Origin of the sequence: Methylomonas sp. LWB (genome assembly GCF_001856095.1) — a bacterium.
In the GTDB taxonomy this organism is placed as follows: Bacteria; Pseudomonadota; Gammaproteobacteria; order Methylococcales; family Methylomonadaceae; genus Methylomonas; species Methylomonas koyamae_A.
The window spans coordinates 400,451-457,181 of sequence record NZ_MKMC01000012.1; the positions used below are offsets into that span (position 1 = coordinate 400,451).

At 55.6% G+C, this 56,731-nt stretch carries 60 protein-coding genes, 1 tRNA gene and 1 riboswitch (2 of these 62 cut by a window edge); of the genes, 24 read left to right on the forward strand and 37 right to left on the reverse strand.

The window, feature by feature from the left end; all coding sequences use genetic code 11:
* Together BJL95_RS07670 and BJL95_RS07675 are read left to right on the forward strand one after the other, a co-directional pair.
* Nucleotides 1–444, forward strand: the 3' end of a protein-coding gene (locus BJL95_RS07670) for an ATP-binding cassette domain-containing protein (RefSeq protein WP_071156796.1). Its footprint begins 2,586 nt before the window's first position; only the last 444 of its 3,030 coding nucleotides appear in the window; the start codon falls outside the window, past its left edge; it ends in the stop codon at nt 442–444.
* Nucleotides 441–2,573, forward strand: coding sequence for an ABC transporter ATP-binding protein (locus BJL95_RS07675; protein ID WP_071156798.1), 2,133 nt, complete (start codon nt 441–443; stop codon nt 2,571–2,573). Before BJL95_RS07670 ends, BJL95_RS07675 begins: the two co-directional genes overlap by 4 nt.
* Nucleotides 2,574–3,038: 465 nt before the next feature.
* Here BJL95_RS07675 and BJL95_RS07685 read toward each other — a convergent pair whose 3' ends face one another.
* From BJL95_RS07685 to dbpA, 4 genes are all read right to left on the reverse strand, one after another.
* A complete protein-coding gene (locus tag BJL95_RS07685) occupies nt 3,039–3,899 on the reverse strand; it encodes a tetratricopeptide repeat protein (protein WP_083385773.1) in 861 nt (286 codons plus the stop codon).
* Nucleotides 3,900–4,321: 422 nt separating this feature from the next.
* Complete coding sequence (locus BJL95_RS07690) at nt 4,322–5,152, reverse strand: molybdenum storage protein subunit alpha (RefSeq protein WP_071156804.1); 831 nt, start codon at nt 5,150–5,152, stop codon at nt 4,322–4,324.
* 10 nt (nt 5,153–5,162) lie between these two features.
* Nucleotides 5,163–5,975: a uridine kinase gene (locus BJL95_RS07695; protein ID WP_071156806.1), complete on the reverse strand. Its 813-nt coding sequence runs from the start codon at nt 5,973–5,975 to the stop codon at nt 5,163–5,165.
* 383 nt (nt 5,976–6,358) lie between these two features.
* Nucleotides 6,359–7,744, reverse strand: a complete 1,386-nt coding sequence (gene dbpA, locus BJL95_RS07700; RefSeq protein ID WP_071156808.1) for an ATP-dependent RNA helicase DbpA — start codon at nt 7,742–7,744, stop codon at nt 6,359–6,361.
* A gap of 461 nt (nt 7,745–8,205) precedes the next feature.
* Here dbpA and BJL95_RS07705 point away from each other — a divergent pair, with 461 nt between their 5' ends.
* Together BJL95_RS07705 and BJL95_RS07710 are read left to right on the forward strand one after the other, a co-directional pair.
* The gene (locus tag BJL95_RS07705; RefSeq protein WP_071156810.1) at nt 8,206–8,478 is read left to right on the forward strand and encodes a hypothetical protein; all 273 of its coding nucleotides are present in this window, start codon (nt 8,206–8,208) and stop codon (nt 8,476–8,478) included.
* Between the two features lie 61 nt (nt 8,479–8,539).
* Entirely contained in the window at nt 8,540–8,962 is a 423-nt protein-coding gene (locus BJL95_RS07710) for a hypothetical protein (protein ID WP_071156812.1), read from the forward strand.
* A gap of 22 nt (nt 8,963–8,984) precedes the next feature.
* On the opposite strand, the gene BJL95_RS07715 is transcribed toward BJL95_RS07710, so the two are convergent.
* From BJL95_RS07715 to BJL95_RS07785, 15 genes are all read right to left on the reverse strand, one after another.
* Nucleotides 8,985–9,845: a TIGR02281 family clan AA aspartic protease gene (locus tag BJL95_RS07715; protein ID WP_071156814.1), complete on the reverse strand. Its 861-nt coding sequence runs from the start codon at nt 9,843–9,845 to the stop codon at nt 8,985–8,987.
* 509 nt (nt 9,846–10,354) lie between these two features.
* Nucleotides 10,355–10,567 (reverse strand): type II toxin-antitoxin system HicB family antitoxin, encoded by a 213-nt coding sequence (locus BJL95_RS07725; protein WP_071156818.1) that lies wholly within the window; start codon nt 10,565–10,567, stop codon nt 10,355–10,357.
* A complete protein-coding gene (locus tag BJL95_RS23770; protein WP_083385774.1) occupies nt 10,564–10,749 on the reverse strand; it encodes a type II toxin-antitoxin system HicA family toxin in 186 nt (61 codons plus the stop codon). Before BJL95_RS23770 ends, BJL95_RS07725 begins: the two co-directional genes overlap by 4 nt.
* Before the next feature lie 29 nt (nt 10,750–10,778).
* Nucleotides 10,779–11,243, reverse strand: coding sequence for a hypothetical protein (locus tag BJL95_RS07730; protein WP_071156820.1), 465 nt, complete (start codon nt 11,241–11,243; stop codon nt 10,779–10,781).
* 120 nt (nt 11,244–11,363) lie between these two features.
* Nucleotides 11,364–12,128, reverse strand: coding sequence for a DNA cytosine methyltransferase (locus tag BJL95_RS07735; protein ID WP_071156822.1), 765 nt, complete (start codon nt 12,126–12,128; stop codon nt 11,364–11,366).
* Nucleotides 12,129–12,221: 93 nt separating this feature from the next.
* Nucleotides 12,222–12,554 (reverse strand): hypothetical protein, encoded by a 333-nt coding sequence (locus BJL95_RS07740; RefSeq protein ID WP_071156824.1) that lies wholly within the window; start codon nt 12,552–12,554, stop codon nt 12,222–12,224.
* Entirely contained in the window at nt 12,555–13,958 is a 1,404-nt protein-coding gene (locus BJL95_RS07745; RefSeq protein WP_071156826.1) for a hypothetical protein, read from the reverse strand.
* Entirely contained in the window at nt 13,955–15,037 is a 1,083-nt protein-coding gene (locus BJL95_RS07750; protein ID WP_071156828.1) for a zonular occludens toxin domain-containing protein, read from the reverse strand. Before BJL95_RS07750 ends, BJL95_RS07745 begins: the two co-directional genes overlap by 4 nt.
* A gap of 162 nt (nt 15,038–15,199) precedes the next feature.
* Nucleotides 15,200–15,415 carry a hypothetical protein gene (locus BJL95_RS07755; RefSeq protein WP_071156830.1) on the reverse strand — a complete coding sequence of 72 codons (216 nt, stop codon included), beginning with the start codon at nt 15,413–15,415 and terminating at the stop codon, nt 15,200–15,202.
* Nucleotides 15,416–15,425: 10 nt separating this feature from the next.
* On the reverse strand, nt 15,426–15,641 hold the full coding sequence (locus tag BJL95_RS07760) for a hypothetical protein (protein WP_071156832.1): 216 nt from the start codon (nt 15,639–15,641) through the stop codon (nt 15,426–15,428).
* 3 nt (nt 15,642–15,644) lie between these two features.
* Nucleotides 15,645–15,827, reverse strand: a complete 183-nt coding sequence (locus tag BJL95_RS07765) for a hypothetical protein (protein WP_071156834.1) — start codon at nt 15,825–15,827, stop codon at nt 15,645–15,647.
* 100 nt (nt 15,828–15,927) lie between these two features.
* Nucleotides 15,928–16,251, reverse strand: coding sequence for a hypothetical protein (locus BJL95_RS07770; RefSeq protein WP_139306168.1), 324 nt, complete (start codon nt 16,249–16,251; stop codon nt 15,928–15,930).
* A 40-nt stretch (nt 16,252–16,291) separates the two neighbouring features.
* Entirely contained in the window at nt 16,292–17,680 is a 1,389-nt protein-coding gene (locus BJL95_RS07775) for a replication endonuclease (protein ID WP_071156838.1), read from the reverse strand.
* On the reverse strand, nt 17,667–17,960 hold the full coding sequence (locus BJL95_RS25085) for a hypothetical protein (RefSeq protein ID WP_071156840.1): 294 nt from the start codon (nt 17,958–17,960) through the stop codon (nt 17,667–17,669). The genes BJL95_RS07775 and BJL95_RS25085 overlap by 14 nt, the downstream gene beginning before the upstream one ends.
* Nucleotides 17,957–18,187, reverse strand: coding sequence for a hypothetical protein (locus BJL95_RS07785; protein WP_071156842.1), 231 nt, complete (start codon nt 18,185–18,187; stop codon nt 17,957–17,959). Before BJL95_RS07785 ends, BJL95_RS25085 begins: the two co-directional genes overlap by 4 nt.
* A gap of 367 nt (nt 18,188–18,554) precedes the next feature.
* On the opposite strand from BJL95_RS07785, the gene BJL95_RS07790 reads away from it, so the two are divergent.
* Nucleotides 18,555–18,887, forward strand: coding sequence for a hypothetical protein (locus BJL95_RS07790; RefSeq protein WP_071156844.1), 333 nt, complete (start codon nt 18,555–18,557; stop codon nt 18,885–18,887).
* Nucleotides 18,888–18,933: 46 nt separating this feature from the next.
* Here BJL95_RS07790 and BJL95_RS07795 read toward each other — a convergent pair whose 3' ends face one another.
* Together BJL95_RS07795 and BJL95_RS07800 are read right to left on the reverse strand one after the other, a co-directional pair.
* Nucleotides 18,934–19,221: a hypothetical protein gene (locus BJL95_RS07795; RefSeq protein WP_071156846.1), complete on the reverse strand. Its 288-nt coding sequence runs from the start codon at nt 19,219–19,221 to the stop codon at nt 18,934–18,936.
* A gap of 329 nt (nt 19,222–19,550) precedes the next feature.
* Nucleotides 19,551–19,627: transfer RNA gene (locus BJL95_RS07800), tRNA-Met, on the reverse strand.
* Between the two features lie 456 nt (nt 19,628–20,083).
* Between BJL95_RS07800 and BJL95_RS07805 the strand changes: the two genes are divergently transcribed.
* The 6 genes from BJL95_RS07805 (at nt 20,084) to hypB (ending at nt 23,935) form a co-directional block, all read left to right on the forward strand.
* Complete coding sequence (locus BJL95_RS07805) at nt 20,084–20,746, forward strand: hydrogenase expression/formation protein (RefSeq protein WP_254786722.1); 663 nt, start codon at nt 20,084–20,086, stop codon at nt 20,744–20,746.
* The gene (locus tag BJL95_RS07810; RefSeq protein WP_071156850.1) at nt 20,743–20,964 is read left to right on the forward strand and encodes a rubredoxin; all 222 of its coding nucleotides are present in this window, start codon (nt 20,743–20,745) and stop codon (nt 20,962–20,964) included. The genes BJL95_RS07805 and BJL95_RS07810 overlap by 4 nt, the downstream gene beginning before the upstream one ends.
* Nucleotides 20,965–21,432, forward strand: coding sequence for a [NiFe]-hydrogenase assembly chaperone HybE (gene hybE, locus BJL95_RS07815; RefSeq protein WP_071156852.1), 468 nt, complete (start codon nt 20,965–20,967; stop codon nt 21,430–21,432).
* Nucleotides 21,433–21,527: 95 nt separating this feature from the next.
* Nucleotides 21,528–22,613, forward strand: coding sequence for a Ni,Fe-hydrogenase I large subunit (locus BJL95_RS07820; RefSeq protein WP_139306170.1), 1,086 nt, complete (start codon nt 21,528–21,530; stop codon nt 22,611–22,613).
* Nucleotides 22,614–22,751: 138 nt separating this feature from the next.
* Nucleotides 22,752–23,093, forward strand: coding sequence for a hydrogenase maturation nickel metallochaperone HypA (gene hypA, locus BJL95_RS07825; protein ID WP_071156854.1), 342 nt, complete (start codon nt 22,752–22,754; stop codon nt 23,091–23,093).
* Nucleotides 23,093–23,935: a hydrogenase nickel incorporation protein HypB gene (hypB, locus tag BJL95_RS07830; RefSeq protein WP_071156856.1), complete on the forward strand. Its 843-nt coding sequence runs from the start codon at nt 23,093–23,095 to the stop codon at nt 23,933–23,935. Before hypA ends, hypB begins: the two co-directional genes overlap by 1 nt.
* 49 nt (nt 23,936–23,984) lie before the next feature.
* On the opposite strand, the gene BJL95_RS07835 is transcribed toward hypB, so the two are convergent.
* Nucleotides 23,985–24,398, reverse strand: coding sequence for a hypothetical protein (locus BJL95_RS07835; RefSeq protein WP_071156858.1), 414 nt, complete (start codon nt 24,396–24,398; stop codon nt 23,985–23,987).
* A gap of 292 nt (nt 24,399–24,690) precedes the next feature.
* On the opposite strand from BJL95_RS07835, the gene BJL95_RS07840 reads away from it, so the two are divergent.
* The 10 genes from BJL95_RS07840 (at nt 24,691) to BJL95_RS07885 (ending at nt 37,089) form a co-directional block, all read left to right on the forward strand.
* Nucleotides 24,691–25,209, forward strand: coding sequence for a sigma-70 family RNA polymerase sigma factor (locus BJL95_RS07840; protein WP_071156860.1), 519 nt, complete (start codon nt 24,691–24,693; stop codon nt 25,207–25,209).
* A gap of 42 nt (nt 25,210–25,251) precedes the next feature.
* Nucleotides 25,252–26,265 (forward strand): FecR family protein, encoded by a 1,014-nt coding sequence (locus tag BJL95_RS07845; RefSeq protein WP_071156862.1) that lies wholly within the window; start codon nt 25,252–25,254, stop codon nt 26,263–26,265.
* 231 nt (nt 26,266–26,496) lie between these two features.
* On the forward strand, nt 26,497–28,956 hold the full coding sequence (locus tag BJL95_RS07850; protein WP_254786724.1) for a TonB-dependent receptor: 2,460 nt from the start codon (nt 26,497–26,499) through the stop codon (nt 28,954–28,956).
* Nucleotides 28,957–29,023: 67 nt separating this feature from the next.
* Nucleotides 29,024–29,103: riboswitch (cyclic di-GMP riboswitch) on the forward strand.
* Nucleotides 29,104–29,212: 109 nt separating this feature from the next.
* A complete protein-coding gene (locus BJL95_RS07855) occupies nt 29,213–29,983 on the forward strand; it encodes a hypothetical protein (protein WP_071156864.1) in 771 nt (256 codons plus the stop codon).
* Between the two features lie 95 nt (nt 29,984–30,078).
* Entirely contained in the window at nt 30,079–30,915 is an 837-nt protein-coding gene (locus BJL95_RS07860) for a hypothetical protein (RefSeq protein WP_071156866.1), read from the forward strand.
* A complete protein-coding gene (locus BJL95_RS07865; protein WP_071156868.1) occupies nt 30,908–31,762 on the forward strand; it encodes a VPLPA-CTERM sorting domain-containing protein in 855 nt (284 codons plus the stop codon). Before BJL95_RS07860 ends, BJL95_RS07865 begins: the two co-directional genes overlap by 8 nt.
* Entirely contained in the window at nt 31,759–33,408 is a 1,650-nt protein-coding gene (locus tag BJL95_RS07870; protein WP_071156870.1) for a sialidase family protein, read from the forward strand. The genes BJL95_RS07865 and BJL95_RS07870 overlap by 4 nt, the downstream gene beginning before the upstream one ends.
* 162 nt (nt 33,409–33,570) lie before the next feature.
* Nucleotides 33,571–35,292, forward strand: coding sequence for a lysophospholipid acyltransferase family protein (locus BJL95_RS07875; protein ID WP_071156872.1), 1,722 nt, complete (start codon nt 33,571–33,573; stop codon nt 35,290–35,292).
* A gap of 8 nt (nt 35,293–35,300) precedes the next feature.
* Complete coding sequence (locus tag BJL95_RS07880; RefSeq protein ID WP_071156874.1) at nt 35,301–36,314, forward strand: M14 family zinc carboxypeptidase; 1,014 nt, start codon at nt 35,301–35,303, stop codon at nt 36,312–36,314.
* Nucleotides 36,307–37,089, forward strand: coding sequence for an alpha/beta fold hydrolase (locus BJL95_RS07885; protein ID WP_071156876.1), 783 nt, complete (start codon nt 36,307–36,309; stop codon nt 37,087–37,089). The genes BJL95_RS07880 and BJL95_RS07885 overlap by 8 nt, the downstream gene beginning before the upstream one ends.
* Here BJL95_RS07885 and BJL95_RS07890 read toward each other — a convergent pair.
* Together BJL95_RS07890 and BJL95_RS07895 are read right to left on the reverse strand one after the other, a co-directional pair.
* Nucleotides 37,086–37,403, reverse strand: coding sequence for an H-NS family nucleoid-associated regulatory protein (locus BJL95_RS07890; RefSeq protein WP_064027593.1), 318 nt, complete (start codon nt 37,401–37,403; stop codon nt 37,086–37,088). The two genes, BJL95_RS07885 and BJL95_RS07890, sit on opposite strands and share 4 nt — an antisense overlap.
* A 65-nt stretch (nt 37,404–37,468) precedes the next feature.
* Complete coding sequence (locus BJL95_RS07895) at nt 37,469–38,161, reverse strand: DUF2914 domain-containing protein (protein WP_071156878.1); 693 nt, start codon at nt 38,159–38,161, stop codon at nt 37,469–37,471.
* 140 nt (nt 38,162–38,301) lie between these two features.
* On the opposite strand from BJL95_RS07895, the gene BJL95_RS07900 reads away from it, so the two are divergent.
* From BJL95_RS07900 to BJL95_RS07910, 3 genes are read left to right on the forward strand one after another with little or no spacing between them, the layout of a single operon-like run.
* On the forward strand, nt 38,302–41,139 hold the full coding sequence (locus BJL95_RS07900; RefSeq protein WP_071156880.1) for a 2-oxoglutarate dehydrogenase E1 component: 2,838 nt from the start codon (nt 38,302–38,304) through the stop codon (nt 41,137–41,139).
* Nucleotides 41,129–42,307, forward strand: a complete 1,179-nt coding sequence (odhB, locus tag BJL95_RS07905) for a 2-oxoglutarate dehydrogenase complex dihydrolipoyllysine-residue succinyltransferase (protein WP_064027599.1) — start codon at nt 41,129–41,131, stop codon at nt 42,305–42,307. The genes BJL95_RS07900 and odhB overlap by 11 nt, the downstream gene beginning before the upstream one ends.
* Before the next feature lie 2 nt (nt 42,308–42,309).
* Nucleotides 42,310–42,951 carry an MBL fold metallo-hydrolase gene (locus BJL95_RS07910; RefSeq protein WP_071156882.1) on the forward strand — a complete coding sequence of 214 codons (642 nt, stop codon included), beginning with the start codon at nt 42,310–42,312 and terminating at the stop codon, nt 42,949–42,951.
* A gap of 11 nt (nt 42,952–42,962) precedes the next feature.
* On the opposite strand, the gene BJL95_RS07915 is transcribed toward BJL95_RS07910, so the two are convergent.
* The 13 genes from BJL95_RS07915 to pheA form a co-directional block, all read right to left on the reverse strand.
* Nucleotides 42,963–43,370 (reverse strand): Rrf2 family transcriptional regulator, encoded by a 408-nt coding sequence (locus tag BJL95_RS07915; RefSeq protein WP_071156885.1) that lies wholly within the window; start codon nt 43,368–43,370, stop codon nt 42,963–42,965.
* A gap of 139 nt (nt 43,371–43,509) precedes the next feature.
* Nucleotides 43,510–43,980, reverse strand: a complete 471-nt coding sequence (locus tag BJL95_RS07920; RefSeq protein ID WP_071156887.1) for a copper resistance protein NlpE — start codon at nt 43,978–43,980, stop codon at nt 43,510–43,512.
* A 109-nt stretch (nt 43,981–44,089) separates the two neighbouring features.
* Nucleotides 44,090–47,155 (reverse strand): efflux RND transporter permease subunit, encoded by a 3,066-nt coding sequence (locus tag BJL95_RS07925; RefSeq protein ID WP_071156889.1) that lies wholly within the window; start codon nt 47,153–47,155, stop codon nt 44,090–44,092.
* Nucleotides 47,152–48,246, reverse strand: coding sequence for an efflux RND transporter periplasmic adaptor subunit (locus tag BJL95_RS07930; RefSeq protein ID WP_071157073.1), 1,095 nt, complete (start codon nt 48,244–48,246; stop codon nt 47,152–47,154). Before BJL95_RS07930 ends, BJL95_RS07925 begins: the two co-directional genes overlap by 4 nt.
* Before the next feature lie 14 nt (nt 48,247–48,260).
* Nucleotides 48,261–48,989, reverse strand: coding sequence for an esterase family protein (locus BJL95_RS07935; RefSeq protein ID WP_064027609.1), 729 nt, complete (start codon nt 48,987–48,989; stop codon nt 48,261–48,263).
* A gap of 10 nt (nt 48,990–48,999) precedes the next feature.
* The gene (locus tag BJL95_RS07940) at nt 49,000–49,953 is read right to left on the reverse strand and encodes an acetylxylan esterase (protein WP_064027611.1); all 954 of its coding nucleotides are present in this window, start codon (nt 49,951–49,953) and stop codon (nt 49,000–49,002) included.
* A 51-nt stretch (nt 49,954–50,004) separates the two neighbouring features.
* Complete coding sequence (locus BJL95_RS07945; protein WP_064027674.1) at nt 50,005–50,310, reverse strand: integration host factor subunit beta; 306 nt, start codon at nt 50,308–50,310, stop codon at nt 50,005–50,007.
* 69 nt (nt 50,311–50,379) lie between these two features.
* On the reverse strand, nt 50,380–52,041 hold the full coding sequence (gene rpsA / locus BJL95_RS07950; RefSeq protein WP_064027613.1) for a 30S ribosomal protein S1: 1,662 nt from the start codon (nt 52,039–52,041) through the stop codon (nt 50,380–50,382).
* Between the two features lie 98 nt (nt 52,042–52,139).
* On the reverse strand, nt 52,140–52,796 hold the full coding sequence (cmk, locus tag BJL95_RS07955; protein WP_071156891.1) for a (d)CMP kinase: 657 nt from the start codon (nt 52,794–52,796) through the stop codon (nt 52,140–52,142).
* Between the two features lies 1 nt (nt 52,797).
* Nucleotides 52,798–54,117, reverse strand: a complete 1,320-nt coding sequence (aroA, locus tag BJL95_RS07960; protein ID WP_071156893.1) for a 3-phosphoshikimate 1-carboxyvinyltransferase — start codon at nt 54,115–54,117, stop codon at nt 52,798–52,800.
* Nucleotides 54,118–54,122: 5 nt separating this feature from the next.
* Entirely contained in the window at nt 54,123–55,004 is an 882-nt protein-coding gene (locus BJL95_RS07965; protein ID WP_071156895.1) for a prephenate dehydrogenase/arogenate dehydrogenase family protein, read from the reverse strand.
* Complete coding sequence (hisC, locus tag BJL95_RS07970) at nt 54,997–56,100, reverse strand: histidinol-phosphate transaminase (protein ID WP_064027621.1); 1,104 nt, start codon at nt 56,098–56,100, stop codon at nt 54,997–54,999. Before hisC ends, BJL95_RS07965 begins: the two co-directional genes overlap by 8 nt.
* Nucleotides 56,101–56,112: 12 nt before the next feature.
* Nucleotides 56,113–56,731, reverse strand: partial view of a prephenate dehydratase gene (gene pheA / locus BJL95_RS07975; protein ID WP_064027623.1) — the 3' portion only. 467 nt of this gene lie beyond the right edge of the window; only the last 619 of its 1,086 coding nucleotides appear in the window; its start codon lies beyond the right edge, outside the window; the stop codon is at nt 56,113–56,115.

The following is a 56,731-nucleotide window of genomic DNA, read 5'->3' on the forward strand; positions in this document are numbered from 1 at the left end:
TTGCCGGCCGGCTTGCAGGCTCACTTGGGCGAAAGCGGCGCCTTGTTGTCCGGCGGCGAAGGCCAGCGCGTGCGGCTAGCCAGAGCGTTGATGCAAACCCAGGTGCGGCTGGCCTTGCTGGACGAGCCGTTTCGCGGCATGGACCGCGCTCAGCGTCGTCAACTACTGCTTGAAGCCAGACAATGGTGGCGTGACGCTACGTTGTTATGCGTAACGCACGATGTCGAGGAAACCCTGAGTTTCGAGCGGGTGTTGGTCGTCGAAAACGGTGCCATCGTCGAGGACGCCGCGCCAAGGGTCCTGGCCGGCCGAGACAGCCGGTATCGCGAGATGTTGAACAGCGAACGCCGTCTGCGCGATCGGCTTTGGCAAGGCAAGCATTGGCGGCGTTTGGCGATAGCTAACCGGCGCTTGTTGAGCGATCGGGCCGGGAGCTCGGCGTGAGTTCGTCAATTGCCGCGCTGAGTTGGCCGCTCGCCCGATTGGGGGAGGGTATCGAACAACTCGCGCGCGGTGCCAACTTACTGGCCACCGGCCCTCGGAATCAGCTCACCGCTACTTCACCTCCGCAGCACCGGGCCGAGCTCGGAACTTGGATCGAGTGGGCCGGCGAACGCTTGGGTTTGGAAGCCGAACCGATCGAGAGTTTCGTTCCCCAGGTCGCTGAGTGGTTGCGCGACATCGGGCCGGCTATCTTACAAATCGATATTGCCGGTGAAGCGCGCTGCCTGTTTTTATTGCGGTCGCGCTTTGGCGGTCTGCAAGTGTTGGGGCCGGATTTACAATGGTCGACGTGCTCGGTTGCCGGTTTGCGCAATGCGTTGTGTGCGGATTTCGAAGCGCCGTTGCAAGCGGAAATCGAAGGCTTGCTGGCCTTAGCCGACGTGCCGGAACGACGGCGGAAGGCTGTAAAGGCATTGCTACTGGACCAGCGCCTGGCAACCCAAAAGATTGAAAACTGCTGGTTGTTGCGTCAGCCGGCGACGGCCAATCTGCGCCGCCAATTGGCCGAATCGGGTTTGCCGAGACGGGCATTGGGCTTGCTGGTCGCGCTAGCGGTGGTCTATGCGCTGGAAATTGCCGGCTGGCGTTTGATTGGCGCAGCGGCGTTGAACGGTCGGCTGGATTTCGGTTGGCTGTCGGCTTGGGGTTTGGCGGTGTTCTCGCTAATTCCGCTGCATTGGATCAGCGGCTGGCTCGACGCCGGCTTTGCATTGGACGTTGGAATTTTGCTGAAGAAGCGCATGCTGGCCGGTGCGTTGCGTTTGGATCTGGAAGCGGTCAAACAGCAGGGTAGCGGACAATTGCTGGGAAGGGTCATGGAATCGCAGGCCTTGGAGTCCTTGTCGCTGAACGGCGGCTTTTCGACGTTGATCGGCCTGGTCGAGTGGCTGTTCGCCGCATGGATCTTGAGCGCCGGCGTCGCAGGCTTCGGCCACTTGTTGATGCTGGCCGGCTGGACGGTTTTGGCCTTGTGGCTGACCGGACGCTATCTGCGCCGGCTGAAACACACCACCTTTCAGCGGATGACCATGACCGAGCAGTTGGTCGAGCGCATGGTCGGTCATCGTACCTGTCTGGCCCAGGAATCACCCGAACGCCGCGATGCCGACGATGACAGCCTGCTCAACGACTATTTGCTTAGCGCCAGCGAAACCGACGCCGCGCTAATACCGCTGATCGGCTCGCTGGCAAGGGGCTGGCTGGTGCTGGCCTTGCTGAGTCTGTCGCCGGCTTTCGTCAGCGGCGATACCGCATCGATCGGTTTGGCGATCAGTTTGGGCGGCATTTTATTGGCCGGCCGGGCTTTCTCGAACGTCGCAACCGGCTTGGCGGTGCTTGCCAGGGCCTTTATTGCCTGGCAACAGGTGGCGGTTTTGTTTCATGCTGCCTATCGAGAGCCGCCCAGCCAGCCGTTTTTATCGGCCGCCGATTTGCGCGGCGCAGTCGGTGCCTCCGGCTCTGGCAAACTGGTGGATGCCAGCGATTTGAGCTATCGGTATAGATCAGGCGGCGAGCCGGTCTTACGCGGTGTCGATCTGACGATTCGGCGCGGCGAACGCTGCTTGCTCGAAGGTCCTTCCGGCGGTGGAAAATCGACCTTGGCGGCCTTGCTGGTCGGATTACGCCAACCGGAGTCCGGATTGTTGCTACTGAACGGCTTGGACCGATATACCTTGGGTGATAACTGGCACAAGCTGGCCGGCGAGGCGCCGCAATTTCACGAGAACCACATCCTGACCGGCACGTTGGCTTTCAACCTACTGATGGGCCGTCATTGGCCGGCCGACAAGCCGGATCTTCTGGAGGCCGAGGAATTGTGTGTCGCGTTGGGGCTGGCGCCCTTGTTGCAACGCATGCCGTCCGGTATTCATCAGCGGGTCGGCGAAACCGGTTGGCAACTTTCCCACGGCGAACGGAGCCGGATTTTCCTGGCGCGCGCGTTGCTGCGGAACACCGCGTTGACGGTATTGGACGAGAGTTTCGCGGCGCTCGATCCGGAGACGATGGAACAATGCTTGAGTTGCGCGCTCGCCAGAGCCGATACCTTGCTGGTCATCGCTCATCCTTGAGCGCGGCGAGCGCGTGTTTATCACTGGCAACGCCAACCCACCTCTTGAAAAACCGCCATCGGTTCCGACGCAAACCAAGCCATCGATTCCGATAAGATCGCGCCAATGTTTGGCGACCGTTCGTGGAAGTGGTGAAATGCCGGAATCGACCCAAAGCGGAAATTGATGCATTTAATCTTGAATGCCGGTTTGAAATTTAAAGCGGCCATTCAAATAATGAAAATTGTAGGGTGGATAAGCGGAGCGTCATCCACCATGAAATAGAAGAATTTTAAATAGGTGGATGGCGCTTTGCTTATCCACCCTACGGTCCTACAATATCAGGATCGGGTGTATCAGCGATAGGTTGGTTTTTTTGCTAAGAGGTTTGACAACCTGACAAAACAATATTCATTAACACTATGATTGAAATGAGTGCCTTGAATTGAGTCATGGGTATTTTCCGGGTGATGAGTAAAGAAAAGATCAATATTTAACAGGATTGCCATCATGTTTGACGGCTGTATCCTTATCATCAAAACCAGCTTCCGATTGTGAATTCAAACTACTTTTATCAATATGAAGAACGGGTCTTTTTTCTGCAGTTAAAACCAAACCTGGAGTATTAGGAGCCGGGAATGGCGTTCGCGAATAATTTAACCCTTGTTTTTCAGCTAATTGAAACCATTTTTCAGCTTCTAAAGGATTTTTAGTTACTCCAAGTCCTTCGTTATACATATAGCCTAGTGCATGTTGAGATGATGCATCCCCTTGCTCAGCAGCCAATTGATACCAATTGGCTGCTTCTTTGTAATCTTTTTTAATACCTTCTCCGTTGAAAAAAAGATTTCCAAGGTCATTTTGTGCCTCTTTAAACCCTTGAGTTGCCGCCAAACGAAACCATTTTTCGGCTTCTTCCTCTCTTTGAGCCTCTAATAATAAACGACCTATGTTGTATTGCGCCGCCTGGTGATTTTGGTTAGCTGCTGCTAGAAATAATTCTACGGCCTCTTTGTAATCTTGGCTGACTCCTTTGCCTTTTAAATACAAATAGCCAAGATTATACTGTGCGTCAGCATAACCTTGATCGACTGCTAAACGATACCATTTTATCGCTTCTTTAAAATCCTGATCAACACCTAATCCTTTGCTATACATAGTACCTAATTTACTCTGAGCTCGTTTTTCACCTTTTTCCGCTAATGGTCGCCATAATCGAAGTGCTGTATCAAAATCATTGCGGGATAACGCCTCAGCAGCTTTATCAAAATCATCAGCTACAGCTATGTTGATTGTAAGAAACATAAAAAGCATTGCAAATGCTATCTTACATAAATTATTGCACATTTAGTTTTCTCAAAGTTAATATAAGGCACTATAGCTCAATGTAATCGGTCAACTTCAATTCCCGCTAACGTTCCAAATAGGTAGAATCTGCGCGGACTATATCAGGAATATGTGACATTTGTATTTAGTGCAAGAAATTTTTAAGTGTTTTTTTAAATTTGCGGCAATAGTATTTTGGAAACGACGATTTATATTGCGCAACCCTGTTCTTGCGTTGGAATGACCGCTTTGGCGGAATTTCTTTAGATTTGCTGAGGGCAAATCAAATGTGACGACGGTCCGTTGATGGCCGATCTCCGGCGTTCAAAATACGGCTGACTGTATCGGAATCAGTGGGGGTGGCTGGCAAGGTTGGCCGGGCAAGCTTGCCCGGCTGGTATGAACGAGCGTTTCTCCGCAAGGTGGAATCGCCGAATGCGACTTTAACGCGGGTTCGCGCCGCTATGAATGATGGTGCCGACGTGTTCGCCGCGCAACGCGGCGGTCAGTCGGCCCGGCACCAGGCCATTCACGATCTGAATGTGTTCCAGGTGCCGCGCGGTCGCCATCACTTCGAGCAGGGCCGGATCGAAGGGCAGAGGGCCTGCCTGCTGGGCCAATTCGGCGGCGCTGGTTTCGCGAATCCACTGCGCTTGCTCGCCGTCGGCCTTGGGGTCGGCAGTGTAGACGCCATCCACATCCTCGACAATGGTCAGGCCGGCCGCGCCAAGCGCGTCGGCCAGTAAAAAGGCGCCGGTATCGGCCCTATGATACGGCAACCGCGAGGTTGGAAACTCGTGGTGGTGGTAGGGCGGAAAGGCACTGCCGACCACCGCTCGGGCGGCGGCGAGGTGGATGGCCAGCTGACTGGCGATGGTCGGGTGTTCGACGTAGGATACGCCGTCCGGCGCCAATAACGAAGCCAGAATGTGGCCGTTTTGTCCCGCTTCGCTGGCGGCGAGCGGCGCGAGCGAACCCACCGGCAGACCGAGATCCAGTCCAACACCGTATAAATGGCGGGCGCGGATTCCGGCTCCGGTAAGGATCAGCAGGCGGTGCTCGGGCAGGATTTTACGCAATTCGTCGACAATGGGCAGAATGGCGTCGGCGCCGCGATCCATGATGGAACGGCCACCGATCTTGACGACTTGCAGCCAAGGCAGTAATCGGATAGGGCGCCTGCCGGCGACCGGACGGGTAAGATCGCCGTCCAGCAAGGTCTGGCGGGCCAGCGGCGAAGCTACGTGTTTGATGGTATTGGTATGTTCAGCCATTGTTGTATTCTCAGCTCGCGGTAATGATGGTGCCGACGTGCTCGCCGGCGAGCGCGCGGGATAGGTTGCCGGGGACCAGTCCGTTGACCACCTGGATTTCGCGAATATGGCGCGCGGTTTTCAACAGGTCGAGCACCGGGAATTCGAGGATGGAGTCGTGCAAGCCCTTGGCCTTCATCTCGTCCACCGAAATCTTCGGGATGAACGTGGCGTCCTTGGAGGTCTTCGGATTCGCGGTGTAGAGACCGTTTTCGTCCTTGACGTAAATCATGGCTTTGCAACCGAATTGCTCGGCGAGCAGGAAGCAGCCGGCGTCGGTACGGTAGGGCGGAATCACGCCTTCGGGGGCTGGGCGCATCCACAAGTTGTAGGGCGGCATGCCGCTGAACACGACGGCATTGACCTCGGCCAAGTACAGAGGCACCGCCGACAGGCCGGCGCCGTCAACCGCTGAAATACCGTATTTCGCCAGCAGTTGTCCCAGCATCACCGCATTTTGGTCGGCAACCGAGGCGCCGAGTTGCGAAAGTACGCCGGCCGGCAGGCCGACGCCGGCCGCGATCGAATACAGATGGCGGGCTCGGGTGCCCGCGCCGGTGCCGATCAGCATCTTGTGGTGTTTACGGGCGGCGACGATTTCGTCCACCAACGGATAAACGGCGGCGCGGCCGCGATCGATCACGCTTTGGCCGCCGATTTTGATGACGGTGGCATCCGGCAGGATGCGAAAATCCGGGGCGGCCTCGGCCGCCGCCAACAGTTGCGGATCGGAGAGGGATCGCTGCATCAGCAGCTCTTCTAGCTCGGCTGTGGAATGAGTCATGTGGTTGTCCTATTCGGTTGGATGGCACCGGTTTTGGGGTGTTGTCGCGAGTTACCGTTATTATTCGGGAAACGAGAATATCGCCATGTTTGAGTATGGCGAAGGGTTTAGTCGTGGTTCGGTATCGATCCCAGGGCTAAGCCTACGGCGAGTGCAAGCCTCGAAACTGCTTGGGTCCGCAGCATATCGCAAAGCAAACGCCGAAACAACGGCGTCGGGCGATTGGATGTTCAATTGTTGGCCCGGTGGCGTTTGTATTCGGCGAGACCACGTCCGCCGAGTTTATGAAACGGAAAATTGGCGTTACCCAATCGCGGTTTTCGAGCACAATCGTACGGCCGGTCAAGCCGCGAGGGTAGGCCGGGATGAAGATCGGTGTCAGATTACCATTGCGATAGGCGCACGTTAAAACGATGGCCCTTGATCTTGCCTTTGCGTAAACAGGCCAATGCCAGGTCGGCACGGTCGCGTTTGATCGCGACGTAAGCCTGCTTATCGAACACGTCGATTTTGCCGACTTCGCCGCCGGCTATGCCGCCGGCGCCGGTCAGGGCGCCCAGAATGTCGCCGGGCCGCATCTTGTCCTTGCGGCCGCCGTCTATCCACAAAGTCACCATTGGCGGCTCGTAGCGTTCCTCGCGGTCGAGTCGGAACGGCGCGACTTCGTCCCACCGCGCGCCGACATTCATATAGTCTTCGATGGCCTTGACCCGGTTTAACTCGGCATCGCCGACCAGACTCAACGCCAGCCCCTTGGCGCCGGCCCGGCCGGTGCGACCGATGCGATGCACGTAGACTTCCGGATCGAACGGCAGCTCGTAATTAATCACCGCTTGCATATGTTTAATATCCAAGCCCCTGGCCGCCACGTCTGTGGCGACCAAGATCGAGCAACTTTTGTTGGCGAAGCGCACCAATACCTGATCTCTATCCTTTTGCTCCAGGTCGCCGTGTAGGGCTTGTACCGAAAAACCGCAGTGAGCCAAGGTGTCGGCTACGTCCTGGCACTCGCGTTTGGTATTGCAAAACACCACCGTCGATTCGGGGCGATGATAGGCCAGCATATAACCCAAGGCATTTAGCCGCTTGTTCTTGTCGATCCGGTGAAAACGCTGTTCGATGTCATTGTCGCGGTGGCTGACTTCGACACTGACGGACACCGGTCTGAACTGAAAGCGTTGGCTCAAGGCTCGCACGGCCTCTGAATACGTTGCCGAAAACAACAGGGTTTGGCGGTGGCTAGGCGCGTGGGAAATCACATCGGTGATGATATCGGCGAACCCCATGTCCAGCATGCGGTCGGCTTCGTCCAGCACCAACACTTTTAGGTGCTCCAGCCGTAAGCTGTGTTTTTGCAGATGTTCCCACAAGCGGCCCGGCGTACCGACCACCACGTGCGCGCCGTGCTCCAGCGAGGCACGTTGTGTCGTAAACGGCGCTCCGCCACACAATACGAGTACCTTGATGTTTTGGGTAAGGCGGGCCAGCTGGCGGATTTCCTTACAAACTTGATCGGCTAGCTCGCGCGTAGGGCAAATCACCATTGCCTGGACTTTAAAACTGTTCGAATCCAGTCGCGATAACAAGCCAATGCCGAACGCGGCGGTCTTGCCGCTACCTGTTTTTGCCTGGGCGATGACGTCCTTGTTTTCAAGTATATGCGGTAGAGTTTCGGCCTGGATGGCTGTCATGCGGGTATAACCCAGGGATTCGATGTTTTCCAGCAGAGCCGGCTTTAACGACAGGGAACAAAATTGAGGTGTATTCACAATGGATCGATTATTGAGGCAAAGCGGCGCGTTTATCGCGATGGTCGCTCATGATAACTGTCCGCCCGATTAGGCGTTAGTTTTTTGGGTGGAGGCTCTGAGCGTGGATGCGAAGCCTTTCAAGAAATCGGTATCGATATTGATGTCTTTACGGTGATTTGCCCTTGGGATTGGTCGCAAATCACCGATTCTGCCTACTATCCGGAATAATCGTCACCTGGCACGATAAATTAGCCAAACTTCCATTCAGCAAGGATCGAACCTCGATATGGTTTTTAATTTTGCGAAACCTGGCATGAGTGGGCGCCTGACGAGGCCGTGTTGTTCTTTAACGAGGTGCAGAACGTGTACGAAACACCGGAAGCGATGGTCAGGCGGCGGATGGCCATTTTCCGATCAGCCGGTCATCGTGACGGTGACGACCTGGCCAAGTTTGACTACACAACCCCAAGCTTGCGAACGTGCCCGAGTCCGCGCCGGCGTTTGCCGACCTTGCCAGGCCGGTCACGTTCCCGCGTTTGTCCGGTTGTGTCGTTGATCGCCGCCGGCCGGAAGGCTGTCGGTGTTTTACGCAACAAGCCACGCCTTACTTTGTCAGCCCCGATCAATGCCGCGCTTATATCAAATACGGTCGGTTCGATCCTTACCGCGATACGCCGGCCAGCGTCGCCCAGGCTGCCAGCGGCCGCGAAACCCGAGCCGAACCAGCGGCCTCGCGGCCGCCTGCCTCCTAAGACCGAGACTTCGCATAATGTATATTATGTAAAATAACAACGGTCGGAATGATTCCTGCTAATGATTCTATTTTTCAGAAATGGAGTCGAAAAAATGTCAAACCGTAGACGCGGCCGACCAAGCAAGGCCCGGTTTTATCATGTTCGCTGGAATAAAGTCGGACTAAATCAAGAGCGAGCCGCCGAGGTGCTGGGCGTCGACGTGGACACCATCGAACGATGGGACCAGGAAGGAAACGAGCTGGCCGAGCGTCATCTGTTGTTATGGGATCAAAAACACGTTGGTATTGAAGGATGGGAAGGATTCATCTTTACACGCGGTAAACTCAAATATAAGTCACACCGATGGACGCCAAGATCCTTACTGTTATGGCGTGACCAGGCCGAACAGATAGAACGACTTGAAACCGAAATCAAACGGCTGAAAACGCTATCCGGAATGGCCGAAACCTTAACGGCAAAATTCAAACACCGCCGGCGCTAGCCGGCCTACTTTCTGAACTCGACTATGGTTTATCGCTATATTTTGTAGTGCAAATCTTGTTCGCGTCACAAGTCACTGTCTTATGAACAATAAGCGGCCTTTTCTCACGCGCCTTTTCCACTGGGGCCGCTACCGATGGAATTAACGGCGCAATCGCAGGGCTAATTTGAGGTGCCATTAAAACCGGCGCAGACGGTGGCCTTATTGACGCAAAATCCTGGCTTGGCCGTTCGATTAACTTAGAACTTGAGCCATTACCTACCAATGTCATCGTGTTATTCGAATGAGTTACGTTAAAATATTTTAATGCACTCATTCCTATAAGCACTTCATTTATATGCGGGTTCGTGCTTGCCTGAACATCGTGCAACACAGCGTTACCGATTTTAAGAGTACGAACAGTCGCTAAGTTTTGCACCACCCGCCCTCCAGCGGTATTGGCTACCACAGGAGAGCCAATCGGCACGCCTGCATTAATCGCGAGGTTTACCGGCAATGTTACAGCAGTTGCACCAGTATCAATCATAAACGGCATAGAAACGCCATTAATTTCAACAGTTCCTCGATAATGGCCTTGAATATCCGCCTTAATCTCTATGCCCCCTTCAATTAATTCCGTCGGAGTAAACGGCAAAGCACCTTGAGATGGAGCTTGAAAAGGAAACTTGGCGTTATAACGATCTTGTATTTTTCCCGTTATAAAAAAGAACACGTAAAAGGAAAGAAGAATACAGATTACACTCCATAAAGTTTTGAAGAAGCCATTGTTAGAAGGAGGCTTCGCGTTCACTCTATTAATCTTTCTTGCATATTGATCAAAATTCGATGCACGCGCGTTCTCCCTGTGTCGTTCCCAATAATAATCACGGTCTTGAATACCCATAGTTGCTCCTTTTATCTAACGGCCATAATTATGCCATTGCAAGGAGGCAATTTTTTGCAATAAAACGCACGAAACAACTTCAATTAATGAGAGCTAGATTACATATTCCTTCAACAGAAAAGCTCTAGTATGCAAAAACCTCGGCTTCGCCGGCTGGCGCCGAGCATAAACGGGATACACGCGGACCAGATGAATAATGCAATCGGCCAATGATAGAGGCTTCGGGGCAATAGCGTAGCCGTTTCGCCTTCCGGCTCACGTGTTGCGCGGCGGTTATCGTCTCCCGCTGTGTTGTGTCGTTTTGAGCGCCGCTTATTTTCCGTGTTAATGGTCGACGATGTTCGAGGCGATGCTATGCGGTTCGGTGGCGTCAATGGCCATTGGAAACTGTGCGGCCAGGCTGGTTTTTTAGGTGGCGTGATGGGCGGAGCTGGAACGGCGATCCGCGCGGGCGACTGCTGGCTATCGCTAGCAGTCTGCGAGAAGCGATTTTTGGTAACGTTACGAATTTAGGCGGCGATTTCGACGTAGTCGGCTATCGACGTTGCTTTCGGGATTGTTTCGCCTTGGGCGGCCATTCCTTCCAGGTGGAACTCAATTGCGTCAATTAGATTCGATCTTACTTCGTCTTGCGTCTCGCCAGTCGCAATACAGCCGGCAATATCCGGGCTGTAGGCCGAAAACCCGGTATCTGTCGGCTCAATGATGATGAGGTATTTCATTTCAGACCTGCCTGCTTAAAGATGCTGTTTAAAGTGCCTGGCGCCACGTCATCGCTTGGCTTTCCGGATACAGTCACAACGCCGGGCTTTTCCGGGTGAACGAATTGCCGATGACTGCCTTTAGTGCGATCAAGGCGCCAACCATCGTCATGCAATCGTTTAAGTATATCGCTTATTTTCATGGATCGATATTATACAACTTACAGTAACGTTACCGTAATAAATTGCCCTTGGTGGCGCTTGCTAGTTGCCGCTCAAGAGATTCGACGCGGTTAAGCGCGGCATCGCGTTCGTTCCTGTACTTGGTGACAAGGCCTTTTTGAGCCGCTACAGCTTGGTTCTTTTGCTTAATAACAGCTTCGAGGTCGCGATTGTAATCGATGTCCCGTTGGTAATACTTGTCCCGCCAGTCCGTCGCCAGCGCTTGCAGCTTAGCGCACTCGGCTTCAAGCAGACGACAGCGAGCCATCAAAGCGCCCTTCTCCGCATGGTCGTTAATTTCTTTATCGGTAACGTTACCATTTTTATTTTCGGTAAAATTACGGGATTTTAGGCGCTCCCGGTAGGCTTTTTGTTTTTCGGCCGGCGTGAGTGCTTTGCCGGTGGACGGACGGCCCCTGCCCCGTTTTTGCGGTGCGAACAAATCAACGGTTTGTGTGTCGGCTTGGTCGATCATGGCTTTGACTCCAGCGGGGTACGTTGGGATTATAGTAACGCGTTACTATAAATAAGTCAAGCATTATTGGTAACGTTACCTAATTTATTTTTAGTAACGTGTTATGATATGACCGCCCTTTTAGCACGGACGAAACATATCCAAAAGAGGATGCTCAACAAAACGCCGCCGCCTATCGAACACTCGCTTACGGCAAGCACCGCTGTAGTAGACGCGCCGCCCCGTTACCGGACGTCCGCAGGAACAAGCGCACAAAGTAACGCCGGGCGCTCGGTTGCGTACCGCTTGCGCCAGGGCGTAGGCCATACCGTAAGGCACGCCGTTGCCGATGGCCCGCGCGAGTGCGCCACGGGTAAACGCCGGTATATCGAAATCGGGCGGCAAGCCTTGCAGGACGGCCATTTCAGCTAAGGGCCGGTCGTCGTTGGCTAAGACGGTAGCGTTACTCGCCGGCGTTTTTCTGCGATCGATGCGTAACGGGGCGCCATCCAATGAGCCGAACTGCACATGACGCAAACGGCGTTGGTCGTGTCCGAATTCGGCGGCGTTCAGATCGAGACGTTGCCAACTATAGCCTTCGATGCGAATATCCGGCACGCCGGGGACGTTTTCAGCAAGCCACCATTGCGGCTTGGCTTCGTCGACCACGCGGACGAACTCCCGGAGCATTTCCCCGCCCTCTCCGGTCTGTGCCGAACGGCGGGCCTTGCTGAAATCCTGACAAGGCGGACCGCCGATAATCCCTTCGAAGCGGCCGGCCGGCACGCGAAAGCGGCGAATGTCGCCGCCGAAGATCAGATCAGGGCCGCGCACTACGCAGAAGCCGGCATCTTCGAAGCCGCGATCCAATAAACCGATCCCCGGAAACAACGAGAGTACCAGCACGTTACCCGGCCGGCGTCTTTTGAGTCCGGAGCGTAACGGTTGGCGTTACTGCGCCTGGACTTGAGCTACCTGGTCGGTAACGGTTCACGATTGTTAGCCCACAACCGGCAACCGGCGAATGACGAATCGGATCATGTAGGCCGATCCCATTGCGGCAGCGGCTTGCGGGACATGGAAGAAGTCGGCATAGAACCCCAGAGCACCGGAGAAGGCGCCATTGATCGTAGTAATGGCCGACGCAACGCCGGAGGCATCCAGCGTGGACGTAACAACATCGATAACACCATTGACAATTTTGAGAAACACCAATTGCAAGTAATACAGAATACCGTCGGCTAAGCCGGCGACCACACCGGCGCCATAGGCGGCACAGTACATCAGCCACTTGGTCAGGTAGCTGAAAAAGCTGGTTAGAATCGCGCCCATTTACGCCCCCAATATGATCGTGAAAACGCCGAGCGCGATCATAATCGACATGATGATGCCCACTTGAACGCGAACGCTTTCCATGAGATCGCAGTGTTCGGTCGAACTGTGCGAACCATAACCGACCGCGCTAAGGTCCATCGTGATGGCGGGACACGTGCCGGAGGCGGTGGGCGCTAGCGAGTATTTCGTCCTAAGCGTTGCCATGCGCTCGGAAACGCTGCATGTACCTGCGGCACAGTTAAACGATTGGTTACAGTTGCCGCCGCAAAGTGCAGTTTTCACTTTGTTACGGCCGTCGGTAAATCCGTCACCGGGATCGGTGCCGGCGAAGGTGCCATAGTCCGGCTTTTGTTGTGTGGTGGAGGTGCCGTAGCTAGTGGTCGTGGTTTCCGTCGTAGTAACGCCGGTTGCGTTGTTGGTCGTCGTCCGGGTTTGCTTATCCGACGTTTCCCACTCTAGGGCTTGGTCGCCGACCGTCGTCCCGGTGACTTTCGGCGTTGCGGTGGTCTGCAACTTAGTGGTTCGCGTGGAGGTTGTGTCGTCAGCATTCGGGATAATTTCCGTCGCTATCGTTTCCTCCCCAGCGACGACAGGGCTTGCGGTGATCGTGGTCGGCTGAACCGGGGTGAGAAAACCGAGGCCGCCAAAATCGATGTTTGCTGTTTTTGCGTCTTTAATCACGTCTTGCGCTATCTCACCAGTTGCGGCTGGAGAGTTCTGTATAGCGGCGCCTAAATCAGATTCGGAAGGGGTATATGTCGCGCCCGCGACTGGCGAGTACGAAGTGTAAGTCGTCCCGCAGCACGACGACGTAATCTTGACCGAACACGACGACCCTGAGCAGGTCTGAACCGTCCACAACGCATGATGGGTAGGCCAGCATAGCGCATCATGCGCAGTACCCGCTGCCGCCCACGCGGCGGCGACGGACTGCAAAGAACCCGTTGCCGCAGCACGAGACCACACAGCCGTAGGGTTCTCAGTACCGCCACCGCAAACCTCAGAAACAGCAGGCATTGAATAACCGGACACCGTTCCATCCGTGTTCATACCTATATTAGTATGCAGCAGCTGATACAGCGCAAGACCAGCCAACCCGACGGGAGTCGCGCGCACCAAAAGCTTACCGGCGGCTTGCGCGACGGTAGCACGGGGTATGGCGGCGGACCAGTTCGCCGGGAGCGGGATTTTGGCGCCTTTAGCAGTCGTCAGCGTACCGTTGACAGGCTTACTCAACAACGCATCCAGCGAACCAGAGACAGTGGTACCAGTCGCTTCAGCAAGCCAAGCCAAATCATTTGGCGTCATACCGCCAGGTACTACCGATGCGCCTGCACTCGCATTCGAGGCCATTAACAAACCGAACAGTATTAGACCAAGTGACCTATACCAAGCCATCATGACTTAAACCCCGATACAGCGGCGGTCGGTATTTGTCCAGTATTGTCGTTAGGCAACGGCCCGGTATTCATCGACACGGTTTCGCCATCGTATTCGCAGACGAGATAGTCCCATTCGTCGCGGCACTGTTCCATCGGCAGCCGCCTCGCCCGCCCGGTTTTATCAGTCATAAAGGCCCAACGCTGGCCGTTAATGGTCAGATCGCCGACCAGCCGCCATTTCAGGGAGTCATTTTTTTTGGCCGGCGCTGACGCTACCGCTGGCGGGATTGCCGATGGCACAGGGTTGGCTGATTGCGTTAGGTTGCCCGTCGGATCGGTAGCCGCGTCACCATTCAATCGTTGAGCCGCCGTCTGTTGGTATTTAGGCGCAATGACCGTCACCGACCGGTATATCCCCCAACCGCCGATCAGGATGGCCGACACCACCGCAGCCGCCCAGCCTTTGGCTTGCCAGCTTTGCCAAATCGTGGCGGTGCCGGTTTGTTCGATGACGTCGCCGGTGATGGCGGCCTCGGCTTGGGTGTGGGACTTGTACAGCTTGAATACCGCCGAATCGAGCTTGAAGCGTTCGGTTTTGGTGAGCTTGACCCGGATGAGTTCGGGATTCACACCTTCAACGGCCCCGGTGTAGAAATAGCGCACGCGCAGGTCTTTTTGGCCGAGGTCGAGCGGCTCGTGACAAAGACAGGTTTGTTTGATCAGTTGGCGAATGCCTTTGGCAATGTCGGTGCCGGCGTCTTGCGTGACCAGATAAATATCGATGGTTTGGCCGTCCGGGGCTTTGTAGTGGCGGTGTTCCTTGAAGAAGTGCATGATCCGCAGGTGAATCTTGTTAACGGCGGTGCCGCCTGGAATTTCTTTCCACACTTCGTCGATGACGTACAAGGCGCCAGCGGCAAAGGCTTTGCTAGGGTCTTTGATGTCGTCCCAGCTAAACAGCTTTAGCTTGGGCGATTCAATCAGCATCGGGATATTAGTCACGACTTCCCTGCCCCGCTTAATCTGGTCGGCGATCAGTTTGGCGGCCATGTAGCTTTTACCGCTGCCGGTGTTGCCGGTGATTGCATAAACGCTCATGGCTAGCGGTGCGGTTTGAAGGCGGCGTAGGCCACAACGATGCCGGCCGCGAAAAAGGTCCAGTAGTAGAGTTCGAGCATAACGAGTGCCTCAGGAATACGAGGGGTTGGAAACGAGTAGCCCTATCGGAATGGGGGGCGGCGCCTCCCCCCAATGCCCCGATTAACGGAAGCCCAGTTTGCGGGCGATCATGTTGCCGCCCTTCAGGAACAGGCCGGTGGTTATCATCCCGGCGTAGACCACGGACAGCGCGGTCACGAAGTCCGAGAACGACACGACCGCCGTCAGCGAGTCAAAGGTGCTGGTTGCACCGGCGAAACCGGAAACGATCATCAAGGCCACACCCAGGGCGGCCGCGTGTTTTTGTCCTGCTTTCATAAATCACCTATTAAGGAAAAAGGCTTGAATACAACTGGCGGCAGCACCAGACGAACAGGAGCGGGCCGCCAATCACGGTTAGTCCGGCTGAGAAATATTCCAACGCTAACGCCGGATCGATTAGCGTCGGATCAAAGGGCGCAGCTTGCTGCACCGTTGATAGGTTGCCCAGGCAGGCGCCCGAGCTGGTAAAGGGTTGATCGCAAGCGATCAGATAATTCGCCATGCGTCAGTCCCAATCCGCATGCCAGGGATTGCCGTCGTCCGAGGCGTCGTCCTCCACGTTTTCGTCCGTTTCATGCTCGCAGGCGTAACAGTGAAAAGCGTATTGGGTGCCGCCGCGATAGCGATCGGCAGTAAAGGCGAAGTCGTACGAGCCACACTCGGGACAATGGTCGGGGCGCTCGATCATGGCGTTTCTCCCTTGGGTTGACGGTGTAATGGACCGGATCGGGGCGAAGCGTGTAACTGCTGCCCTGGTCGGTCGGCTGAAAGACGGCGGCGGCCATGGTTTAGGCGGCGTTTTTATCGCCGCCCGCCGCTACGGGAATAACTTCCGGCTTGGTCCCGCGCGGGATAAATAGAATGGTGTTATCGCCGCTGGACATGATGCCGAGCGCGAAGCGGATGGTTTTGCCCTGCAAGGGCTTGAAGGTTTCCAGGTCGTTGCAGGTCAAATCGTGCATTTCCAGACGGCTTTCGCCGGATTCCATGGGCATGTGGCCCATGATCTGGATTTTGTGTTTGCCCTGGGTAACGAGACCGGTGGCTTGGTCTACCCGGCTGTTAGCCTGATAGGTATTGATAAGCTTGCCTTGCATGGTAATCATGGACATATAAACCCCCTCGGGTCGTGGTTGGATAGTGGTTGAGCCATCACGCGGCTAGGGGCCGCGTACAGTTATTGACAGGACTCCAAGGGATGGCGGGCGCCCGCGCGGCTTCGCCGCCACGGACTTGGCCCGCCACCTCGGAAAGTGCCGATTTGCTGGATTGAAGGGTCCAGCATTTCGTTTTGGTAATCGCCATCGCCGCCAGCGTGCATACGCCGTAGATGACGGTTTGTATCTCGGCATAGCGGTTGGCTTTCAGTTCGCCGGTGGCGGTGCCGACTTCTTCGAACTTGAGTAGCTGGACCGCCATATCGACCCGCTTAATCTGGAGGTCGCCGCCGGTCATGATCTGTAGGTAATCGGCCCAACGGGATTGGTCGGCGGCTTGGCGGGCTTGCTCCAGGATCGGATCGGCTTGACCTTCGCCGAGCTTGCGCAGTTGCCGCCAGACCGTGACCGGTGCCCCTCCGATCTGCTGAAACTGGCGAATACCCCACACCGAGGCCCAGGCTTTGACGCGTCTCCCGTAGTGGCGGCTGTCGTCGTTTTGGTCGTGTTCCGGGTCGTCGATGCTGAAACCCAGGTTTTTGCTGATGTACTTGGCGATGTAGCCGGTAGCGCTGCCGATGTCAGTGTCGATGGCTTTGAAGTTGCAGCGGAACTCGGCGGCGCCGGGTTCATCGCCGTCTTGCTCCAGGGCATAATGCCGGATGATGTCGCGGAGCGCTTCGACGTGTTCGGGCGCCACGAATAGCAGCATGTGCCAATGCGGGCAGCCGTCGTGATGCGGCTCGGCCACGCGGAAGCCGAAGACTTTGATCCCGTCGCGGGCCAGCTTGGCTCGGACTTTGGCCCACAGGCCGACCAGATATTCCTGGGCAACGCGTGGCGTGTACGTCGGGTTATAACGGGTGTTGAGTTGGCCGTTGCTGTAGCGATGGTAGGCGGACGGGCACGTCAGCGTGACGAATTCGCCGACCCAGCCAAGGGCTTGGGCGAAGATTTCGAAGCCGGCCATGCGAATCATTAACTCGGCGCGGCGGTTGTTGGGATTCGCTAGGGATCGGGCGATCAGGGTTTCCATGTCGATGACGTCGCCGACGTGGCTAACCATGCTCATCTGCTGCATGAAGGTCAGCGCTTGCAGATAGGCCCGTTGGGCTTTGCGTTGACTGCGGTCGCTGACATAGATTTGCCGGCCCTTGCGGACGTGGCCCTTGTCGATCTGTTGCTTTTCCTCGGCACGGTTTTGCAGACGCTTTAGCATCCGGCGCCACCAGATCGGACATAGCAGCCGCAGCTTGAGTCCCTGTTCGGTTTTCGCCTTGGGTAGTGGAACGCCGTACCATTGCATTAACAAACGCACTTTCGCCAAGTCGTCGATCAGCGGCGTTAAGTGAGCGATACAGTCGCGAGGATCAAGCGTAACCATGTTTCGAACCTTCAAAAGGTGCCCGCCAATCGTAGGCGGGCAAGAACAGGAGGGACGTGGTTATCCGTGGGCGGATTTTGTCGGCGTCGAAAATGAAGAAGGTATCGACGGCGTAGCAGCGGCAGAGGCAAACGGCCCGGCGCACATGCCGGCCGGGACTGCCGACCGGATGGCCGGCGCCTTTGCAGTGATAATCGGATTGAACAACCAACGCGCGGCAGCGCACGCAGCTGGTGAGGTTGACCGGTAACGGGCTGTTGATCGTCCAGGCAGGAATCATCCTTTCACCCCCATAGCATGTAGCGTCGAAGTCAGCTTGTATTCGATGCCGGTCAACATGACCTGAATGGCTCGCTCGCCGGCATTGGCGGCCGGGGTGGTTTCGAAGCTGGCCAGTTCGATGCGGACCAGGGACAATACGAAGCAATGCTCTTCGGGGGTCCAATGGGTTAGGCCGATGGCGGCGGGGCTTTTCGGGCCTTTGGTCTTTTTGCGATTAATGCGCATAAAGAACCCCGGCAATGAACGAGAACAATCCGCAGACGACGATTATGCCGAGGTCGGCAGAGGCAAGGGTGTCCAAGGCGGCTTGGCAGTCGTTAGGCATGGTTGCCACCCTGCCCCGCTACGGGAGCTAAGACGGCGACGCCGGCAGGGTGGCGGCGACGGTTCGCCGAATTCTTGCGCTGGAGGCGCTTTAAGAGCTTTGGGATTGAACGGGTCCAAAATGCTCGCTTGTGTCTTGGAATGGTCATAGCGTCGCCTCTATGTGTCAAAAGTCACCTAACGCGATGTTAGGCGTTGACAATAGTTAACGCTGAGTTAATTATGTAGTCAATTAAATTCGTTAACAAAACGTTAAGTAGAGGCGTTTATGAGAACTCCATCACAATTTATTGACGCACTGAAAGAAAAAACCGGTAGCGACTACAAAAGCGCAAAGGCATTAAAAATTACAACAGCGGCTATTTCTCAGATACGTTCGAGGGAGCTTATGAGCGATGAGACGGCGATAAAAATCGCCGATTATCTCGGTATAGACAGAGCGGAGCTGTTAATTGCGGCAGCGATGGCGAGAAGCGAAGGGGAAACCCGCGAAGCCTGGACGGCAGCGGCCCGGCGGATGGGAATTGCCGCGAGCGTATTACTTAGCGCAAAAATCCTAACGCCTAGCATTTCCGGCGCTATAGTGTGTATATTATGTTAAATAATAACTATTCAATTCCGCATCCCATATCTGTGGAATACAACGATTAGTTATTTTTCTTGTTGAGTTCGTTTCGCAAGGCTTCTTCCGAGATTTCATGATATAGGCTGGCGAGTTCTGCTATTAATTTTTGATACTCTGAGTGGTGCTTTAACATCGGCATCATCATTCGCGCCTCGGATAATAGTTGCTCGAAATGCATAATCTCGATTTCATTTAATGTGTCGCCAGCAGAAACCCGCTTTTTGATGGTCAAAGCATATGGAATCGACTCCTTTTCCAGTTGCTCAACGTAGGCTGTGATAATGCCAATTTCATCGGATGACGAATACATAGGATTTCCTAAAACGGAGTGATGACAAAACCGTCAGTGTTGTACAGTTGAGTTTTTTTGATGCTGCTAATCTGTATTCAGACGAAGACCAGATGGTCTAATGCTCCTCCTTCGGCCAGTCTTCAAATATAGCGCATTCACAACTCATTTAAACCGAGGCGATCAGTAAAAAACACGGAAACGGAATTCGTTGTAGTGGCCAGTAATTTTTAAATCAGCGGTTTTTCCGATGGTTTATTAGCCGTTATCCTGCTTTTAAAGGCAATGATGACGCAATAATTCGTGCAAAAAAAAAGCCTAAGTCGTTAAACCTAGGCCTTTAATCTGTCTGGTAGCGGGGGCAGGATTTGAACCTACGACCTTCGGGTTATGAGCCCGACGAGCTACCAAGCTGCTCCACCCCGCGATTGATTTGAGCAATTATACAGGTATTTACAGACATGGCAAGTCTTTTGTCAGATGACTGACATTTGTGGTCGGGCCAATTCTGCTCTGCCCTCGTTAAGTCGCCAATTCCGGTGGAAAAGACGTCACTGGGGCGGCAAAAACAGTTTGACTTCGGCAGCTATTATGGCAAAGTTAGCTGACAACCTTAGCGCTACTGCGGGAATAATCGTCTCTCGCGTGTATTCAAAAATTAAACGACTGGCTTCGTCCGTCCTATTCCTATTTATCCATGACCACAGACACTCTCCCTATTTTCGGTCGCGGCAGTCAACCGTCAGAACCGGACGGCGCTGAATTCGACTATTTGTCCATGCCGAATGAGATGCTGACGTATGCAATGCCACGGATTTCAACCAGCCTCAATTCGCCAGCTCTCTCAGCGGCGCGACAACTCTCCATACAACTGCAAGCGAACTTGGACAACTTTCCGGCTGCCGGAAACACCATCGATTTACTGAGCTTGGATGACGAAAATCGCCAATTCATCGACGAACTGCTTGGTGAGGGCGAGGTCGCGGTGTTGATTGACGGAGGCGCCAACGGCCGGGTGCAGGAATCGATATTGGCCGGCGTTTGGCGCTTACAGCATCGCGACTCACTTGGCGGACTGGTCAAGGATAGTCTCGAAGTTGGCGCATTCCCACCATCGGTGGCGGAAACGGCTTTCGCCGGCGCGGCTCCATCGCTCGATGTAAACATGGCCGCTTTGCCGGAAGGTGTCATGAACGCGCCGCCGTTGATCGCCGAACTCAATGCTCACATCGCGAGCTACCAATCCGGCCATGACGCTCATGTAATCAACCTGAGTTTGCTGCCGCAAACCGAACAGGATCTGGTCTTTCTTGACCAAAGTCTCGGCCGCGGTAAAGTAACGATACTGTCGCGCGGCTACGGCAATTGTCGAATAACCGCTACCGCTACGACTTACGTCTGGTGGGTGCAATACTACAATTCGCAAGATACTCTGATACTCAATACCTTGGAAATTTGCGACATTCCTAGCGTGGCCCAAGCCTCAGCCGAAGATATTGCCGATAGCAGTCAACGCTTGCGGGAAATCGTCGGAGCATATTCGTGAACGCCTCATTTTTCGGTGGAGCCTACAGCGGCGATTGCGGCACCCTGCCCGCCGACGCCCGACTGGAATGCAAAATCTGCTGGCACGTTTACGATCCTGCCGACGGCGATCCGGAGTCGCAAACGCCTCCCGGCACGGCCTTTGCCGATTTGCCGGCACATTGGACCTGCCCCCAATGCGACAGTCCTAAGCAAGGGTTTCTATTACTGGCCGAATAAATGCTTACCCCAGACGGAGAATCGATCCGTTGCGCGCTGACCGCAACCTTCGAGAATATACTAGCAAGCCGAATGCGGGAATTACCGATTATAAATCCGCTATTAAGCGTGCAAACCTCGGCATTGCAACGTTACGGCAACGAGTGGCTCGGTATATTAATCACGCCGTGGAGTATGAATTTGACTATGCTGCCGATCAGTTGCGACGACTGGGATTACCTACCGGGCACTACGTTCGAACGCCGGTTCCCCTACGGCAATTACCGCTTTTTGGTCAGCCATGCCGACGGCGTTGGCCCTTATGCGTTATGCTCGTTGTTTTCCCCAATGTTCGAATTTGCCGATCAAGCCGCCGCGCAAGTAACCGCCGAATCGGCATTGTTAGCCTTGCTCGCCGGCCCGAAGCCGTCGTCTCTGAGTCGGCGCGACTGGTTGCGTGGCGCATGGTCGGAGAACGCGGCGTCGTGACACCCGCCGGTCGCATCGATATTCATTTAACCGTTACCGGCGAAAGCATAAGCAGCGTTCGCTTAGCATCCAGCCGCCCGATTGCGGCAACTCAAATGTTACACGGCCTGTCGGCGCGGGAGTTGTTGCATACGCTACCAGTGTTGTTTTCGGTGTGCGGCAATGCTCAGACTTATGCGGCCCGACAAGCTTGTCGGGCCGTTTTGGATCACTCAGAGACCATAGCCAGCGAATCGGCCCGCCAAATATTGGTTCTCGCCGAATGTATGCGGGAACTGGCTTGGCGAATTTTGCTGGATTGGCCCGGGGTCTTGGCCGAAAAAGCCGCGAAGGCAGCGATGGCAACCCTGTTGCGGAGCGACGACCGACTGAAGCGCATACTGTTCAAGGACGGCGACGCCTTTAGTTTAAGCAGCACGGCCATCGCAAGTGGAGACGTCATCGAACTACTCGATGATCTGCGATACACGCTGGATAAGGCCGTATTCGCCGGCAGTTTGGCAACTGTTTTGCAAATCGCCAGCTTAGACGACTGGAAAGACTGGTGGCGGCAGTGTCAGACACCCGCCGCTCGGCTAATGCGCGAGATCGTCGATTTTGGATGGGCGGATTTGGGGCGAAATTCAGTCGAACTTCTACCGCCCTTGCCTGCGGCCAAGCTGGCGACGGAGATCGGTGAGGCTCCATCGGAATTTTGCCGAGCGCCGCGGTGGCAAGCCCGTTGCTGGGAAACCACGGTGCTGAACCGGCAATCCGCCAGCCCGGCGATTGCCGGCTTATCTCAACATTACGGCAATGGTTTGCTAGTACGAATCGCAGCCAGATTGCGCGAGCTGGCGGAATTGCCGATTCGAATGTTGGCATTGACTCAACATTTGGACGATACCAGTATCATTCCACCGCCTTTCCCGGTGGCCGATGGCTTGGCCTTGAGCCAAGTAGTTGCCGCGCGTGGATTGTTGCTGCATCGTTTGGATCTGCGCCAAGGCCGGGTATACGATTACCGGATCGTGGCGCCGACCGAATGGAATTTTCATCCGGACGGCGTCGTCGCCCAGGGACTGTATCGTTTGCACGGCGATAGTGAGACGCTTAAACGGCAAGCCTCACTTTGGATAGCAGCCATCGATCCGTGCGTGGAATATCGATTGGAATGGGATTACGATACCGACGCTTGTTAAGCCGTTTGCCGTATGCCCCGCTTGATCGGCTGTCGCAGAAGTTCTCCGGTCGAAGCCCTGTCCTGTCGTACGAATGAATCATGGTCGGGTTTCGGAATCCTTTATTTTTAGTTGTTCGAGATTTCAACGGATTAACACATGCATGAAATGTCGCTTTGCGAGAGCATTTTGCAAACCCTTGAACAGCAAGCGTCCATTCAACAGTACCGCAAGGTGAAAGCCGTTTGGCTGGAAATTGGCGCGCTGGCCGGGGTAGAAATCGAAGCCTTGCGATTTAGTTTCGACTTGGTAGTCCGAGGCTCTTTAGCGGAAGGTGCCGGGTTGGAAATAGTGACGGTACCCGGAATGGCTTGGTGTCTGCCCTGCGGCCGAACCGTCGAAGTTCAGCAACTTTACGACGAATGCCCTTTTTGCGGCAGTCATCAATTACAGGTGACCGACGGTCATCAAATGCGCATCAAAGAACTGGAGGTAGAATAATGTGCGGCGTCTGCGGCTGCGGCGAGGGCCTAAATCACTCGCATGACCACGATCATCACGAGCATTCTCATACACACGGCCACAGTCACGGAGACGATCACGACCACGACCATCATCACTCGCATCATCCCGCGGAGAGTCCGGAGCACGCGCACGCCAGCGGCTTAACGCCGGCGCGGATGGTACAGATCGAACAGGATATTCTAGCGGGCAACAACCGCTACGCCGCGGAAAACCGCAACTATTTGGCTGAGCGGGGCATCTTGGCGTTGAATTTGGTATCCAGCCCCGGTTCAGGCAAAACCACGCTGTTGACCGAAACGATAGAACGCCTGAAAAGCCAATTCGCTATCGCGGTCATCGAGGGCGACCAGCAAACCGCGCGAGACGCCGAACGGATACGCGCCACCGGTGTCAAGGCTCTACAAATCAACACCGGTAAAGGTTGCCATCTCGACGCTCACCGAGTCGGCCACGCATTCGAGCACTTGCAACTCGAGCGGCACAGTCTGTTGTTCATCGAAAATGTCGGGAATCTGGTTTGCCCGGCGGCCTTCGACCTCGGCGAAGCTCACAAGGTGGTAATTTTGTCGGTGACCGAGGGCGAGGATAAGCCGATTAAGTACCCTGATATGTTTTACGCGGCCGACTTAATGCTATTGAACAAGATCGACCTACTGCCCTACCTGGATTTCGACAGCGAGCAGTGCATACGCTACGCCAAGCAAGTTAATCCGAAAATCAAAGTGTTGGCCGTTTCCGCGAAAACCGGCGAAGGCATGGACGGTTGGTTGAAATGGCTACAGGCCGAATTGACCTTGCAACATATCGAATACGCGTAAACCCGCCGCCTCTCTGGTCAAACCGCGCGGCTGTCCGGCCGGGAAGAATTCAGCGCAGTTTTTCGCCGACGATGGAGCCGCGCACGTTCTCGGCGCTGTCAAGTTCCTTGACCTGTTTGCGCATTGCTTCCGATTGATCGACCTGGGCGTTGGCGTTGCGCTCCAGTGCCTTCACTTCGGCGGCCCTAAGCGCGGCCTCGTGTTGGGCTTTTTCCCGCAAGGCTTCTTGTTCCTTTTTAGCTTGGTAATCGGCTTCTACTTCTTTCAGCCTTTCCAACGCTTTGGCGTTACGCTCGGGATTGCTGATTTCAATATCCACTTGTTTTTCGGCGGACTTGTTCCGACAAGGTTTGGCTTGATAGGTGATCTTACCGTTCTCGCTACACTTGTACAGTTCGGCGACCGCTAAGTTCGGCAACACAATTACTAAGGTCGGAATAAGAACAAAATACACGCTTTTCATTAGCGATCTCCTGAGCTTTAAAGTGGCAAAGTATAGGCCAATTTCAACGCTACCGGATTGGCTATGCGGCAAAATAGGCACCGCACTTTTTACCGTTAATTAATCTGTGTTATGTGACAGATCCTGGTTCCGTGATTTGCCTTGTTTTTTGCAAGTCTGTCGGCTCCACAACAACGGCAAACGGCCGAATCTTGCGGCTTTTAAATTAAGCGGCCCCATTTTTGCTGGACGGTGATGCCCCGCCACCGATACCGGGATTGGCGAGAGCCAATGCCGCCGCTACTTAAAATCCATGACTGTAAGAAACCTAACCGATAGCAATGCGTATTGGAGCGACTCGCTAGCCGCGGAACTGCTGCGATTTTTGACTGGTCGGATCAAGTGTCCGGACATCGCGGCCGAATTGACTCACGATACCTATCTTGGCTTGCGGCGAGTCGTCGAGCAGCAAGCACCGGAGAATACGCGGGCCATGGCATTTAGAATCGCAATGAATCTGGCGGTCGATTATCAGCGTAAAATGATGGTGCGTGACCGTCACACCGCCGAGGAGGCGTTCGACACAATCGCCGAAACCGTCGCTTGCCCGACCTCCAGTACCGAGCGTGTTTTAATCGGCCGCGAGCGTTTGCAAGCGCTAAACGGTGCGTTGGCCGAGCTACCGCTACAATGTCGAACGGTCTTTCTATTGCATGGCGTCGAAGGCCTCACCTATTCGCAGATCGCCGAGCGCTTGGGCATATCCAAGTCCTTGGTTAATAAACTGTTGGCTCAAGCGATGCATCACTGCGCAGACCGCATGGCCGAGTGATCGGCCACGCCGCATATACCACCCACCTCTTCTAAACTCAGCATGTCCGATTCCTCCGACGCGCTCCCCGATACTTCGCCTAAACAACAAGCCTTGAATTGGCTGGTCAGATTGCGCGACGACCAATTGACCGACGCCGATCTGGAAGACTTCGCGATTTGGTTAGCCAGCGACCCCGCTCACGCCGACGCGTATAACCTAGCGGAAGCGCTTTTCCACGATATGGTTCTAGCGGGACGTGAACAGCCACGACCGAGCAGTGCCGCCCCAATTTCGAGTACACGTCCTTTGATGCGCTCGGTCGCTCCCAAACCTCGCAAACACCGTTGGCGCCGGTTACAAGGCGCCGCGGCCATCGCCGCGGCCTGGTTACTGGCAACGCAGTTGATTCTGCCGCGTCAGGCCCACTGGCTGGACGCGCTGCTTAGCGACTATCGTACCCAAACCGGCGAATTGCGCGATATCCGCTTAAGCGACGGTAGCCGGCTGATGTTGAACACCGACAGCGCGATTTCGGTCCAGTTCGATGCTGGGCTGCGCCGTATTGTATTGCATCACGGTCAGGCCAGTTTCAGCGTGGCTCCGGACAGCACGCGACCGTTCGAAGTAGCGGCCGCCGATGTGACCGTCCGCGCCCTGGGAACGATATTCGACGTCTATAAAACCGACGCCGGCTTGACCCGAATCGAAGTCAAGGAACACGCCGTCGCGGTCAGCGCCGGCCGCGAGACCAAACTCGAAGTCGCGGCCGGTCAGGCCGTCGAACTGCGAGAAGGCCGGCCCTTGGCGGCACCCGCCCCTGTGCGGCTGGATCAATCCGGCGCGTGGCAGCAGCGTCGGTTAATCATCAACGACAAGCCCTTAGCGGAATTGGTTGCCGAATTGGAACGTTATCGTTACGGCAGGATTTTTCTTAGCGATACCGAATTGGCCAGGCAACGCGTCAGCGGCGTGTTTGCCTTGGACGATCCGGATAGCGCGCTGAAAACGCTAACCTTGGCCTTGAATTTAAAATCGTCTCGGCTAGGACCGTTTTGGACGGTTTTACATCGTTAACCCGCTTACTCTCCCGCTTGCCGCTGGGCGCGCCCCACGCCCGATCACCACGATTACGTTCCCGCTTGCACTTAAGCCACGACTGCAATGTTTCGAATAGTGAGTCGGCGAAATCCTGTTCATCTTGGCGCTTGTGTTGCTCTCGGATATTTTTTTGTTTTTTTCGTAGTCGATTTTCTCGCTCGAACGACTTCCTTATTGAAGACAGTCATTGTCAAAATAGGAAGACGTTTGAAACACCGACCCGCACCCAGCCGCCGCTACCACTCAGACCAAGTCGCCACGCCGGCCACAGGCGTCGACAAAGTCGCGTTGCTGTGCGTGGTCACTTCACTGAGCGGCGCGATGGTTTGGATACCGGTTTTGGCCGAGCCGGTCGGATTCGACTACAACATACCCGCTCAGTCGTTGAACGACGCGCTGATCGAGTTCGCCGCCAAGTCGAACCTTGAATTGGTATTTCCGGTTGACGACTTGCGCGGCCTGAGCGCTCCCGCACTGAAGGGACGCATGAGCGTGGAACAAGGGCTACGCATCCTATTGCAAAACAGCCGGTTGACATTCCGCTTTCTGGACGCCCGTACGATCACGCTCGAGACCGGGGAGCGCCCCACCAACCCGCGACGGGCTCCGGTTGCGTTGCCGCCAGTCACGGTCATCGGCAAACCGATTGCCGAACCGGCCGACGATGCCTTGTATATCCTAGACCGAATGCAGAGCGCCACATTGACCGACACGCCGGTGCGACGGATTCCGCAAACAGTCGCCGGCGTTACCCGCGACCTGCTGGACGACCAGCAAGCCGTCACGGTCAGCGAGGCCTTAAGCAACGTCAGTGGCGTGGTGGCGCGCAATCCCTTGTATTCGCCGGTCCTGGAAGGGACGCTCATTCGCGGCTTTCCCTCCGAGCAACTGCTGGACGGCTTTACCCAGTATTACAATCCCGGCGACCGGGAAAGCACGATTAACGTCGCCAGCCTGGAGGTGCTAAAGGGCAGCAACGCCCTGCTCTACGCCGGCGGCTCGGGCGCCCCGGTCGGCGGTGTCGTGAATTTGATTTCTAAGCAAGCTCGGCCCGAGGCTTTCGGCGAATTCGGCTTCCGAACGGGATCTCACGACTACTTTCAACCGAATTTCGATATCAATCAGCCTTTGCATAGCCGGGTTTGGCTGCGGATGACCGGTGAATTTACCGATGCCGGCAACCGCGTCGATGCGGTCGAGACCCAGCGTTACAACTTGAATCCGGCCCTGACCTTCACCGACAACCATCGTAACAAGCTTACCTTGCGCGGGAAATTGTCGCATTGGCGGCAAACCGAGTATCAAGGCTTGCCGGCCACCGGCACGTTAGCCGGCCGATTTCGGCTCCCACCGGACCGCTTTATCGGCCCGGCCGATGCGCCCCAAAGCCGTTCGGACAGCCAAGCGATTTGGGGCGAGTTCGAGCATCGTTGGGATAAGCACTGGACGATCACGCTGAAAAGCCGGGTGTCTCGAGCCAGTTTCGATCAGCGGGTGCAAACGCTATTCGGCGACGATGGCTTTATAGCCGATCGGCCGCTGAGCGCATTGGGAGCGTCGGCATGGGGGCTGGTTAACGCCGAGCTGTATCAACGCCAACGCGAGTTCAGCGTGCTCGGCTATCTGACCGGAAAGTTCGCCTCGGAAAACAGCGAGCACACGTTGGTCATCGGTGCCGACCGCGGCGAACTCGACGATATTGGCTTCGTCGGCGCCGATTTGGCGAATACCGGTTTGGTGGATCTTGCCCAACCCAACTTCGGGTTAAGGTATGCCGTCCCCGAACCGGCGCAGCCAAACCAGTTTATCGGTAATCTGACCTACGGCGGCTATCTGCAATGGCAGGGCAGTTTTTACAATCGGCTACATTTGCTGGCCGGCTTGCGTAGAGGGAAGGTGTCCATCGATTTTCGAAACACCGCGAGCGGCCGCTCGACCAGCACCGACGCCGAGAAATGGTTGCCCCGGTTGGGCGTCGCCGTCGACATCGGTTCAGCCTGGACCTGGTTTGCCGGTTACAGCGAAGGTATGCGCGGCCAGCCCTTCGTCGAGTTTGCCGATACGCCGTTGCCGGAATTGGCGCGCCACGTCGAGACCGGTTTGAAATTCGATATCGACGGTACTTGGCGCGGCCAACTTGCCGTGTACCGAATCGACCGCGAACGGGTGGCGGTGCCGGATGGTAGCGACGCCTTGCTACGCTCGACCGCCTCCGGCGGTCAAAGCGCCGAGGGCGCGGAAGCGGACTTGAATTGGCGGTTATCGGAAGGGCTGGATTTGCTTGGCAATTATGCGTACACGTTGGCGCGCTACCAGGACGATAAAGCCGGCGTTCCGGCCGGTAACCGTTTGCCTCAGGTGCCCGATCAGGCCGGGCGGCTGTGGTTGAATTACCAACTGCCGGCGTCCTTGCTGCCCGGTTGGCGAATCGGGGTTGGCGTGAATTTAAGCGCGGGCGCCTATTTATCCAAGGACAACCGCTTCAAGACCTCCGGCTACCACTGTGTGGACGCCAGTCTGGGGTACGAAACGTCGGCATGGAAATTGGCGGCCACCGTCAAAAACCTTAGCGGCGAACATTATTATCGACCTTTCGATTATTTCGACGGCCGGGTCGCACCCGGCGCGGATACCGAACTGTATTTCAACATCGCGTACCGCTATTAGGTCGCCTGAACACACGGAGCTGAAGGACGGATCACTTAAGGAACTAGAGTGAAGCCGCCGGGACCGGCGGCAAAAACGCCACATCCGCCGCGAGACGGAGCCGGAAAACCACGGATCTTTGGACCAAAAGACCGCCGGGTTGCCCGTACTGCCATGTTCGCTTCCAGCGCCGGACCGAAAACTCGGTCCGGCGTTACGGGAAACGTGCGCCTTGCGGCCAGACATTTTCATTATTTCGACCCTTTAAGGACATGCCATGACACAAAAACACAGTTACCGATTGCAACTAGCCACCGCCGGTGCTCTTTCCATCGCGATGTTGGGCGGATTTCTCGCGCCTGCCAGCGCTGAAGCCGCGCTCGTTACCGGCAGCGTCGGCATTTCAATCGACAACGCGGCGTTAGCCGCCGTCACCGGTGGTTGGCGGATCGATAGCTTCTTTGATGCCAGCTACAACCAGATCGCCATTACCGCCGATACCGTCGGCGGCGTTGCATCGGCCATCGACATGACGCTACCGATCAACACCAATCTCACCACGACCAGTTACGCCGCCGTCAACCGCACGCTACAAGCGACCACGATGGAGGTCGGTAACACCGCCAGCGGCCAAATCGGTCTCAGCGGCGGCATGCGCATGTCGGTACCCGGCACCAGTAGCGGCTCATTGACACCTTACGATTTTCGTCTGCAAAAAATCGGCGGCGTCTGGAATCTGGTGACTTACGACCAATTTTTCTCGGGCACCACCTTTTTGCAACTGACCAATACCAGCGAAACCGTGAACGCCGGCGGCGAACTGACCTTGAGTGGCGACCTGATTTTTGGAAACGGCAGCAATAAGTATCCCAGCCCGTTCGGCCTGACCTGGGGATCGTTCCTGGGGATTTTCGCCACCAATGCGGTCGTCGGCAGCCTCTCGATGAACCTTCCGGCGGCGGTACCCGTGCCAACCGCCGTCTGGTTGTTCGGTAGCGGTCTGATCGGCTTGATCGGTGCGACGCGCCGCAAGGAGCTGACGGCTTAAGCCAGCCTTTCGCTGCTTCGATCAGTTCTGTACTCACCGCCGCGACAGACTGTGCTGGCGCGGCGCTTGCTCACCGTTTTTTTACAGGAATCGCGATGCCTATTTTGCCTTTTTACCGAATCCGCCTCGGACTACCCTTGGTTGCCGCGTTGGCGCTGTCGCCGAATGCGATGGCCTTGGTTCTAAACGCGCCGAACTCCGGCACGTTTACGATGAATCTGGACACTGTCGCGCTGGCACCTTACGCCGGTGGCTATTACCTCAGCACATATTGGGACGCGGTGGCGGCCGACCCGACCGATCCCGCCAATAGTGGCGGCGGCCTGGTCGGCCAAGTCGCTACCGCCGAAATTCCGGCGCTGAACCAAACCTTCGCGATTACCGCGATCGACGGCGATATTGCCGGTCAAGCCGCGCAACGCTTTCAACAAGCCACATCGGCCGACTTTCACATCGATACCGAAAATCTGGCCGGCGGCACCGCCGGTCAAGTCGGTTTGGCGGGCGTCCAAGGCTTCTTCGCGCCAAACTACCCACCCAACGGCGCCGGCTTGGTCAACGGTGATTTCGCGGTACGTTTCGATGCCGCTCGCCAAAACCATGGTGGCAGCGGTTGGTATCTGGACAACAACATTTATTTCACGATGGCGGTTTACGACCTCAGCAACCTTAGTATTAGCTGGATCGATGCCGATAACTGGCAATTTAGCGGCGATCTGGCGATGTCGCCGGAAAATGCCGGCATGCTGATGGGCAGCGCACTGACCGATGTCGGCGACTTTTGTTTAGGCACGGGCAGCTTTGCCGGATGCGGTCAAGTGAGCGCGGTTCCGCTACCCGGTGCCATTTGGTTGTTCGGCACTGGCTTGGCGGTTCTGGGTGGCAAGGGCCGCCGAATGGCCATATTCGGTTCGGAGGCTAGCCATGTTTAAGCGCATCGAGCAGTCAGTAGCGCGCTGGTATAGCGCGGCGGCGATAGCCGCGTTGAGCGCCAGCATGCCGGCGCTGGCCAACGCAACCGCGCTGCACGCCGATTTGGGCGGCACGTTTACGACCCAATACGACCGAGAGGCCTTGGCGGTGCTGGTGGGCGGCAGCTCCAGCGCGCCCGGTGAGTTTCTGGTCGCTTACTTCGACACGACGCAATCCGACTACACCCAGTTCAGCGATTCCTACTTCTATCTCGGCAATACCAGCAGAACCGAAATTCCGGCGGTGAATCTGGTTCACGACATCACGCCGATCAGTGCCGTCAATCCGAGTGGTCAGGCCCAAAATCGCTACGTAAAAGCGACGACGCCCAATTTCGCCATCGATAGCGAAACTCTGACCGGAACCGGTAGCCTGGGCATGACCGGCGTGGAATTGTTTCGCGGCAACTACAACGGTTCGCTGGTGACTGGCGACTTCAGCTTGCGTTACAGCGTCGCCAACCGGCAAGCCGCTTGGGACGACTTGAGACAGGCCGGAACGCCGGGCGGCTGGTACCTGCAAAACAACATCAGCTTTAGCATGGTGTTGTTCGATTTGGCGAATTTGAGTCTGATAATCGCCGACGCCAATAACTGGCAATTGAGCGGCGACTTGTTGATGAGCCCGGAGAATGCCGATTTTTTAGGCGGTGCCCGCCAAGCCGATGTCGGTGACTTTTGTTTGGGTGTCGGCAGTTTCGCCGGTTGCGGTCAAGTGGCCGCCGTGCCGGTGCCGGCGGCGGTTTGGTTGTTCGGCACGGGATTGATTGGCTTGACCGGCATCCGCCGGCGTGGAGTCAAACGATGACCGGCGGCCGTCTCGATCCGATCACGGCCGCGTGCTTGCTGCTACTGGGCGCGCAAGCGCCGCTGGCAAATGCAAACGCCGTGACTTACCAACAGTTCGTTAGTGTGCAAATGAACGTCGATGCCGGCGGCCGCAATGTTACCGGCGACGCCGCGCACGAGCCGACCATCGCCCAAGACCCGAATAACCCCAAACGATTGGTCGCCGGCTGGAAGCAGTTTACGACGGTCGCGTCCGGTAACCGCCAAGGTGGTTGGGCTTACAGCGACGACGGCGGGCTATCCTGGCATTTCCCCGGCGTTGTCACGCCGGGCGAACAGCGCACCAATATCATGGTGGACGTCGATTCGGCCGGCGATTTCTACTATCAAAACCTCCACTACGATGCAACCGGCAGCTACGCTCAAGACGTTCAGGTCCTTAAGTCCACGGACGGCGGCATCAGCTGGGGCGTACCGATCCACGCTTACGGCGAAGGCGCCGATAAAGGCCGGATCGGCATCGATCGCAGCGGCACCTCCAGCGACGGCCACGTCTATCTGGTCTGGCGCGAGGGCCTGGACGACCGCCGTTTTACGCGTTCCAGCAATGGGGGCATCAGCTTCGAGGCGCCGGTCGCCATTCCGGAGAGTCCGGCGTTCGGCACGATCGCGGTGGGCCCCGCGGGTCAAACCTATGTCAGCGGCCGTAGCGAGGATGGCGAACTGGTCGGCGCCAAATTGGTATTCGGCAAGTATCTGTTGGCGACCTCGCTGAATGCCCGCGATCCCGGCGCGTTGCCGAGCTTCACGACTCACTCCGTCGATATGGGCGGCTCGCCGGTGATGTTCCAGTTTCAGAACAATCCCAATCAATACGGTCCGCCGGGAGATCTCCAAGTAAATGTCGATCAATCCGACGGGCCGCTGCGCGGCAATATTTATTTGATGTCCTCGGTCGATCCGGCCGGCGCCGATAACCAGGATGTCAAATTCATTCGCAGCAGCGACGGCGGTCTGACTTGGTCCGCGCCGGTCAAAATCAACGACGACACGCCGCACAAGGACGCCTACCAGTGGTTCGCAATGCAAGGCGTGGCGCCGAACGGCCGGATAGACGCGGTCTGGTACGACACCCGCGACAATCTGCGGCCGGCGCTGTCGCGCTTGTATTATTCCTACTCCTGGGACGGCGGCCTGACCTGGAGCAAGAATCGGCCGGTGACGCCGGTGTTCAACACCCACATCGCTTATCCGCTGGGAGCGCAAAAACTGGGTGATTACACTCACTTGGTTTCGGACGCATTGGGCGCTCACGTGGCGTATTCGGCGACCTATAACGGCGAACAGGATGTCTATTATTTGAATGTGTATCCGGACTGTAACGATAACGGCGTCTCCGATGTCAGCGACATCGAGCTGCGTCGAACCGGCGACACCAACGCCAACCATCTGCCCGACAGCTGCGAGAACATGGTCGTACCCGGCGACTTGGACGCCGACAAGGATGTGGACAAGCAGGATCTGAATGCCCTACTCGCGTTACGTAACCGACCGGCGCGCGGTAGCGAAGACCCAGCCGATCTGGACCGGAACGGCGTGATCAACCTGCTGGACGCCCGCCGCCAGGCCCTGCTCTGCACCAGAGCGCAATGCGCCATTCAATAAATTAAACCTAAGCGATCACGTTACTCGAACGCGCGAAAAACGCGCTCGAGTAGCAAGTCTATCCAAATCGGCGCGCTTCCGCCGCGCCAAGCGTTGACATATTTCTGACATATTCTGTCATTAGAATCCCGGCAACTACCGTTTTGACCAGGATATTCGCCCATGATCGATGCCGAACGCATTTTGCACGAGACTTACCCCGACCTGAAACTCGGCAAGGACAACAAACTGCTGCTGAAGGCATTGAAAAAACTGATACATGAAGACGACTTCAACGACGTCATTCGCAAAAACCAACATCTGCGTGGCTTCGCGTTTCTCGATAAATTGCTGAATTATTTTAAGTTCAGCTACCAAGTCGGTAACGAATCCTACAACAACATCCCTGCCGAGGGGCGGCTGCTGATCGTCGCCAATCATCCGATCGGCACCTTGGACGGCTTGGCGCTGGTGAAATTGATCCGCTCGGTGCGACCAGACGTGCGTATCGTTGCCAATCGCGTGCTGTACCACATGGAGCCGCTGCAATCGATATTCTTGCCGGTCGACGTGCTGTCCGAACAAAAGAATCTGAAAAACACCTACAAAATTATGCTGGACGCGTTGGAAAACGAGGAAGCGATCATCTTCTTTCCGGCCGGCGAAGTATCGCGGATCACGCCCAAGGGCATACGCGACGGCAAATGGCAAACCGGTTTCTTGAAGCTGGCTCGCAAAGCCCAATGCCCGATCTTACCCATCCATATCAAGGCCAAGAATTCCGCGTTGTTTTACAGCATGTCCACGCTGTACAAACCGCTCGGCACCTTTCTGTTGGTCAAGGAAATGTTCAATAAGAAAGGCCAGGAAATCAGCTTTCGGGTCGGTGCGCCTATCCCCTATCAGGCTTACGCCGAAACCGAGCAAACCAATAAACAACTGAGCCAGCGCTTTCGCAAGCACGTGCAGAATCTTGGCAAGAAAAACCAACTGGCCTTGTTCGACACGGTGGCGACCGTCGTGCATCCGTCCGATACCAAGGCGATCAAAAAAGCCTTGTTCCAAGCGCGTCTGCTGGGCGAAACCCGCGATGGCAAAAAGATCTTTCTATATGAATTTCGCGACGACTGTCCGGTGATGCGAGAGATCGCCCGCTTGCGCGAGCTGACCTTCCGCACTGTCGAGGAAGGTACCGGGTTGGCGCTGGACCTGGATAAGTTCGACGTGTATTACAGCCATATCGTATTGTGGGACGACAACGACCTGGAAATCGTCGGCGCCTACCGGGTCGGCGACGGTCCGCGCATTTTGGCCAATCATGGCGTCGAGGGCTTTTACAGTCAAACCTTGTTCGACTTGAAAAGCGAGTTCGCCGACTATCTGCCCAACAGCCTCGAACTGGGCCGCAGCTTCGTGCAACCGCGTTATTGGGGGCAGCATAGTCTGGAGTATCTTTGGTATGGCATCGGCGCCTATTTGCGCGAACGCCCCGATATTAAATATTTGTTCGGGCCGGTCAGTATCAGTAACGCCTATCCTTACGCCGCCAAGGAGTTAATCGTGGGATTTTACCGCCAGCAATTCGGTGCCACCCTTCCCCACGCGATTGCCAGGATGCCGTTCACGATTTCCGAAACCGGTCAGAATTTCGCGGCCGCCGAATTCGCCGGCGACTATTCAACCAGCTTCAAGATTCTCAATTCCGAACTGAAAAAGCTGGGCGTCAAGGTGCCAACCTTATACAAGCAATACGTGGAATTATGCGTGGATAACGGCTGTCATTTCATCGACTTCAATATCGATCCGGACTTCAATAACTGCATAGACAGCCTGATCATGGTCGAGGTCGATAAAATTGCGCCGAAAAAGCGCCAGCGTTATATAGAGCGATCCTTGGCGGGGTAACGCCAATCATGCAACGTGCTTTTTCCGAACTCGACGAACTCGAGACGGTTGTCGCGCGCCTGGGCTCTCGTGCCAGATGCCGCGTTGTCGAAACCGTAGCCTGTAAGGGTAGAGAATTCCCGATTCACTGCATCAGCCTCGGTTCCGAACGCCCGGATGCTCCGGTACTGGCCTTTTTTGGCGGCATCCACGGCCTGGAGAAAATCGGCACCGAAGTGATCCTGGCCTATATGCAGACCATAGCGGCTTTGCTGGACTGGGACGAGGAATTCAACACTCGCTTGACCAAGTCGCGGCTGGTGTTTATGCCGATCGTAAATCCGGTCGGCGTATTCCGGGGTACGCGCTGCAACGGGAACGGGGTCGATTTGATGCGCAATTCGCCGATCGAAAGCGTCGGCAAAACCCGCTTATACAGCGGCCAGCGACTGAGCGCGCGCTTGCCTTGGTACCGGGGCGACGAATTGCGGATGGAGAAGGAAGCCCAGGCACTGTGCCGAGTCGTCCACGACGAGCTGTTTCCTGCTCCGCTAGCGATCGCCGTGGACCTGCATTCCGGCTTCGGGATCCAGGACCGGCTGTGGTTTCCGTATGCCTCCAACCATACCCCGTACCCGGACATCGCCGAGGCCTGCGCATTGAAGCAACTGTTCGACGCCTGCTACCCTCATCACGTTTACAAAATCGAACCGATGAGTCAGGAATACGTGATCAGCGGCGATTTATGGGATTACCTTTACGACGACCATGTCGCGCGCCGTGCCAGAGGCAAATTGTTTTTACCGTTGACCTTGGAAATGGGGTCCTGGCTGTGGTTGCGCAAAAATCCGACCCATTTATTCCAACGCCATGGCTTATTCCATCCGTTACTACCGCATCGTCAACAACGCATCATGCGCCGCCACTTGACATTGTTCGATTTTTTATACCGGTGTTTGCTGCATCCCGGCGCTTGGGCGATTCTGGACCCGGAACGGCAGCAAATCTTGCGCGGCCAAGCCTTGGCGAATTGGTATGGGTGAGGCCGGTCGTCATTGGTTGCTACTGCGCGGTCTAGCGAGGGAAACCGCGCATTGGGGCGACTTTCCCTTACGCCTGCGGTCAGCCTTCCCAGCCTCCAGGGTCACCTGTGTGGATTTACCCGGTACCGGCAGTCATTTTCGTGAGGCCTGCCCGACTTCGATAGGCAGCATCCTGGAACTAACCCGTGAGCGAGCCTATCGAGCCGACGCGCTTGAACGCCCCGTCACGCTGTTGGCGTTGTCGCTGGGCGGCATGGTGGCCTGGGAGTGGGCGTGTCGCTATCCCGCAGACATAGCCGCAGGGTGCTTGATCAATACGAGTTTCGCGGGCGTGAGTCCGTTTTATCGACGGCTACGCTGGCAAAGCTATGGGGCGTTGGCAAATATTTTACTGGAGCGGGAAATCGGTCGCCGCGAACGGCGAATTTTGGAGCTGGTCTCGAATCAAACTCGAAATATCGAGGAATTGAGTAAGGTTTGGCTCGATATTCAAAGCGAACGCCCGGTCAATCCGAGCAACGCCGCCAAGCAATTGATCGCGGCGGCTCGATTTCGGCCGAAAACTCCGCCCGATGGCATGCCTTGGTTGGTATTGAGCGGCCTCGGCGACCGACTGGTCGCTCCGGCCTGCTCTAGTGCCGTTAGCCAACGCTGGCAATTATCCAATGATAGCCATCCGTGGGCTGGCCACGACTTACCGCTGGACGACCCTGACTGGCTAGTTAATCGGTTGCGGACCTGGATAGCAAATCAGGGCACCGAAGCGATCGATTAAGCGATCTCAAATTCCGCTTTGTCGCGACCCGCGGCCAGTAATTCCTGCATCCATTTTGGCGCCAATCCGCGACCGGACCAAGTTTGGTTGGCATCCGCAGGATTACGATAACGCGCGGCAACTTTACCGATTTTTCTTTCGGCTTTTTTGTCGAGTTCGTGTATTTCAACGCCAACGCCGATAGAAGTCGCCAAGTCCTTGATTTGTGCAATTACTTCCTTGCGTTTGCTGGATTGCCTGTCTTTCAAGACTTTCTCGGCGTTTTCGATAACTGCTTGCAATTCAGATTCGGATAAAGTAGTTAAATCAGTCATATATTCCTCAGATAATTAAATGACGCAACGGATTCTATCATCAACTTGTAATAAATAAAATACCGTCATTGGATTACATCGAATCCCGTTTCTGAGTATAGTTCGCCTTTTTTTCCAAGCAACTGTACTCGCCACTGACCTTTATCCCTGGACGACAAGTTTTTAGCGGTCCAAACCTTGGCTTTATTATCTTTTACCTCGATTGTCTTTTTGAGTACCGGCTGGCCGTCCTTGAACCATTGATGAAACAAGGTCTTACCTTTCAAGTTTTTCACCTCGTTGAAGTAATATAACTCGATTGGCTCCTTCCTGATCTGAACGGAAGCCGATTTGACTTGCTCGGTCGGCTCGGTATCCTTTATAGCGTAGGTTAGCGATGCCCGGATCACTTTCCTTGAGTAAATGATGGCCGGTTGACGTTTCTGTTCCGAGATTGAGCTTGGAGAAACCGGAGTTTCTCCGGGAGATTTTCGCGCCGCCAACGGCGACGTTTCAACTTGCGGCGCCACAATTGCATTGTCGGACCGCATACTAGTTTCCGGGGCCATTGGCAAGGTTTCCGGCGTAAGGTTAGCCGGGGTTTGCTCGCTATTGTCGATGAGTAACCACGCGGATAGCATGATAGCCGCCGCCATTAACCCGGCTACCGCGGCAATTCGCCCGGTATGCCAAACAGTTACCATCTTCGGTGTTTGGGGTGCTTGACCGCTTCTGGATTTATCGTAGTTTATTTTGATAACGACTTTATTTTCAGACATGTGTTTACCGACGTTTCCCAGGGCTGAAATACCGCTCGAGCCGGAATATCGACCCGCGCGGTTCCGCACTTACTGCTTGGTAATATATCATTTTAGCTCTACCATAATGCTCCTTACTTGTGATTCCAGCCGCCCCGGATATGACTAGCCTCTTGAAACTGTTCGAAGAATCATCTTCGCTTTACGGTGGCAACGCCGTTTACGTCGAATCCCTATACGAACAATACCTGCACGATCCCAGTACGGTCTCTGAAGTCTGGCGGCGACGCTTCGACGATATTCATCGCGGCTCCACCGAGGATACGCCGCACAGCATCATCGTCGAGCGTTTCGAGAAGCTGGCGATCGCCGAACCCGGTCGCCTCGCCAAAATGCGCGGGTTTACCGAACAAAGCGTCAAAAAGCAATCCGCGGTTGCTCGCTTAATCAACCATTACCGCGTCAAGGGACACCAAATCGCCCGTAATAATCCTTTGGGCAAACTCGCGGCGATGCCCGCCGATTTGGAGCCGATTTATTACGGATTGACCGACGCGGATATGAGTACGCTGTTCGATACCGGCGGTTTGTGCGGGGTGGATCGTTTGCCGTTGCGGGAGATCATCCAGACTTTGCAGCAAATCTATTGCGGCAGCATCGGCAGCGAATTCATGCATATCGTCGACGACGAATCCAAACGCTGGATCAAAAACAAATTGGAAGGTGCCAAACCGGATTTCTCCAGTCACCCGGAAAAACGCCAATGGTTGTTAAAACAATTGATTGCCGCCGAGGGCCTGGAAAAGTTTCTGCATCGTAAATATGTCGGTCAAAAACGCTTTTCGCTGGAGGGCGGCGAATCGCTGATTTTGATACTCGACGAATTGATCCAGCGCGCCGGCGAAAGCAAGGTCACGGAAATTGTGATCGGCATGGCTCACCGCGGCCGTCTTAACGTGTTGGTCAACATACTCGGTAAAAGTCCGGCGGTATTATTCGGCGAATTCGAAGGCACTCACACCTCAATGCCCGGCGCGCTCACCGGCGACGTTAAATATCACATGGGGTTTTCGTCGAATATCGCCACTCCGGGTGGTCCGATACATTTGACGCTAGCCTTCAACCCGTCTCATCTGGAAATCATTAATCCGGTGGTCGAGGGTTCGGTCAAGGCTCGCCAAGATAGGCACGGCATTGGCGGTATCGACGTCATCCTACCGGTGTTGATACATGGCGATGCCGCCTTCGCCGGGCAAGGCATCGTCATGGAAACCTTGAACATGGCGGAGACTCGGGCATTTTCGACCGGCGGTACCGTGCACGTCGTCATCAACAACCAGATAGGCTTCACGACCAGCAATCCGTTCGACGCCCGTTCGACACTGTATTGCACCGATGTCGCCAACATGATTCAGGCGCCGGTGTTCCACGTCAACGGCGACGATCCCGAAGCCGTGGTCTTCATCACCCAATTGGCGCTGGATTATCGAATGACCTTCCACAAGGACGTCGTCATCGACTTGATCTGCTACCGCCGTCATGGCCACAACGAAGCCGACGAGCCGGCGGCGACTCAGCCGATGATGTATAAAGCCATCCACCAACACGCCACGCCGCCGCAAATCTACGGTCAAAGACTCGTGCAGGAAGGCGTGATCGACGAGGCCGGCATTCAGCAACTCGAACAGAATTACATGCAGTTGTTGAACGAAGGCAAGCCGGTTTCCCGGCCTATCATCGAAAACAAGGTGTATTCCTACTCGGCACGTTGGGAACCCTACTTGAATAAACATTGGGATATCCCGATCGACACTACGGTCAGCATCGAACGCATCCGCTTCTGCAATTTGCGGCTGCAAAGTTTGCCGCCCGGTTTCGAATTGCATCCACGGGTCGCCAAGGTGATGGACGATCGCCAAAAAATGACCGACGGAGATTTGCCTATGGACTGGGGCTTCGCGGAAAATATGGCCTACGCCACGTTGTTGATGGACGGTTACGACATTCGCTTGACCGGCCAGGACATCGGCCGCGGCACGTTTTCCCATCGCCACGCTATTTTATTGAATCAGGCCAACGGCGAGAACTATATCCCGCTTAAACACTTGAGCGATCGGCAAGGCCGGCCGCAAATTTTCAATTCGCTACTGTCGGAAGCCGGGGTGCTGGGTTTCGAATACGGTTACAGTTCCACGCAGCCGGACAAATTGGTGATTTGGGAAGCGCAATTTGGCGATTTCGCCAACGGCGCGCAAGTCGTGATCGATCAGTTTATCGCATCGGGCGAAACCAAATGGGGCAAGCTCAGCGGCTTAGTGATGCTGCTCCCACACGGTTTCGAAGGTCAGGGGCCGGAGCATTCCTCGGCGCGCCTGGAACGCTATTTACAGTTGTGCGCGGACCAAAACATCCAGGTCTGCGTGCCGACGACGCCGGCGCAAATTTTTCATTTATTGCGGCGGCAAATGCTGCGCCAATACCGCAAACCGTTGATCGTGATGAGTCCGAAAAGCCTGCTGCGCCATAGATTGGCGGTATCGACGCTGGACGAATTGACCAGCGGCGGGTTTCAGACCGTTATCGGGGAAATCGACGATATCGATCCGTTTCATGTGACTCGACTAATACTGTGTGCCGGCAAGGTCTATTACGATCTGCTGGAAACCCGGCGCCAAGACGGCTTGGATCACGTTGCCATCGTCCGGATCGAACAGCTTTATCCGTTCCCGAATGAGCGATTCAAGCAGGAACTGGACAAATACCCCAACGTCGAACACATCGTTTGGTGTCAAGAAGAGCCGAAAAACCAGGGCGCGTGGTACCAAAGCCGACACCATTTCATCGAACACGTTTCCCCGGAGATTACGATCGGCTATGCCGGCCGAGTAGCTTCCGCCGCACCGGCGGTTGGCAATTACAAAACCCATCTCAACGAACAAAAAGCGGTGGTTCACACCGCACTTTACGGTAGCAACGAAGGAACAACTCATGAGCTTTGAAATATTGGTCCCCAGCCTCCCCGAATCCATCTCCGATGCCAATTTGGTAGCTTGGCACAAGCAAGCCGGGGACTGGGCCGAGGCCGGCGAGAACCTGGCCGATCTGGAAACCGACAAGGTCATTCTCGAGGTGCCTGCACCTCGATCGGGTGTCCTGAAGGAAATTTTGATTCCGAACGATTCGACGGTTGTCGCCGGTCAGGTCCTGGCGCTACTGGACGAACAAGCCGACAAACCCGGCGGATCGCTGACGGCTAGTGGCGTCGAGCCGGTTCTGAGCCCGTCGGTCCGCAAAATCGTCGCCGAACGCGAACTCGACCCACAGGCCATTCCAGCATCCGGCAAACATGGGCGGATATTGAAGAGCGACGTAATGGACTATTTGCAGGAGCAACAGGCAAGCAAGCCGGTCGACGCCGCCGTCGAAGCCTCCCCCGCCCCGCTGTCGACGTCGGCGGTGGCCAGTCTACGTCCGGAACAACGGGTACCGATGACCCGGTTGCGCGCCAAAATCGCCGAACGCTTGCTGCACGCCCAGCAAAACGCGGCGATGTTGACGACCTTCAACGAAGTCAATCTGAAAGCCGTCATCGATTTGCGTAACCAATACAAAGACCGTTTCGAAGCCAAGCACAATATCAAGCTCGGCTTCATGTCCTTCTTCGTCAAAGCCTCGATAGAAGCCTTGAAGCGTTTCCCGGCCATCAACGCCTCGATAGACGGGAACGACATCATCTACCACGGCTATTACGACATCGGTATCGCCGTCACCACCCCGCGCGGGCTGATCGTTCCAATTCTGCGCGACGCCGATCAACTCGATTTTTCCGGCATCGAAAAAGGCATACACGACTTTGGACAAAAAGCCCGCAATGGCTCCATCAGTGTCGAGGATCTCAGCGGCGGTACGTTCACGATCACCAACGGCGGGATATTTGGTTCGATGCTGTCCACGCCCATCCTGAATCCGCCCCAATGCGCGATTTTAGGCATGCACGCGATCAAGGACAGGCCGATCGTGGAGAACGGCGAAATCGTGATCCGGCCCATCATGTACTTGGCCCTGTCCTACGACCACCGCTTGGTGGATGGTAAGGAAGCCGTGCAATTTCTCGGCATCATCAAGGAATGCCTGGAGGCGCCGGCACATTTGTTGCTGAACATTTAACGATGCGATATCAGATTATCCCGGTCACCGCTTACCAGCAAAACTGCACGCTGCTGGTCTGCGAACGCAGCCGCAAGGCCGCTTTGGTCGATCCGGGCGGCGACCTGGAACTGCTCTTGGCGGCCGTTGCGCAACACGACGCCGAGTTGGAATCGATACTGGTTACCCACGGTCATCTCGACCACGTCGGCGGGGTTGCGGCGCTAGCGGAAAAGCTGAGCCTGCCGATCGCCGGTCCCCATCAAGACGACGATTTCTGGATACAGCTGTTGCCGGAGCAATGCCGGATGTTCGGTTTTCCGCCAACCAAGATATTTAAACCGGACCGCTGGTTGCGGGACGGCGATAGCGTTCAGGTTGGACTCAATACCTTACAAGTCCTACATTGCCCCGGCCACACGCCGGGTCATGTGGTTTTTTACGATAGCGACGCGCGTTTGGCCATTGTCGGTGACGTATTGTTCAAGGGCTCGATCGGCCGTACCGATTTTCCGCGCGGCGACCATCAGGCGTTGTTGGACTCGATACGTCTGAAACTTTGGCCGCTCGGCGACGACGTAAAATTCATCCCGGGACATGGGCCGATGTCGACGTTCGGCGCGGAGCGCAAAAGCAACCCATACGTCGGCGATCATTACCGCTAACCGCGTGGGATTTACGGTTCCAGCGCCACGTCGCTCAGCGCCGCGCCGTCGAGTACCGCCAGAAATTGTTCGACCGCGTCGCTCAATAAACCGGTCAAGCGGCAACCGTTTTGAAGTGCGCAAACCCCTTGTTTTTGCGGGTTGAAACATTCGGCCATCTGAAACCGGCCTTCCACTTCCCGCACCACCGCGCCGATATTGATTTCGGCAGCGGGCCTGGATAAACGGATGCCGCCGCCCTTGCCGCGCACGGTTCGCACAAATCCCTTGAGTCCCAATTTGTGCACCACTTTGACCAAGTGATTTCTGGAGATACCGAAAAACTCCGCCAATTCGCTAATCGTCACCAATTTATCGGTATTACGGCTCAAATAAATCAACACTCTGAGCGCGTAATCCGTATGAGCAGTCAGTTGCATATCCCTGATTCCTAAAGTTGCAATGGCAATCTTGTCTTGGAATGAGCGGTCGCTCCGAAGTGCGCTATCGATGGGTCAAGCGAATCTCCTAGACCGGCCCATTGTTGCCGCCACCTGCACCCGCAACCCGGCAGTCGGCTTAATGTCCGCCGTGAGACGGCGCTTGCTGGGTAAAGTCGGTCCTGCGCAATTGATAGCGTTCCGCTTGCTTGCCGGAAATGCGATTGCCGTGTTCGTCAAGCTGGGTCAGCACGTTCTCGCCGACCAGATAGACATGGCTGGGTCCGCCGTTTTTCGGGGTCAACGTGATGGTTTTACTCTTGTCGTCCCAGCTGTATTTACCCTTCTCGACAAATTCGCGATCCGACTTGCCGGCGAATTGAGTCATCAACATATAACTACTGTTTTTGTTCAGCGCCAGCGAAGTCTTAATGCCGGCGCAATCGGTGCAAGGCAGAAAACCGTTGTAGATCCCCGGCCACTCGAAACTGTCGGATCCGTGATGGCCGGCATGATCTTGCGGCCCGGCATTTTCCGCCTGAACCGGGCCGCCGAACGCGATACCAAGTGCAAGACTGGTTAACAACACTTTCAATCGAACAATGCGCATGTTTGCTCCCGAGCAAATTCTATGGTTTATGGCAAGGTGTCAGGACCTGTTTATCGGTCCGATCCGGATATTGTGCCACAGCGGAGGCCCGAATGACCGTTACCGTGTTTTATTGGTCGTCGACGGTCGGGGACGTTTGCTCAGCACTGCGATCTTTCGCCAAAATCACGTAAAACGGCGGCACGACGAATAGCGTCAATACGGTACCGATACCCAAGCCGGAAGCGATCACCAGACCGATCGCAAAGCGGCTGGCGGCGCCGGGGCCGGTGGCGGTCAACAGCGGCAGCATCGCGACGATCATCGCGACCGTGGTCATCAGAATAGGCCGAAGCCGGATCCCGGCTGCCTGTTCGATGGCCGCCGGCTTGTTCAAGCCGTCACGCTGTTGCAGTTGGTTGGCAAATTCGACGATCAAAATACCGTTTTTGGCAACCAAGCCGATCAGCGTAATCAGGCCCACCTGGGTATAGATGTTGACGGTCGCGAAATCGAGCATCAAAAATGCCAATGCGCTGGCGATCGATAGCGGCACTGAAATTAAGATAATCAACGGATCGCGCCAACTCTCGAATTGCGCGGCCAACACCAAGTATATAATGAGCAGAGCCATGAAGAAGGTCAGAATCAGCACGTTGCCCTGCTGACGGTATTGGCGCGACTCGCCGGTGTAATCCGCGGCGAACCCGCGCGGAAAGATTTCTTCGGCAATGTCATCCAGCGCGGCCATTGCATCGCCGAGACCGATACCCGGCGCCGGAATCCCGCTTAGCGTGATGCTGTTGAGTTGTTGGAACTGACTGCGTTTGCCGGGTTCGACGCTATCGACGACTTTAATCAAGGCCGACAGCGGTACTTGGGCGCCGGAGCTGCCTCGCAAGTAATAGCCGTCCAATTTAGCCAAATCCTGGCGGTCTGCGTCGCCGACTTGCGGAATTACCTTGTAGCTGCGGCCTTGCAAGCCGAATCGGTTGACGTACTGTCCGCCCAGCCAACCGGCCAAGTTGGCGCCGATGTCTTCCATCGTGATACCTAAATCGGCGGCACGGTCCCGGTCGATCACCAACGTCGATTTCGGCCGGTCGAAGCGAACGTCCTTGACCAAAAATGCAAATTGACCGCTTTGCATCGCTTGCGCCAGCACTTGCTCGGCCACCTGATCCAGCTTAGCGTAATCGGCGTCGCTGGTCACGACGAACTGCAGGGGCAATCCGCCACCCGAGCCCGGTAAGCTGGGCGGCGATACGACGGCGGTCTGAAAGCCGGCGATACTGTCTACCTTGGCTTGCAGTTCCGGAACGACGGCTTGTTGGGAGCGCTGGCGCTCGAAACTCGACGGCATTTTCATACCGGCGAATACGGTATTGGTATCCCCGCCGAAGCCCATGATCAAAAAGCTTTCTTCGTGCTCCGGCAGGCTTTCGAAATGCCGGATCAATTCGCGGGAGTAGGTCTGATTGTATTGCAGCGTCGCGGTTTGCGGGCTACTGGCGATCGCGAACAAAAAACTTTGATCCTCGGTCGGCGCCAGTTCCTTGCCCGACCAATCGTACATCCAATAGATACTGGGCAACACCAACAGCGCGAAGATCAGCACCGTGTACGGAAATTCCAAAATTCGGCGCAACACGGACCGGTACCCGCTGGCCAAGCCTTCGAAAAAATGTTCGACCATGGCTTCGAAACGTCCGCCGCGCCCGGCTTCCGGCAAGATGCGCGCGCTCATCATCGGCGACAACGTCAACGCGACAATCCCGGAAATCAGTACCGCGCCGGCCAGAGAAAAAGCGAATTCGGTAAACAGCGTGCCGACCAAGCCCCCCATGAAACCGATCGGCACGTACACCGCTACCAGCGTCGTGGTCATCGCGATGATAGGCAGTCCCAGTTCGCGGGCGCCGGCCAATGCGGCTTGCAAACGGCCGTGACCCTGCTCGATGTGTCGGTGGATGTTTTCGACGACGACAATCGCGTCGTCCACCACCAAGCCTATCGCCAGTACCATTGCCAACATCGTCAGCAAGTTGATCGAAAAGCCCATTGCCAGCATGAAAAAGCAGGCGCCGACCAGCGATAGCGGCACCGTGACCGCCGGGATCAGCGCCGCGCGGAACGAGCCGAGCGACAAAAAAATCACGCCTAACACGATCGCGACGGCTTCCAACAAGGTTGCGAAGACTTCGTGGATCGAATCCTCAATGAATTGGCTGGCGTCGTAAGGCAGCAAGATATGCATTTCGTTGGGCAAGTCGCGCTCGATCTCTTTCAACAAGGCTTTAACCGATTTCGCAACCTTCAACGGATTGGCGCCCGGCGCCTGCTCGATGCCCATGAAAATCGCGGTCTTGCCTTTGTACCAATTAACCGTGTCGTAGTCTTCGCTGCCCAACTCGATGTCGGCGATGTCGTTTAATCGAACCAGCGCGCCGCGACGATTGGCAACCACCAATTGTTCGAATTCCCGTTTCGACACCGCGTCGGTCGTGGCACCCAAATCGATTTTAACGAAATTACCCTTGGTAGCGCCGATACCGGATAAATAGTTATTGGCTTTCAGCACGCCGGCGACGTCGTTGGCGGTTACGCTTAAGGCCGCCATGCGCGCGGGGTCTAGCCAGATACGCATCGCGAAGGTCTTGTTGCCCAACATCGCGGCCTTGCCGACGCCGGGGACCGCCTGCAACTTCGGCTGCACGACCCGAAGCAGATAATCGCTAATCTGCGAGTCCTGCAAGGTGTCGCTGTACAGCGCGATATACATGAGTGCGGTGTCGTCGCCGGTTTGCGAACTAATCACCGGATCCTCGGCTTCGGCCGGCAATTGATTACGCTTACCGGCCACCTTGGCCTGAATCTCGGCGACCGCGGCGTTAGGATCGTAATTCAGCCGCATGTGAGCCTCGATGACCGAGCTGCCCTGGCGGCTATTGGAAGACAGATAATCAATGCCGTTGGCTTCGGCTATGGCCTGTTGCAGCGGCGTTGTAATAAAGCCTTTAATCAAGTCGCTGTCCGCGCCGGGATAGGCGGTCGTGATGGTCACGACGGTATTCTCGGTTTTCGGGTATTGGCGCAATTCCAAGACGTCCAAGGCTCTTAAGCCGAGAAGCAGGATCAGCAAACTGACGACACTGGCTAGGACCGGCCGTACAATGAATAAATCGGTCAACTTCACGGAGCCTGCTCGCGTTCGCCGGGCGCGGGTTGGCTGTCCGGCGTGACGGCCATGCCGTTACGCAGCTTCATTTGTCCGGCGGCAACGACTTTATCGCCGAGCCGCAGCCCTTCCAAAATTTCGACTCGCCCTCCCCGACTGTCGCCGGTTTTGACTTGGCGACTTTGCACGATCCATCCGGCCGGACCGCGCTGAACCGCAAACACGGAATTGCCGTAGGGGTTGTAGCTGATGGCGGTATCCGGCAAGGTCGACACGGTTTGGTCGGCCTCGGCGGACAGTTTGATCTGGGCGAACATCCCTGGCCGAAGCAATTTCCCTGGGTTTCTAAACAGTGCCTGTACTTTGATGGTTCGACTATCGGTGTCGACCGCGGGATTCGACGCAGTGACCTCTCCTTCAAAATACTGGTCTGGAAAGGCAGGTACGCTGGCGATCACCTTTTGGCCCTTGCCAATCCGGCCAAGATCGCGTTCCGGCAACGTGAAATCCAAATACATCGGATCGAGTTGTTCAAGCATCACGATCGCCGAACCAACCGGCAAGTACTGCCCAAGATCGACGCGACGTATGCCCAACTCGCCGGCAAACGGCGCCTTGATGTGTTTCTTGGCGATTTGGATCTGCTTGCCGGCAACCGCCGCCGCGGCTTGATCGAGCTGCGCTCGATTTTGATCCTGATCGGCGGCGGCGATGAATTTTCGCTCCAACATGCTCTGGCCACGCTGATACCGTAAGCCGGCCAATTTTTGTTCGGCGAGCAGGCCGTCGAGTTCCGCTCGGTCGGTAGCGCTATCCAGTTCTAGCAACAACTGTCCGGCTTTTACAGTTTGGCCGGAGTTGAAATGAATGGCTTGGACCATCCCGGCAATTTCGTTGCTGATATCGATACCGGCGACGGCGCGAAAGCTGCCGACAGTGCTTAACGAAGAGTCCCAGTGTTCGCTTTTGACCTCGGAGAAGGCAACGACGGCCGGAGGTACTGCAGGCACTTGGCTGGCCGCTTGGCGCATCCGGTAAAACTTGAGTCCGAAAATCGCACCCAGCGCAAGTAAGGTCAACAATAGTACTAGCAGGCTGCGCTTGATCATCGATGGCGATTCGGTCAAAGGTATAATGGAGCCATGCGCCGCCAGGAATGGCCTTGATGCGCGCGGCCATCCCATTCGTAGAGCCTGTGCGGCACCTGCTTCTGGGTCAGAATATGGCTCAGGTCGTGATTGTTTTGTAAAAATGGATCCGCTCTGCCGATCACCAAGGTGATGTCCAGCGCCCGAATGGCCGCCAATTGGGATTCGCAGGTCAAATTCGGCAAAAAATGCGTTGGCGTATGAAAATAAATATCGTCGTTATAGTGTCCTTCGAATAAATCCTTGAAGCATTCCACCTCCAGGGTTAGATCGAAGCGTCCGGAAAACGCCACCAGCTTTTTGAATAAATGCGGGTGGCGAAATGCGATATTGGCGGCATGATAGGCGCCCAGACTGCAGCCATGCGAAATTAAGCACGGATGCGGGTTCTTCAGTGCAATGAACGGCAGAATTTCATTCAACACATAATCTTCGAATTGCATGTGGCGCTTGATGCGATCGCCCGGTTGACACCAAAAACAATAAAAGCTTTCGTGGTCGATGCTGTCCAGACAATACAATTGCATGTGGCCCGCGTTGATCTTGTCGGCCAAGCTATCAACAATTCGCAGGTTCTCGTATTCGTAAAAACGGCCGTCCCGAGTCGGAAAGACCAGCACTTTGGCGCCGGCATGACCGAATACCAAAAACTCCATATCGCGTTCTAAACGCGGGCTGAACCAATGATGATATTCCCGTTTCATCGCAAGCTTGTCAGTTGGGCGAGAAAAATAGCTTGAGTTCCGCCAACAACTGCTGCTCTTGTAGACGTTGCGCCGGATATTCGAAATGGCCGGCATCCAGTGTGAACAGGCGTTTCTCGCCGTGCCAGGCATTGTAAATCGCAAACTGACCCGGTGGAGCGACTACCGGATCGAACAAGGCCAATGCGGCATGCAGGGGTTGATTGGCATGGCGCACGGCGGTAGCGGCATCGTAATAGGTCAATGTGTCGGGAATATGACCCAAATGCTGACTATAGGCTCGCAATGCGTCGGCACTACCGCAACTGGGCAGACTTAAACGCAACGGCTGGTTACCGAATGTCGGTACGTTTAGGTGAACGCGACGAATTCTGCCGTCCCAAGGCACTGCTAAAGCCCCAATCCCGCCGCCGAAACTGATTCCCATATAACCGATCCGTTCCCGGGCCTGCGGATAAATCGTCCACAATACCGATACCGCCAGCCACAGATCGTCCACGCAACCGCCGATCACATAACGATCTTTATCCAGGATATTCTGCACGACATGCCAATCAGGCCGCTCCGGGATAGACGTACAACGGCTCCGGGAAATGCCACGAAAGCACGGAAACAAGAGCGCGGTATTGGGAAAGCTCAAATGAAAGTCCGGGCCTTCCCGGCCGCCATATCCGTGTCCCACAACGATGGCCTGCGTGACCGTTTGACCGTGCGGTTCCAGTAACCAACCGGCGATCGTGATACCGTCCGTGGACTGGTAGGAAATATCGTTGACCCGATAACCGTCGACCAGGGTCGGGTTACCGATTTGGAAGCGTGGCGATTGCTGCAGGACTTGCCGATAACGGGTGGACCAAAAGTCCTCAAAATCGGCGGGCTCGGTCGGCGCATCGACGCCGAGCAATCGTTCGAGAGTGTAGCCATAGCCTGGGTCGTAGTTGTAAGGATGCTCAAACAGACTCATCGGCGGCTATGGCAAATATCGTAAAAAACTTGAAGCAGGCGGGGTGCCTGATCAATCGACGATTTTGTATTTCTCCCTGGAAGCGTCGACCATATCCCGAAGCTCCTTGCCGGGTTTGAAGTGGGGAACATGTTTTTCGGTTAACGAAACCGATTCGCCGGTTTTGGGATTGCGTCCCAATCTAGCCGAACGATGATGCAACGAAAAACTGCCAAAACCCCTGATTTCTATTCTATCGCCGCTAGCCAGCGTATCGCTCAAGTGATCGACAACACATCTGACAGCGAGCTCCACGTCTTTAAGCGCAAGATGCGGCTGTTTTCTAGCCAGCACCTCTATCAATTCTGATTTTGTCACATCCAACCCTGAATAATCAAAAAGGGGCGGCATGAGGTTTACGCCCACGCCACCCCCGAAGTCGACGAGTTATTTGTCGATTTGTTTAAAGATGTCGCCTAATGTCGCGGTACCGGCATTTTGTGACGAGTAATCCTTAATAGCGTTGGATTCTTCTTCCATATCCTTAGCCTTGATCGACAATGAAATGGATTTGGTTTTTTTGTCGACGCCGATAAATTTAGCTTCGACTTCATCGCCTTCTTTCAGCAAAGTGCGGGCATCTTCGACGCGATCGCGTTGAATCTCGGAAGCGCGCAAATAGCCTTCGACGTTATCGGCCAGGGTAATCACAGCGCCTTTGGCATCGACTTCCTTAATGGTACCTTTCACCAAGCTGCCTTTTTCATGCAGGGCGATATAGTTTTGGAAGGGGTCTTGTTCCAGCTGTTTGATACCCAACGAAATACGCTCACGTTCGGAGTCCACGGCCAGAATAACCGTTTCGACTTCGTCGCCTTTCTTGTAGGCGCGAATCGCTTCTTCGTCGTTCTCGTTCCAGGAGATATCGGACATATGCACCAGACCGTCGATACCGCCATCCAAACCGATGAAGATGCCGAAATCGGTAATCGATTTGATTTTGCCGGAGATTTTGTCGCCTTTGTTGTGCGTAGCCGCGAATTCATCCCAAGGGTTGGAGCGGCATTGCTTCATGCCCAGCGAAATACGACGGCGTTCTTCGTCGATTTCCAGAACCATGACTTCGCACTCATCACCCAATTGTACGACCTTGGATGGGTTAACGTTTTTATTGGTCCAGTCCATTTCGGAAACGTGTACCAAACCTTCGACGCCTTCCTCGATTTCAACGAAACAACCGTAGTCGGTCAGGTTGTTGACCTTACCGAACACGCGAGTGCCGGCAGGGTAACGGCGAGCGATGTTTTGCCATGGATCTTCATCCATTTGTTTCATGCCCAACGATACGCGAGTTTTGTCTTTATCGAATTTCAGGACTTTAACCTTAACTTCCTGACCGATTTCCACGCACTCGGATGGATGACGTACACGACGCCATGCCATGTCGGTGATGTGCAACAGACCGTCGACGCCACCCAGATCGATAAACGCACCGTAATCGGTGAGGTTTTTAACGATACCGGTAACGATCGCGCCGTCTTGCAGCGTTTTAACCAATTCTTCGCGCTCGGCGCTGTATTCGCTTTCGACGACGGCGCGGCGCGACAACACGACATTGTTGCGTTTTTGGTCGATTTTAATGACTTTGAATTCCAGATCGCGGTTTTCCAGGAAGGTAGTGTCGCGAATCGGACGTACATCGACGAGAGAACCCGGCAGGAACGCGCGCAACGCGCCGACCGCTACGGTGAAGCCGCCGCGTACCTTGCCGTTGATACGGCCGACAATGGTTTCTTGAGTCTCGAAGGCTTTTTCCAGTTCAGCCCACGCTTTACTTTTCTTGGCTTTGTCGCGGGAAAGAAGAGTGGCGCCCAGACCATCTTCGAACAAATCGAGAGCAACTTCGATTTCGTCACCGATATTGACTTCCAAGTCGCCGTCGGCATTCAGAAACTGCCATTTTGGAATGACACCTTCGGATTTCGCCTGTGTACTGACGATAACAAATTCGTTTTCGATGTCGACAACGGTACCGATCAACATCGCGCCAGGACGCATTTCGGTCTTGGCATAACTCTCTTCAAACAACTCTGCAAAGCTTTCGCCCATCTTTTCTTTCCCAAACTTGTTAAAACACGAACAAGTTTTCACATTTATCAAAAATTAATAAAAAGCCGCCGACAACCGCCGACAACCGCCAAAAAGTCTCATACGACTAAATTAACCACCTGATCGATGACTTCTTGAATTGTCAAATTCGAGGAGTCGATGTACAACGCGCCTTCCGGAACGGTAAGCGGCGCGGACGTTCGCTGACTATCGCGACGATCACGTTCTTCTATCTCACGGGTGATTTGCGGAAGATTAGCATCAATCCCCTTTTCAATCAACTGTTTATATCGTCTTAATGCTCGCTCGTCGGCGCTGGCGGTCAAGTAGACCTTGTAACGGGCATCGCTGAACACCACGCTGCCCATGTCCCGCCCGTCGGCAACCAGGCCGGGAAGCTGTTGAAAATCCTTTTGTTTTTGCAAAAGAACCGCTCTGACATCGGGGTAGGCCGCAATGATGGACGCCGTATTGCCGGTGGTTTCTGTCGCCAGACGCGCCGTGATGTCCACACCGTTCAGTTTGACGATCAATGCGTCACCGCAGTCGAATTCTAACAGCATGGCTTGAGCGACCTCGCAAATAGCCGGCACATCGTCCAAATTCAATCCTGCGTTGAGCACCGCTACCGCTAGAGACCGGTATATCGAACCGCTATCCAGATAATTCCAGCCCAAAAGCTTGGCGACGGCACGACTGACCGTGCCTTTTCCCGCGCCGCTAGGCCCGTCTATCGTTAAAACCGGTGCCGTCATATTAAATCACGCTAACATCGAGTCCCAGCTTGACCGCTAAGTCGCGGAACTCCGGGAACGAGGTATTCACATTCGCGCAATCCTTGATCGTAATCGGTCCGGAGGCACGCAATCCGGCGATCGAGAACGACATAGCGGTGCGGTGATCGCCGTGTGAATCAACTTCGCCGCCACCGATTTGACCGCCGTTGATCACCATGCCGTCTTTGGTGGCTTGAGCGTCAATACCCAGGATTTGCAAGCCGTCCGCCATCACCTGAATCCGATCGGATTCCTTGACCCGCAATTCTTCGGCGCCGGTCAGCACCGTTTGGCCTTCGGCGCAGCTTGCCGCGACGAACAGCACTGGAAATTCGTCGATCGCCAGCGGCACCAGATGCTCGGGAATATTGATACCTTGCAATTGCGCGGAACGCACCCGCAAATCGGCGACCGGTTCTCCGCCGACTTCGCGCTCGTTCAGCACTTCGATGTTGGCGCCCATCAGGCGCAGAATGTCGATGACGCCGGTGCGAGTCGGATTGATGCCGACGTGTTTCAAGGTGACATCGGAATTCGGCGCGATACTGGCACCGACTAAAAAGAACGCCGCAGAGGAAATGTCGCTAGGCACGTCGATATTCGTCGCGGTCAATTTGCCGTTGCTGGTGATTCTCGCGGTCGCGCCGTCGCGAGTGACCGGATAACCGAAGCCGGCCAGCATCCGTTCGGTATGATCGCGGGTCGGCGCGGGTTCGGTGACGCTGGTTTCGCCTTCCGAATACATGCCCGCCAGCAACAAACAGGATTTGACCTGGGCACTGGCGATCGGCATGTCGTAATGCATGCCTTGCAATTTGCCGGCCTTGCCTTTGATGTGCAACGGCGCGGTGCCGTTTTCTTGGGTGACGATCTCCGCGCCCATTTGTGCCAAAGGCGCAGTCACTCGCTTCATCGGCCGGGATTCAAGCGACTTGTCGCCGGTTAACACGCAGTCGAACGGCTGTCCGGCCAACAGCCCGGACAATAGCCGCATCGAGGTGCCGGAGTTACCCAGGTACAACGGTTTTTCCGGGGCCTTCAAACCATGCTTGCCGACGCCGTGCACGGTCACTTCGCCGTTGAATGGCCCTTCGATTTGTACGCCCATCGCCCGGAAGGCTTCCAAGGTACACATCGCATCTTCGGCGTTCAAAAAGCCGGTGACGTGGGTAACGCCGTCGGCCAGCGAGCCGAGCATGATGGAGCGGTGCGACATCGATTTATCGCCGGGCACGCGAATCTCGCCGTTCAGGCTGCCGCCGGGTTGGACTTGGAAAATGACGTTAGTGGATGAGGACATAGTGGTTAGGTTGGATCGTCAAAAATTTCGAGAAAACGTTGCCGGGCCTGCTTGGCGTAGCTGAAAGTTTCGAACAACGCGGAAGCGTCGCCGTTTTGCAGCAGGTGCTCGACTTGATTAAGCTCCGCTTGAAATTGTTGAATCAGCGGAATGATTTCCTGTTTATTGGCCAGACAAATGTCCTGCCACATGGTGGGGTCGCTGGACGCGATACGGCTAAAGTCGCGAAACCCGCCAGCCGCGTATTTGAAAATTTCGCGCTGCTCGTCCTTGCGGCCCAGCATGCCGACCAACGCAAAGGCCAGAATATGCGGCAGATGGCTGGTAGCGGCGAGCACGGTATCGTGGTGCTCCACGCTCATGATGGCCACGCTGGAACCGATCCGCCGCCAGAATGCGCTGAATTGATCCACGGCCCGAGGGTCGGTGGACGATAGCGGCGTCAAAATCAAGCGACGGTTTTTATATAAATCGACCTTCGCCGCCTCGACGCCGCTGCGCTCGGCGCCGGCGATCGGATGTGCCGGCACGAAATTGCTCGGCACCTTGCCGAACACCGCTCGCGCCGCTTCGACCACGCTGCCCTTGGTACTGCCGGCGTCGCTATAAAGCGTTTGCGAATTCCAATACGGCTTGAGTTGCTCGAAGATGGCTTGCATGCTGCCGACCGGCGTGCAAATGATCACGCAATCGGTACCGGCCATCGCTTGGGCGGCATCGGTATAAAACGCGTCGATGACGCCCAACTCGACCGCGCGCTGCATGTTGGGCAGATTCTTCTCCCGGCCCAGCGCCACTACCTGTTTGCACAAACCCTCGGCGCGGGCGGCCTTGGCGATCGAGCCGCCAATCAAGCCAATCCCGATGATGCATAGGCGCTCAAACACCTTGCAATACCTGGGACAACGCGTCGATGAAGATTCGGTTTTCGCGTTCGGTACCGATGCTGACTCGCAAATGATTGGGCATTTCGTAATTGGCGACCGGGCGCACGATCACGCCTTTTCTCAGCAAGGCCTGGTAGAGCGGCATCGCCGGCTGCCGCATATCGACCGAGACGAAGTTGCCGGAAGATGGAATCCAAGGCAAACCCAAGGCTTCGAAGGCTGATGTCAATTGCGCCATACCGGCATTGTTGACAGCAATGGTCTCGGTCAAATAATCGGCATCCGTCAGGGCGGCTTCCGCAGCCGCCAACGCCAACATATTACCGTTAAACGGCTGGCGCACCCTATTCAGCAAATCGGCCACCTCCGGCGACGATACGCCGAAGCCTATGCGCAAGCCGGCCAATCCGTAGGCCTTGGAAAAGGTGCGAGCGATGATCAAATTCGGGTACTTATCCGGCCAGTGCATGGATTCGGTGCGCACGGCTGGATCGACGAATTCGTAATAGGCTTCGTCGAGCACACATAACACTGACTTCGGCAGCGAGGCGATAAACTCTTCGACGGCTTGCGCAGCCAACAAGGTGCCGGTCGGATTATTCGGGTTGGCGATGAATACTACCCGGGTAAGGTCGGTCACCGCCGCGCGCATGGCGTCCAAATCGTGGCCGTAAGCCTTGGCCGGCACGACCACGGCTTTGGCACCGACTGCTTGAGTCAGGATGGGATATAAAGCAAAGGCATGCTGAGCGAATACGACTTCATGCTCGGGAGCGACGAAGGTGCGCATCACCAATTCCAGAATCTCGCTGGAACCGTTGCCAAGCGTGATTTGCGCCGCATCCACTCTCCAGCGGGCCGATAACGCCGTCTTTAGCGCGAAACCGCTGCCGTCCGGATAACGGCTTATTTCCGGCAAAGTATTGCGAATGGCCTCTGCGACTTTCCGGCCGGTCCCCAACGGATTCTCGTTGGACGCCAGCTTGATGACTTCGCTCAAACCCAGCTCGCGCTGCAATTCTTCCGCCGGTTTACCCGGCACATATGGCATCAGTTGTTGAACGCCGTCTAAAGCAAGAGATAAAAATAAATTCATGAAGCAAAAAGATTAAATGACTGCCTTGGGATACGAGCCGAGCACTTTCAGCATTTTGACGTTGTTCTCCAAGGTTTTCAGTGCCTTGGCGACATCGTCGTCATCGCGATGCCCTTCGATATCGATAAAAAACACATATTCCCACAAACCCTGGCGGGACGGCCGGGATTCGATGTGGGTCATGCTGATGCCATACTCGGCGAACGGCTCCAAAATCCGATGCAATGCCCCCGGTTGGTTGCCGGTCGACACCAGAATCGAGGTTTTATCGAAACCGGTCGAAACCGGTTGTAAGCGTCCGACGACGATGAAACGGGTGGTGTTGTTGGCTTCGTCTTCAATGTGTCTGGCGATCACGTTCAAGTCGTACAATTCCGCCGCCGTCAAGCCAGCGATCGCCGCTTTACCGTGGTCCAGCGATGCCAAGCGCGCGGCTTCGGCGTTGCTGCTAACCGCGGTACACGGCACGCCGGGCAGATTGGCGGTTAACCATTGCCGGCACTGGGCCAGCGATTGTTGATGGGAAAATACCTCGCCAATCCCGACTAAGCCTTCCATCTTGCCCAGCAAGTTCTGATGGACGCGGATTTCGACCTCGCCGCAGATTTGCAGGGGGCTGTCCATGAAGCGA

Coding starts and splice junctions, on each gene's coding strand:
- BJL95_RS07855 (WP_071156864.1), top strand. CDS start 29,213: ATGACACAAAAACACAGTTACCGATTGCAACTAGCCACCGCCGGTGCT.
- BJL95_RS07920 (WP_071156887.1), bottom strand. CDS start 43,980: ATGCGCATTGTTCGATTGAAAGTGTTGTTAACCAGTCTTGCACTTGGT.
- BJL95_RS07875 (WP_071156872.1), top strand. CDS start 33,571: ATGATCGATGCCGAACGCATTTTGCACGAGACTTACCCCGACCTGAAA.
- BJL95_RS07770 (WP_139306168.1), bottom strand. CDS start 16,251: ATGTCCATGATTACCATGCAAGGCAAGCTTATCAATACCTATCAGGCT.
- rpsA (WP_064027613.1), bottom strand. CDS start 52,041: ATGGGCGAAAGCTTTGCAGAGTTGTTTGAAGAGAGTTATGCCAAGACC.
- BJL95_RS07785 (WP_071156842.1), bottom strand. CDS start 18,187: ATGCGCATTAATCGCAAAAAGACCAAAGGCCCGAAAAGCCCCGCCGCC.
- BJL95_RS07930 (WP_071157073.1), bottom strand. CDS start 48,246: ATGATCAAGCGCAGCCTGCTAGTACTATTGTTGACCTTACTTGCGCTG.
- BJL95_RS07690 (WP_071156804.1), bottom strand. CDS start 5,152: ATGGCTGAACATACCAATACCATCAAACACGTAGCTTCGCCGCTGGCC.
- BJL95_RS07890 (WP_064027593.1), bottom strand. CDS start 37,403: ATGACTGATTTAACTACTTTATCCGAATCTGAATTGCAAGCAGTTATC.
- BJL95_RS07745 (WP_071156826.1), bottom strand. CDS start 13,958: ATGATGGCTTGGTATAGGTCACTTGGTCTAATACTGTTCGGTTTGTTA.
- BJL95_RS07880 (WP_071156874.1), top strand. CDS start 35,301: ATGCAACGTGCTTTTTCCGAACTCGACGAACTCGAGACGGTTGTCGCG.
- odhB (WP_064027599.1), top strand. CDS start 41,129: ATGAGCTTTGAAATATTGGTCCCCAGCCTCCCCGAATCCATCTCCGAT.
- BJL95_RS07730 (WP_071156820.1), bottom strand. CDS start 11,243: ATGATCGACCAAGCCGACACACAAACCGTTGATTTGTTCGCACCGCAA.
- BJL95_RS07915 (WP_071156885.1), bottom strand. CDS start 43,370: ATGCAACTGACTGCTCATACGGATTACGCGCTCAGAGTGTTGATTTAT.
- BJL95_RS07865 (WP_071156868.1), top strand. CDS start 30,908: ATGTTTAAGCGCATCGAGCAGTCAGTAGCGCGCTGGTATAGCGCGGCG.
- BJL95_RS07765 (WP_071156834.1), bottom strand. CDS start 15,827: ATGATCGAGCGCCCCGACCATTGTCCCGAGTGTGGCTCGTACGACTTC.
- BJL95_RS07885 (WP_071156876.1), top strand. CDS start 36,307: ATGGGTGAGGCCGGTCGTCATTGGTTGCTACTGCGCGGTCTAGCGAGG.
- BJL95_RS07820 (WP_139306170.1), top strand. CDS start 21,528: ATGTTACACGGCCTGTCGGCGCGGGAGTTGTTGCATACGCTACCAGTG.
- BJL95_RS07835 (WP_071156858.1), bottom strand. CDS start 24,398: ATGAAAAGCGTGTATTTTGTTCTTATTCCGACCTTAGTAATTGTGTTG.
- BJL95_RS07935 (WP_064027609.1), bottom strand. CDS start 48,989: ATGAAACGGGAATATCATCATTGGTTCAGCCCGCGTTTAGAACGCGAT.
- hypB (WP_071156856.1), top strand. CDS start 23,093: ATGTGCGGCGTCTGCGGCTGCGGCGAGGGCCTAAATCACTCGCATGAC.
- BJL95_RS07910 (WP_071156882.1), top strand. CDS start 42,310: ATGCGATATCAGATTATCCCGGTCACCGCTTACCAGCAAAACTGCACG.
- BJL95_RS07685 (WP_083385773.1), bottom strand. CDS start 3,899: ATGTGCAATAATTTATGTAAGATAGCATTTGCAATGCTTTTTATGTTT.
- BJL95_RS07725 (WP_071156818.1), bottom strand. CDS start 10,567: ATGAAATACCTCATCATCATTGAGCCGACAGATACCGGGTTTTCGGCC.
- BJL95_RS07755 (WP_071156830.1), bottom strand. CDS start 15,415: ATGAAAGCAGGACAAAAACACGCGGCCGCCCTGGGTGTGGCCTTGATG.
- BJL95_RS07795 (WP_071156846.1), bottom strand. CDS start 19,221: ATGTATTCGTCATCCGATGAAATTGGCATTATCACAGCCTACGTTGAG.
- cmk (WP_071156891.1), bottom strand. CDS start 52,796: ATGACGGCACCGGTTTTAACGATAGACGGGCCTAGCGGCGCGGGAAAA.
- BJL95_RS07695 (WP_071156806.1), bottom strand. CDS start 5,975: ATGACTCATTCCACAGCCGAGCTAGAAGAGCTGCTGATGCAGCGATCC.
- BJL95_RS07750 (WP_071156828.1), bottom strand. CDS start 15,037: ATGAGCGTTTATGCAATCACCGGCAACACCGGCAGCGGTAAAAGCTAC.
- BJL95_RS07715 (WP_071156814.1), bottom strand. CDS start 9,845: ATGGGTATTCAAGACCGTGATTATTATTGGGAACGACACAGGGAGAAC.
- BJL95_RS07870 (WP_071156870.1), top strand. CDS start 31,759: ATGACCGGCGGCCGTCTCGATCCGATCACGGCCGCGTGCTTGCTGCTA.
- BJL95_RS23770 (WP_083385774.1), bottom strand. CDS start 10,749: ATGAAAATAAGCGATATACTTAAACGATTGCATGACGATGGTTGGCGC.
- BJL95_RS07860 (WP_071156866.1), top strand. CDS start 30,079: ATGCCTATTTTGCCTTTTTACCGAATCCGCCTCGGACTACCCTTGGTT.
- BJL95_RS07895 (WP_071156878.1), bottom strand. CDS start 38,161: ATGTCTGAAAATAAAGTCGTTATCAAAATAAACTACGATAAATCCAGA.
- hybE (WP_071156852.1), top strand. CDS start 20,965: ATGCTTACCCCAGACGGAGAATCGATCCGTTGCGCGCTGACCGCAACC.
- BJL95_RS07760 (WP_071156832.1), bottom strand. CDS start 15,641: ATGGCGAATTATCTGATCGCTTGCGATCAACCCTTTACCAGCTCGGGC.
- BJL95_RS07845 (WP_071156862.1), top strand. CDS start 25,252: ATGTCCGATTCCTCCGACGCGCTCCCCGATACTTCGCCTAAACAACAA.
- hisC (WP_064027621.1), bottom strand. CDS start 56,100: ATGAATTTATTTTTATCTCTTGCTTTAGACGGCGTTCAACAACTGATG.
- BJL95_RS07790 (WP_071156844.1), top strand. CDS start 18,555: ATGAGAACTCCATCACAATTTATTGACGCACTGAAAGAAAAAACCGGT.
- aroA (WP_071156893.1), bottom strand. CDS start 54,117: ATGTCCTCATCCACTAACGTCATTTTCCAAGTCCAACCCGGCGGCAGC.
- BJL95_RS25085 (WP_071156840.1), bottom strand. CDS start 17,960: ATGATTCCTGCCTGGACGATCAACAGCCCGTTACCGGTCAACCTCACC.
- BJL95_RS07740 (WP_071156824.1), bottom strand. CDS start 12,554: ATGGGCGCGATTCTAACCAGCTTTTTCAGCTACCTGACCAAGTGGCTG.
- BJL95_RS07775 (WP_071156838.1), bottom strand. CDS start 17,680: ATGGTTACGCTTGATCCTCGCGACTGTATCGCTCACTTAACGCCGCTG.
- hypA (WP_071156854.1), top strand. CDS start 22,752: ATGCATGAAATGTCGCTTTGCGAGAGCATTTTGCAAACCCTTGAACAG.
- BJL95_RS07840 (WP_071156860.1), top strand. CDS start 24,691: ATGACTGTAAGAAACCTAACCGATAGCAATGCGTATTGGAGCGACTCG.
- BJL95_RS07940 (WP_064027611.1), bottom strand. CDS start 49,953: ATGAGTCTGTTTGAGCATCCTTACAACTACGACCCAGGCTATGGCTAC.
- BJL95_RS07710 (WP_071156812.1), top strand. CDS start 8,540: ATGATTCTATTTTTCAGAAATGGAGTCGAAAAAATGTCAAACCGTAGA.
- BJL95_RS07900 (WP_071156880.1), top strand. CDS start 38,302: ATGACTAGCCTCTTGAAACTGTTCGAAGAATCATCTTCGCTTTACGGT.